The 57671-nt window shown below is 57.5% G+C and carries 50 protein-coding genes, 1 pseudogene and 1 riboswitch (2 of these 52 running past the window's edge); of the genes and pseudogenes, 15 read left to right on the forward strand and 36 right to left on the reverse strand.

Features of this window, described 5'->3' with window-relative positions:
* Positions 1-173, reverse strand: partial view of a helix-turn-helix domain-containing protein gene (locus AC6BYQ_RS00780; protein ID WP_141972936.1) — the start only. The gene continues 382 nt to the left of window position 1, outside the view; 173 of the gene's 555 nt are visible here — the first part of the coding sequence; it begins with the start codon at positions 171-173; its stop codon lies beyond the left edge, outside the window.
* Positions 174-317: 144 nt separating this feature from the next.
* Between AC6BYQ_RS00780 and AC6BYQ_RS00785 the strand changes: the two genes are divergently transcribed.
* Together AC6BYQ_RS00785 and AC6BYQ_RS00790 are read left to right on the forward strand one after the other, a co-directional pair.
* Positions 318-1247, forward strand: a complete 930-nt coding sequence (locus AC6BYQ_RS00785; RefSeq protein WP_498056106.1) for a DMT family transporter — start codon at positions 318-320, stop codon at positions 1245-1247.
* 133 nt (positions 1248-1380) lie between these two features.
* Complete coding sequence (locus tag AC6BYQ_RS00790; protein ID WP_498056107.1) at positions 1381-1953, forward strand: hypothetical protein; 573 nt, start codon at positions 1381-1383, stop codon at positions 1951-1953.
* A 208-nt stretch (positions 1954-2161) separates the two neighbouring features.
* Here the strand turns inward: AC6BYQ_RS00790 and AC6BYQ_RS00795 are convergent, their stop codons facing one another.
* From AC6BYQ_RS00795 to tetR, 5 genes are all read right to left on the reverse strand, one after another.
* Positions 2162-2767 (reverse strand): nitroreductase family protein, encoded by a 606-nt coding sequence (locus tag AC6BYQ_RS00795; protein WP_498056108.1) that lies wholly within the window; start codon positions 2765-2767, stop codon positions 2162-2164.
* Between the two features lie 72 nt (positions 2768-2839).
* Positions 2840-4138 carry a c-type cytochrome gene (locus tag AC6BYQ_RS00800; RefSeq protein ID WP_498056109.1) on the reverse strand — a complete coding sequence of 433 codons (1299 nt, stop codon included), beginning with the start codon at positions 4136-4138 and terminating at the stop codon, positions 2840-2842.
* A gap of 27 nt (positions 4139-4165) precedes the next feature.
* On the reverse strand, positions 4166-6424 hold the full coding sequence (locus AC6BYQ_RS00805; protein WP_498056110.1) for a xanthine dehydrogenase family protein molybdopterin-binding subunit: 2259 nt from the start codon (positions 6422-6424) through the stop codon (positions 4166-4168).
* A complete protein-coding gene (locus AC6BYQ_RS00810) occupies positions 6421-6894 on the reverse strand; it encodes a (2Fe-2S)-binding protein (protein ID WP_019455406.1) in 474 nt (157 codons plus the stop codon). Before AC6BYQ_RS00810 ends, AC6BYQ_RS00805 begins: the two co-directional genes overlap by 4 nt.
* A gap of 175 nt (positions 6895-7069) precedes the next feature.
* Positions 7070-7711, reverse strand: a complete 642-nt coding sequence (tetR, locus tag AC6BYQ_RS00815) for a tetracycline resistance transcriptional repressor TetR (protein WP_019455407.1) — start codon at positions 7709-7711, stop codon at positions 7070-7072.
* Positions 7712-7775: 64 nt separating this feature from the next.
* On the opposite strand from tetR, the gene tet(41) reads away from it, so the two are divergent.
* The 3 genes from tet(41) to AC6BYQ_RS00830 all read left to right on the forward strand — a co-directional run bounded on the left by tet(41) (position 7776) and on the right by AC6BYQ_RS00830 (position 11515).
* Positions 7776-8957, forward strand: a complete 1182-nt coding sequence (gene tet(41), locus AC6BYQ_RS00820) for a tetracycline efflux MFS transporter Tet(41) (protein ID WP_498056111.1) — start codon at positions 7776-7778, stop codon at positions 8955-8957.
* Positions 8958-9213: 256 nt separating this feature from the next.
* Positions 9214-9948 (forward strand): MurR/RpiR family transcriptional regulator, encoded by a 735-nt coding sequence (locus AC6BYQ_RS00825; RefSeq protein ID WP_063919502.1) that lies wholly within the window; start codon positions 9214-9216, stop codon positions 9946-9948.
* Between the two features lie 130 nt (positions 9949-10078).
* Positions 10079-11515 carry a 6-phospho-beta-glucosidase gene (locus AC6BYQ_RS00830; RefSeq protein WP_498056112.1) on the forward strand — a complete coding sequence of 479 codons (1437 nt, stop codon included), beginning with the start codon at positions 10079-10081 and terminating at the stop codon, positions 11513-11515.
* A gap of 49 nt (positions 11516-11564) precedes the next feature.
* Here AC6BYQ_RS00830 and dsdA read toward each other — a convergent pair whose 3' ends face one another.
* The 5 genes from dsdA to AC6BYQ_RS00855 form a co-directional block, all read right to left on the reverse strand.
* Positions 11565-12902: a D-serine ammonia-lyase gene (gene dsdA, locus AC6BYQ_RS00835; RefSeq protein WP_498056113.1), complete on the reverse strand. Its 1338-nt coding sequence runs from the start codon at positions 12900-12902 to the stop codon at positions 11565-11567.
* 108 nt (positions 12903-13010) lie between these two features.
* Positions 13011-13700 (reverse strand): VIT1/CCC1 transporter family protein, encoded by a 690-nt coding sequence (locus tag AC6BYQ_RS00840; RefSeq protein ID WP_498056114.1) that lies wholly within the window; start codon positions 13698-13700, stop codon positions 13011-13013.
* Positions 13701-13726: 26 nt separating this feature from the next.
* Entirely contained in the window at positions 13727-14200 is a 474-nt protein-coding gene (locus AC6BYQ_RS00845) for a VOC family protein (protein WP_019455413.1), read from the reverse strand.
* Positions 14201-14211: 11 nt separating this feature from the next.
* Positions 14212-14562 (reverse strand): DUF1428 domain-containing protein, encoded by a 351-nt coding sequence (locus tag AC6BYQ_RS00850; protein ID WP_063919504.1) that lies wholly within the window; start codon positions 14560-14562, stop codon positions 14212-14214.
* A gap of 103 nt (positions 14563-14665) precedes the next feature.
* Positions 14666-16108 carry a GGDEF domain-containing protein gene (locus AC6BYQ_RS00855; protein WP_498056115.1) on the reverse strand — a complete coding sequence of 481 codons (1443 nt, stop codon included), beginning with the start codon at positions 16106-16108 and terminating at the stop codon, positions 14666-14668.
* 386 nt (positions 16109-16494) lie between these two features.
* Here AC6BYQ_RS00855 and AC6BYQ_RS00860 point away from each other — a divergent pair, with 386 nt between their 5' ends.
* Complete coding sequence (locus AC6BYQ_RS00860) at positions 16495-18633, forward strand: TonB-dependent siderophore receptor (protein ID WP_498056116.1); 2139 nt, start codon at positions 16495-16497, stop codon at positions 18631-18633.
* 50 nt (positions 18634-18683) lie between these two features.
* On the opposite strand, the gene AC6BYQ_RS00865 is transcribed toward AC6BYQ_RS00860, so the two are convergent.
* The 5 genes from AC6BYQ_RS00865 to AC6BYQ_RS00885 form a co-directional block, all read right to left on the reverse strand.
* Positions 18684-19145, reverse strand: a complete 462-nt coding sequence (locus AC6BYQ_RS00865; protein WP_019455417.1) for a GNAT family N-acetyltransferase — start codon at positions 19143-19145, stop codon at positions 18684-18686.
* Between the two features lie 300 nt (positions 19146-19445).
* On the reverse strand, positions 19446-20717 hold the full coding sequence (locus tag AC6BYQ_RS00870; protein ID WP_498056117.1) for a TcdA/TcdB catalytic glycosyltransferase domain-containing protein: 1272 nt from the start codon (positions 20715-20717) through the stop codon (positions 19446-19448).
* 50 nt (positions 20718-20767) lie between these two features.
* A complete protein-coding gene (locus tag AC6BYQ_RS00875) occupies positions 20768-20989 on the reverse strand; it encodes a hypothetical protein (protein WP_345790213.1) in 222 nt (73 codons plus the stop codon).
* A gap of 100 nt (positions 20990-21089) precedes the next feature.
* Positions 21090-21380 carry a hypothetical protein gene (locus tag AC6BYQ_RS00880; protein ID WP_154746232.1) on the reverse strand — a complete coding sequence of 97 codons (291 nt, stop codon included), beginning with the start codon at positions 21378-21380 and terminating at the stop codon, positions 21090-21092.
* 367 nt (positions 21381-21747) lie between these two features.
* Entirely contained in the window at positions 21748-22569 is an 822-nt protein-coding gene (locus AC6BYQ_RS00885) for an alpha/beta fold hydrolase (RefSeq protein ID WP_498056118.1), read from the reverse strand.
* A 128-nt stretch (positions 22570-22697) separates the two neighbouring features.
* On the opposite strand from AC6BYQ_RS00885, the gene AC6BYQ_RS00890 reads away from it, so the two are divergent.
* Positions 22698-22865 (forward strand): hypothetical protein, encoded by a 168-nt coding sequence (locus AC6BYQ_RS00890; protein WP_230328910.1) that lies wholly within the window; start codon positions 22698-22700, stop codon positions 22863-22865.
* A 48-nt stretch (positions 22866-22913) separates the two neighbouring features.
* Here the strand turns inward: AC6BYQ_RS00890 and AC6BYQ_RS00895 are convergent, their stop codons facing one another.
* Positions 22914-25343 carry a DUF3772 domain-containing protein gene (locus AC6BYQ_RS00895; RefSeq protein WP_025159764.1) on the reverse strand — a complete coding sequence of 810 codons (2430 nt, stop codon included), beginning with the start codon at positions 25341-25343 and terminating at the stop codon, positions 22914-22916.
* A gap of 450 nt (positions 25344-25793) precedes the next feature.
* Here AC6BYQ_RS00895 and AC6BYQ_RS00900 point away from each other — a divergent pair, with 450 nt between their 5' ends.
* The 3 genes from AC6BYQ_RS00900 to AC6BYQ_RS00910 all read left to right on the forward strand — a co-directional run bounded on the left by AC6BYQ_RS00900 (position 25794) and on the right by AC6BYQ_RS00910 (position 28920).
* Positions 25794-27524 carry an ABC-F family ATP-binding cassette domain-containing protein gene (locus AC6BYQ_RS00900; protein WP_498056119.1) on the forward strand — a complete coding sequence of 577 codons (1731 nt, stop codon included), beginning with the start codon at positions 25794-25796 and terminating at the stop codon, positions 27522-27524.
* Positions 27525-27567: 43 nt separating this feature from the next.
* Positions 27568-28008, forward strand: coding sequence for a GNAT family N-acetyltransferase (locus AC6BYQ_RS00905; protein ID WP_154746236.1), 441 nt, complete (start codon positions 27568-27570; stop codon positions 28006-28008).
* 66 nt (positions 28009-28074) lie between these two features.
* Positions 28075-28920: an inositol monophosphatase family protein gene (locus tag AC6BYQ_RS00910; protein ID WP_198635946.1), complete on the forward strand. Its 846-nt coding sequence runs from the start codon at positions 28075-28077 to the stop codon at positions 28918-28920.
* On the opposite strand, the gene AC6BYQ_RS00915 is transcribed toward AC6BYQ_RS00910, so the two are convergent.
* From AC6BYQ_RS00915 to AC6BYQ_RS00935, 5 genes are all read right to left on the reverse strand, one after another.
* On the reverse strand, positions 28863-30239 hold the full coding sequence (locus AC6BYQ_RS00915) for a cation diffusion facilitator family transporter (RefSeq protein ID WP_498056120.1): 1377 nt from the start codon (positions 30237-30239) through the stop codon (positions 28863-28865). The two genes, AC6BYQ_RS00910 and AC6BYQ_RS00915, sit on opposite strands and share 58 nt — an antisense overlap.
* Positions 30240-30265: 26 nt before the next feature.
* Positions 30266-30445: a hypothetical protein gene (locus AC6BYQ_RS00920; RefSeq protein ID WP_019455425.1), complete on the reverse strand. Its 180-nt coding sequence runs from the start codon at positions 30443-30445 to the stop codon at positions 30266-30268.
* Positions 30446-30552: 107 nt separating this feature from the next.
* Positions 30553-30645: a protein MgtS gene (gene mgtS, locus AC6BYQ_RS00925; RefSeq protein WP_004938109.1), complete on the reverse strand. Its 93-nt coding sequence runs from the start codon at positions 30643-30645 to the stop codon at positions 30553-30555.
* A gap of 131 nt (positions 30646-30776) precedes the next feature.
* Positions 30777-31799, reverse strand: coding sequence for a magnesium transporter (locus AC6BYQ_RS00930; RefSeq protein WP_019455426.1), 1023 nt, complete (start codon positions 31797-31799; stop codon positions 30777-30779).
* Positions 31800-31874: 75 nt separating this feature from the next.
* Positions 31875-32048, reverse strand: a riboswitch (M-box (ykoK) riboswitch).
* 141 nt (positions 32049-32189) lie between these two features.
* A complete protein-coding gene (locus tag AC6BYQ_RS00935; protein ID WP_498056121.1) occupies positions 32190-33809 on the reverse strand; it encodes an ABC transporter substrate-binding protein in 1620 nt (539 codons plus the stop codon).
* A gap of 411 nt (positions 33810-34220) precedes the next feature.
* Here AC6BYQ_RS00935 and AC6BYQ_RS00940 point away from each other — a divergent pair, with 411 nt between their 5' ends.
* From AC6BYQ_RS00940 to AC6BYQ_RS00955, 4 genes are all read left to right on the forward strand, one after another.
* Positions 34221-35237 carry an iron ABC transporter substrate-binding protein gene (locus AC6BYQ_RS00940; RefSeq protein WP_074054160.1) on the forward strand — a complete coding sequence of 339 codons (1017 nt, stop codon included), beginning with the start codon at positions 34221-34223 and terminating at the stop codon, positions 35235-35237.
* Between the two features lie 33 nt (positions 35238-35270).
* A complete protein-coding gene (locus AC6BYQ_RS00945; RefSeq protein ID WP_154746239.1) occupies positions 35271-36854 on the forward strand; it encodes an ABC transporter permease in 1584 nt (527 codons plus the stop codon).
* Positions 36851-37888, forward strand: a complete 1038-nt coding sequence (locus AC6BYQ_RS00950; RefSeq protein WP_154746240.1) for an ABC transporter ATP-binding protein — start codon at positions 36851-36853, stop codon at positions 37886-37888. Before AC6BYQ_RS00945 ends, AC6BYQ_RS00950 begins: the two co-directional genes overlap by 4 nt.
* Before the next feature lie 215 nt (positions 37889-38103).
* The gene (locus tag AC6BYQ_RS00955; protein WP_019455431.1) at positions 38104-38649 is read left to right on the forward strand and encodes a cysteine hydrolase family protein; all 546 of its coding nucleotides are present in this window, start codon (positions 38104-38106) and stop codon (positions 38647-38649) included.
* A gap of 35 nt (positions 38650-38684) precedes the next feature.
* Here the strand turns inward: AC6BYQ_RS00955 and AC6BYQ_RS00960 are convergent, their stop codons facing one another.
* Entirely contained in the window at positions 38685-40181 is a 1497-nt protein-coding gene (locus tag AC6BYQ_RS00960) for an alpha/beta hydrolase (RefSeq protein ID WP_019455432.1), read from the reverse strand.
* Between the two features lie 222 nt (positions 40182-40403).
* On the opposite strand from AC6BYQ_RS00960, the gene AC6BYQ_RS00965 reads away from it, so the two are divergent.
* Positions 40404-40652 carry a glycine zipper domain-containing protein gene (locus tag AC6BYQ_RS00965; protein WP_019455433.1) on the forward strand — a complete coding sequence of 83 codons (249 nt, stop codon included), beginning with the start codon at positions 40404-40406 and terminating at the stop codon, positions 40650-40652.
* Positions 40653-40917: 265 nt separating this feature from the next.
* On the opposite strand, the gene AC6BYQ_RS00970 is transcribed toward AC6BYQ_RS00965, so the two are convergent.
* The 13 genes and pseudogenes from AC6BYQ_RS00970 to AC6BYQ_RS01030 form a co-directional block, all read right to left on the reverse strand.
* Entirely contained in the window at positions 40918-43590 is a 2673-nt protein-coding gene (locus AC6BYQ_RS00970; protein ID WP_498056122.1) for an AAA domain-containing protein, read from the reverse strand.
* A gap of 68 nt (positions 43591-43658) precedes the next feature.
* Positions 43659-45047, reverse strand: a complete 1389-nt coding sequence (locus AC6BYQ_RS00975; protein WP_498056123.1) for a VasL domain-containing protein — start codon at positions 45045-45047, stop codon at positions 43659-43661.
* Positions 45048-45091: 44 nt separating this feature from the next.
* Entirely contained in the window at positions 45092-46336 is a 1245-nt protein-coding gene (locus AC6BYQ_RS00980) for a GIY-YIG nuclease family protein (protein WP_498056124.1), read from the reverse strand.
* Positions 46337-46431: 95 nt separating this feature from the next.
* The gene (locus AC6BYQ_RS00985; protein WP_498056125.1) at positions 46432-46869 is read right to left on the reverse strand and encodes a DUF1283 domain-containing protein; all 438 of its coding nucleotides are present in this window, start codon (positions 46867-46869) and stop codon (positions 46432-46434) included.
* A gap of 58 nt (positions 46870-46927) precedes the next feature.
* Positions 46928-47377 (reverse strand): type VI secretion system baseplate subunit TssE, encoded by a 450-nt coding sequence (tssE, locus tag AC6BYQ_RS00990; RefSeq protein ID WP_498056126.1) that lies wholly within the window; start codon positions 47375-47377, stop codon positions 46928-46930.
* Positions 47377-47922, reverse strand: a complete 546-nt coding sequence (tssJ, locus tag AC6BYQ_RS00995) for a type VI secretion system lipoprotein TssJ (RefSeq protein ID WP_498056127.1) — start codon at positions 47920-47922, stop codon at positions 47377-47379. Before tssJ ends, tssE begins: the two co-directional genes overlap by 1 nt.
* Complete coding sequence (tssG, locus tag AC6BYQ_RS01000; protein ID WP_498056128.1) at positions 47900-48985, reverse strand: type VI secretion system baseplate subunit TssG; 1086 nt, start codon at positions 48983-48985, stop codon at positions 47900-47902. Before tssG ends, tssJ begins: the two co-directional genes overlap by 23 nt.
* Positions 48949-50703, reverse strand: a complete 1755-nt coding sequence (tssF, locus tag AC6BYQ_RS01005; RefSeq protein ID WP_498056129.1) for a type VI secretion system baseplate subunit TssF — start codon at positions 50701-50703, stop codon at positions 48949-48951. The genes tssG and tssF overlap by 37 nt, the downstream gene beginning before the upstream one ends.
* A 134-nt stretch (positions 50704-50837) precedes the next feature.
* Entirely contained in the window at positions 50838-51281 is a 444-nt protein-coding gene (locus AC6BYQ_RS01010) for a hypothetical protein (protein WP_498056130.1), read from the reverse strand.
* Positions 51278-52336, reverse strand: a complete 1059-nt coding sequence (locus AC6BYQ_RS01015) for a polymorphic toxin type 44 domain-containing protein (RefSeq protein ID WP_498056131.1) — start codon at positions 52334-52336, stop codon at positions 51278-51280. The genes AC6BYQ_RS01010 and AC6BYQ_RS01015 overlap by 4 nt, the downstream gene beginning before the upstream one ends.
* A 24-nt stretch (positions 52337-52360) precedes the next feature.
* Positions 52361-53953 carry a type VI secretion system protein TssA gene (gene tssA / locus AC6BYQ_RS01020; RefSeq protein ID WP_498056132.1) on the reverse strand — a complete coding sequence of 531 codons (1593 nt, stop codon included), beginning with the start codon at positions 53951-53953 and terminating at the stop codon, positions 52361-52363.
* Positions 53953-57442: pseudogene (locus AC6BYQ_RS01025) on the reverse strand (ImcF-related family protein). Before AC6BYQ_RS01025 ends, tssA begins: the two are co-directional and overlap by 1 nt.
* Positions 57391-57671: the 3' portion of a KPHS_23130 family T6SS system protein gene (locus AC6BYQ_RS01030; RefSeq protein ID WP_498056133.1), read on the reverse strand. Its footprint extends 931 nt past the window's final position; 281 of the gene's 1212 nt are visible here — the last part of the coding sequence; its start codon lies beyond the right edge, outside the window; the stop codon is at positions 57391-57393. The pseudogene AC6BYQ_RS01025 and the gene AC6BYQ_RS01030 overlap by 52 nt, the downstream one beginning before the upstream one ends.

The following is a 57671-nucleotide window of genomic DNA, read 5'->3' on the forward strand; positions in this document are numbered from 1 at the left end:
GCCAGCGCCCACAGCGTTTCCAGGCTGGGGTTACCGCTGCCGGCTTCGAGCTGCGACAGCGTGGACTTGGCGATGCCCGCGCGTTTCGCCAGTTCGGTCACCGACAGATTTAACCGCTCCCGCTCGCGGCGGATCGCCGCCGACAGCAGGCCGATAGGCGTAATGTTCTGCATCTGATTGTCACTCACCGTTCGTTATATAAAACGTTTGTTCAACTTGACGAACAAGCGCATCTGTGTTCATCATAATGTTCGATTGTTCATTTTAATGATTAACCCGTTTCACCGCAAGCGCGGTCAGGCGACGAGGGAAACCCCATGAAAGCGAAAACGCGCGGCGCGGCACAAATGATCCTCGCCATGATGATTTCTGGCACCGTCGGTTGGCCGGTGCTGGTGTTAGGGCAGCCGCCCGCCACGGTGGTATTTTGGCGCTGCGCGTTTGGCGCGATGGCGATGCTGGCCACCTGCGCCGCGCTCGGCCAGTTAAAACAGGGTGCGATCAACCGGCGACAGCTGGCCTTCGCCATCCTGGGCGGCATCGCGCTGGTGCTCAATTGGACGCTGCTGTTTGCCGCCTATGCGCATGCTTCGATCGCCGTCGCCACCGTCACCTACCATGTGCAACCGTTCATGTTGGTGGCGCTGGGGGCGTTGCTGTTCGGCGAAAAGCTGACGATCAATCAGTTGGGCTGGCTTGTGCTGGCGTTTGCGGGGATGGTGCTGATGGTCACCGGCCGGCAAAGCGGCGGCGACAGCGGTGATTACCTGCTCGGCGTGGCGCTGGCGCTGGGCGCGGCCCTGATGTACGCCATTGCGGCGGCGATCGTCAAACAGCTGGCCGCGCTGCCGCCGCAGCTGATCGTGTTGATTCAGTTGACCGTCGGCGCCTTGGCGATGGCGCCGTTCGCCGGTCTGGCCCACCTTCCCGCAGAACCGACCGATTGGCTGCTGCTGGTGACCATCGGACTGGTGCATACCGGGGTTATGTCCACGTTGCTCTACGGCGCTATCCAGAAAATCCCCACCTCTCTGGTCGGTGCCCTGTCGTTTATCTACCCGGCGGTGGCGATCGTGGTGGACTGGGCGGCGTTCGGCCATCGCCTCAGCCTGCTGCAGCTGCTGGGTACGCTGGCCATTCTCGGCGCGGCGGCGGGCATGATGTTCAATAAACGTCCATTCACCCACAGACCTGGCCCCCTCATTAACGGCAGCCGAACCCGTCATCGTGACGCAGAAAATAAGTGAACATAAACGAATGCCAACGGCGATTTTTGTCTAACCTTATTATCGACGCCGTCATTCAGTATATTTAATCCATGCTAATTATTAATCTTGCCAATAATTAGATTATTTATCTTGCGTGTGGAGAAATATCAATATGAGCAATACCGGTGAAACATTAATTAATGCCATTGTCAGCAATCGTTTTCTGATGGCAATAAACAATTGCCCGGGCGTTCCCGCCCAAATGAGCCGGGCCGTTTATGGTAAAACGCAAGACGACAGCGGAGCCGGAACCACGATCGAAAATAACCGTGATATGCAAAAGAATATCAATATCGCGCTGGGCTTTGCTGGGGCGAACTCGGAAACCGCCGTTTGGCATTTTATGATTGGCCCTCCCGTACACCATTTTGTGGTGGTCCCCTGGTACCAGCATACGGCGCCGCACGGACGGGTCTACACCGTATTTATGGCCTACGAGAACCGGTATTCGGTTGGCGACTATGTTCAGCATACGCCGCCGGCACCTTCTGCGGTGAAAGGCTACCGTACCCTGTGGAGCGTCACCGACCTGGGGCAGATGTTTACCGATTTGTTGACCAGCGGCACGGCGTGGCAAGCCTATTTCGGTGCGGTGGGCGCAGCGCAGGCCAATAAAATAACCTATTGGAAATATAAGGTAACGTCGTTAGATTCCGCCGTGGCCAACGTCAACAAATATCGCTAATCCCGCTCGCCGGGCAAGCTATGCACAATAAGGCATTCGCCTTGTGCCAGGCGCGGTGTTATTTATTTACACCGTGTAGGGTAGAAGGAGTGTTCTATGTGGCATCACCGCCTGCAACGGCGCATTCGTTTCAGCTATTGGAACGAACTGTGCGTCACAAAAAATAAGGGAAGGCTTGCGCCTTCCCTTTTGTCATTTAGCGCTCAGATCAGAAGCGGTCGGTTTTCACCACCTCGTCGAACGGCAGCTTGCCGATGCGCGGATAAGGTTGCCCCACAGCCTTGCCGATGGCGACCATCAGCGCGATCTGATAATGCGCCGGTTTGTTGATAATCTCACCCACGGCGTCGAAATCAAAACCGTCCATCGGGCAAGAGTCGTAGCCTTGAGCCTTGGCCGCCAGCATCAGCGTCTGGGCGAAAATGCCGCTGCTGCGCATGACTTCGTCGCGCTGCACCTGCGGCTTGCCGCGATAGTACTGATCGACGGCCGGGATCATAAACTGTTGTACCGGCTCCGCCGCTTCGGCCCAGACGTTTTTTACCTGTGATTCCCAGCTCGACAGATCGCCGCACAGCACGACCAGCATCGACGCGTCGGTCACCTGCGCCTGCCCCCACGCCGCCTCGCGAATTTTCTCGCGCTGCGCGCGATCTTCGATCAGCAGCGGACGCCAATGCTGCAGGTTGAAAGCGCTGGGCGCCCCCTGCAGCGCGATGGTCAGCAACGCTTTTTTCTCTTCGAACGTCATCGCGTGCTGCGTATCGAACTGCTTGGTGGCGCGGCGCTGGCGGATCGCATCTAACGTATTCATTTTATTACTGCCTCTATCCATGTGAAAACGTCTATTGTCGCCAACCCGGTGCGGCTGTCCAGCCCCCGGCGGCTATTTCTGCGCGGTTTCGGCGCGCAAACGGCCGACCTCCGCCTTCAAGTCAGGCCACGGCGACTGACCGGCGTAGTGCTGCCGCAGGTAGTTGAGCAGTATGGCGATCTGCGCGTCATCCAGGTTATAGCGGAAGCCCGGCATATAGCCCAGTTCGGCGTTGGCCGGCCGCTGTATGCCATCCAGCACCACGCGAATGGCGTTGTCCGGCGTGGCGGCGAACAGGTTGGTATTCAGCGCCAGAGACGGCCGCACCCCCGCCATCTGCGCGCCTTTCTCCTGCGCATGGCAAGCCATGCAGGCGCCGGAAAACAGCCGTGCCCCTTGCGAATTCAAGGGCTCAACCTGGCGCTCCGCCTGGGCGTTCAAGGCTGCCGCCGTGGCGCCCGACGCCGTTTCAGGATGATAGCTGCGCAGATAGACGGCGATCGCCTGCAAATCGGCCTGCGGCAAGCGTGACAGCCCTTCTTCGATCACCGGCGCCATCGGGCCGGCGGCGACGCCGTGGTTGGCCGAGTAGCCGGTGCGCATGAAATCGACCAGATCCTGCTGCGTCCAGACGAGCGGCGCAGGCGAGCGAGCGGTCAACGCCGGCGCTGTCCAGCCTTCCGCCACTCCGCCCGCCAGGTGATCGGCGCCGGTTTTCTCACCGAACAGCACGTTGCGCGGCGAATGGCAGGCGCTGCAGTGCCCCAGCCCTTCGACCAGGTAAGCGCCGCGGTTCCAGTCGGCGCTCTGAGCAGGATCTTCCTTCATCGCGCCCGGCGTCAGGAACAGCCAGTTCCAGGCGAAGATGCCCTGACGAATATTGAACGGGAAGTGCAAATCGGTGGCCGGCGGCCGAGATTTCACCGCTGGCTGCGACATCAGGTAGGCGTAAAGCGCCTGCAGATCGGCGTCGCTGGTGCGGGTAAAGGCGGTATAGGGAAACGCCGGATAGAGATAGCGCCCCTGTCGATCGACGCCGTGCCGCATGGCGCGCTCAAACGCCGCGTAGCTCCAGCTGCCGATGCCGGTTTCCACGTCCGGCGTGATGTTGGTGGTGTAAATGGTGCCGAACGGGATCTCCATCGCCAGCCCGCCGGTATTGCGCTCGCCGCCCGAGCGGGTATGGCACACCGCGCAGTCGCCGAGATCGGCCAGCGTTTTGCCGCGCGCGATCTGCGCCTGGCTGAAGCTGTGCGTCGCATCGGCGGCAAGCGGCGCGATTTCCGGCTGCCAGCTGGCGACTACGCCGGCCACCACAACGGCGAGCACCGTTACGCCGCCCCATCCGGCGATCTTTTTCATCTTGTTCATGGTTGCTGTCCTTGTTCGTGACGGGGTTTAGTGACCGGCCTGAGCACGCAGCGCGGCCAGTACGCGTGCCGGCGTGAACGGCACCTCGCGCAGGCGCACGCCGAGCGCGTCAAACAGTGCGTTGCCAATCGCCGCCGCACTCGGCACCGAGGCAGACTCTCCGGCGCCCATCGGCGCTTCGTCCGGACGGTCGATCAGTTGGATATCGATCTGCGGCAGTTCGTCAAAGCGCAGGATGGGATACCCTCCCCAGTCCAATGACGTCACGCCCGTCTCGTTGAAGGTCACGAACTCTTTCAACACCCGGCTGGCAGACTGGATGATGTTGCCATGCACTTGATGGCGCACCCCGGCCGGGTTGATCATGCGACCGCAGTCGTGCGCCACGAAGATTTTATCGAGCGTGATCTGCCCGGAAAGGCGATTGACGCGAAGATCGCACACCCAGGCCGCCCAGGCGGCGCCAAAGCCAGGGAATTTACTGTGGAAATAGCGCGCATAGGCGAAGCCGCGGCCGCTCACCACTTCGGCGCCGGCGGCGCGCGACCGGTGCGCCGGGCCGTCTTGCCAGTTCGCCTGCCGCTTCAGGGCCTCGATCAGAGCCACCGCGCGCGGATCGTTCAGATAACGCAGGCGGAAGGCGATCGGATCCTCGCCGGCGCGCCAGGCCAGCTCGTCGATCCAGGATTCGTGAGCGAACACGTTGGGCAAGGCCGATACGCCTCGCATCCACGACGCCCGTACGATCGGCGCAGCGTCCTGACAAATCACCCGCATGTGCGGGTAGTCGTATTGCGGAATGGCGGTGCGATCGCCCATTTGCTGCACATCGGCCCGGTTGGCCACTTTGCCGGTTAACACCAGCGGCAGGGTCACGGCGTTGTTGGAGGGATAGCTGGTTTTCAGCTCGTAGGCCGCCACCCGGTTTTGCGCGTCCAGACCGCCGCGTACCCGGATCAGCTGGCCGGTGCCCTTCGGCTCCCAGCCGGACTCCTGTTCACGCATCAGCTGTACCCGCACCGGGCGACCGGTCGCCCGCGCCAGCAGGGCCGCGTCCGCCGAAACGTCATCGGCGCAGTTGCGGCCATAGCAACCGGAGGCCTCCATGCGGGTGATGTGCACCTGCTCGGACGGCAGCTCGAGCAGCCTGGCGATGTCTTTGCGCAGATCGTGAGGATTTTGCGTGCCGGACCACACCTGCGCCCGCCCGTCTTTAACGTCGGCGACCGCGCAGGAAGGGCCGATCGAGGCGTGCTGATGGTAGGGCCAGACATAGTCTGCCCGCACTTCGGTATGCAGTGCCGCCAGCGCGGCGTCCGTGCCCGCATCGTCGCGCAACACGCGGTCGTTTTTCGGATTGGCCTCCAGCGCGGCGGGCAGCGCTTCAGGCGACAGATCCGGCAACCCGGCCCAGGATTTCCATTCGGTTTTCAGCTGGCGCATGGCGGCGATCGCCTGCTCTTCGCGCTCGGCCACGATGCCGATGAAATCGTTGATCACCACCAGTTTCACGATGCCCGGCAGGTGCGAGATCGACCTTTCATCCACTGACAACAGGCCGCCGCCCAGCGGCGCGCTGCTGTCTGCGCCCACATAAGGTGGGCGCACCACCCGGCCATGCAACATGCCGGGCAGGCGCAGATCGTGCACATAGGTCAGCGCGCCGCTCACTTTGGCCGGAATATCGACCCGGGCGACGGCGCGGCCGACATAACGGTTCTGTTGTTCGCTGTTCAGCTGAACATTCTTATCCAACGCGACGTGCAGATTCTGCCCGCTCGCCAGTTGCGCATAGCTCAACGAACGCCCCGGCTGTTGCGTCACAAACACGTGGCCGGCCGCCGCCGTCAACTGTTCGGCCGGCAGTTCGAAAGCCTTGGCCGCCAGCGCCGTCAGCATGTGGCGCACCTGCGCCGCCGCCTGCCGCAGCGGCACCGACGTCACCTGAATGGTGGCGCTGGCGATGGTCGGCCCCTGATCCGGCGTGCGTTGCGTATCGCCAAGGATCATCGTCACTTGCTCGAACGGCACGCAGATTTCATCGGCGACGATCTGCGCCAGCGCGGTGCGAATGCCGGTGCCCAGATCGACGTGGCCGTTGAATGCCGTCACCCGCCCGTCGGCGGTGAGGCTGATAAAGCTGTCCACCCTGTCCAGCGGAAGATCGGCGGGCGTTGAGGCGGGTTCGGCGGCGAAGGCGTTAAACGATGCGGGCAGCAGGCTGCTGACCATCACCACACCGCCGGCCTGTAGCAGCTGTCGGCGGGTCAGTTCGAGACGGCTCATGCTTGCCTCCGCGCTGCCAGCAGTTCGCGAGCGCGTTCGGCGGCGCGCAAAATCTCAAGATGGGTGCCGCAGCGGCACAGGTTATAGGCCAGCTCTTTCTTGACTGCCTGTTCGTCCGCCTCGGGTTCACGTTCGAACAGCGCGACCAGCGTCATGATCATGCCGTTGGCGCAGTAGCCGCATTGCGCCGCCTGCTCATCGATAAATCCCTGCTGCACCGGATGCAGCGCTTCCGATGTTCCCAGGCCCTCCAGCGTGGTGACCGATTGGTTGCCTACCGCGGACAGCGGCATTGAGCAAGAACGTGCGGCGACGCCGTTGAGCAGCACCGTGCAGGCGCCGCACTCCCCCAGGCCGCAGCCGTATTTGGGGCCGTTCAATTGCAGATCGTTGCGTAACACGTACAGCAGCGGCGTGTCGGGCGAGACGTCGCCGAGTGGAACCACTCGGCCGTTAACATTGATTTCCATGGTGAAACTATCCCTCAAATTAACGGATTTACTCCGTAACCTCGTTGCCATCAGTAGCTAGGCAAGATATTTATCATTATCGTCAAAAGACCTGATAATGTTAAGGGAATGTAGCCGTAACGGCTTTAACGAAAAGTGGGTATTTTCTATAAATTTCCTATAGATAAGCCCGGTTTTATGGTTGCCCGCCGTGATTATTGTCGTTCGTCAATCCGGCTTCGGCACCGTCGACCAGCAGCCTGACGCCCGCCTCGAACAGCCTGTCTGCGCCCTTCTCCTGCAATCCTTCCCAGCCTTCGCACAGCAGCGGGTAACGCCGACGGTCGGCCTCGTTCAGCGCGTCGTCAGGCTGCATTTGCTGTTCTTCCAGCACCCAGCCCACCACGAAGCGGCCAACGGCGAACAGCAGGTTAACCGCGCGTTCCGGCGTAAATCCCGCCCGGCACAACAGCGCCACCTTGGCCTCGATGATCGCGAACTGCGGTTCCTGCGGACGGGTGCCGGCATGCAGGCGCGCACCGTCGCGGTAAGCCAGCAACGCGCGGCGAAAGTTGACCGCGTTGGCGGTGACCCAGGCTCGCCAGGGCATGTCAGCGGGCATCTCTTCACGGTGATCCAGCATGATGGTTTCCGCCATCGCCTTCAGCAGCTCGGCCTTGTTCTTGAAATGCCAATAAAGCGTGGGCGATTGTACGCCCAGATGTTGCGCCAGACGGCGGGTGCTCAGGGCGTCGATGCCGATGTCATTCAGCAGCTCCAGCGCCCCGCGCAGCACGGTTTCGCGCGTTAAACGCGCCGCGGTATTTTTTTCGCTCATCTCTCTATCACTGATAGGGTAACTGTGGAATACTCATTACTCTATCACTGTTAGAGTCACGATTTTGAAAAAACCTATGCTGGTTATTTTGTTGACGGTGCTGCTGGATGCGGTGGGCATCGGTCTGATCATGCCTATCCTGCCGGCGCTGTTGCGCTCGCTGGGCGGTCTCGATGCCGGCAGCGTGCATTACGGCGCTCTGTTGGCGGCCTATGCGTTGATGCAATTCCTGTTTTCACCAATCCTCGGCGCGCTGAGCGATCGTTTCGGCCGGCGCCCGGTGCTGTTGATTTCGCTCGCCGGCGCGGCGGCCGACTACCTGCTGATGGCGTTCGCGCCGACGCTGGCCTGGCTCTATCTGGGCCGGTTGCTGGCGGGCATCACCGGCGCCAACATGGCGGTCGCCACCGCCTATGTCACCGATATTACCCCTGCCGGCCAACGCGCGCGGCGTTTCGGCCTGGTGGGTGCCGTATTCGGCGTCGGCTTTATCGTCGGCCCGCTGCTCGGCGGCTCACTGGGCGAATGGCATCTGCATGCCCCCTTCCTGGCGGCGGCGGTGATGAACGCCATCAACCTGGCGTTGGCGTTTTTCCTGTTGCCCGAATCGCGTAAACCCAGCTGCCGCACCGCCGAGAAAATCCGGCTTAATCCCTTTTCTTCATTGCGGCGATTGCACGGCAAGCCGGGCCTGCTGCCGCTGGCCGGCATTTACCTGATCATGGCGCTGGCCTCTCAGGCGCCGGCTACGCTGTGGATTTTATACGGTCAGGATCGCTTCGGCTGGAGCATGATGTTGGCGGGCCTGTCGCTGGCCGGTTACGGCGCCTGCCACGCGCTGTCGCAGGCCTTTGCCGTCGGCCCGCTGGTCGCACGGCTCGGCGAGCGCAAGGCGCTGCTGATCGGCCTGGCCGCCGACGCGCTGGGCATGCTGCTGCTGTCGATCGCCACGCGCGGCTGGGCGCCGTTCGTCCTGCTGCCGTTGTTTGCAGCGGGCGGCATGGCGTTACCCGCGCTGCAGGCGCTGATGGCGCACAAGGTGGACGACGATCATCAGGGCGAGTTGCAGGGGACGCTGTCCAGCATGGGCAGCCTGATCGGCGTCGCCGGGCCGCTGGTAGCGACGGCGCTGTACGCCGCCACGCGCGATGTCTGGCCCGGCCTGGTCTGGGCGCTGGCCGCCGCCCTGTATCTGCTGACCCCGCCGCTGCTGGCACGTTCGCGCGCCAGGGATATGGCGCCGTAACTTTGCCAATCTTTAGCTTTGGAAAGCAAAAACCGGCATTTTGCCGCCGGAATAAGCTGACCTATGCTGAACTGTGTAATGAAACGCGTTTTCATGGCATGTCTTCCGGAACGTTTTGCTTTAATTTGTTCGTCGTGAACTCTGGGCCGCCCCTGACTGGTGCGGCTTTTCTTTTGGTTCGGCAGTGCCAGCGGCGGTGAATTTTGCTATGTTAACCTGCAGATAAGCTTCCCGTTTTCAGCCGCCGGACCGACTCATGTTCACCCATAAAGCAATCGCCGAGCTCAACGCCCTGGAGCTGATGGTTTATAACTACGTCAGCAAACACAAAAATCAGGTGATGTACATGACCATCCGCGAGCTGGCGGAGGCCGCCGGCGTGTCCACCACCACCGTGCTGCGGTTTTGCAAAAAAATGGGCTGTGACGGCTATTCGGAATTTCGCATCCGTTTCAAACTGTACCTCGAGCAAAGCGACGCGCCGCCGATCGATTCCGGCATCGGCGAAATCCTCAGCTTTTTTAAAAGCGTCAGCAACGAAGAGTTTAATCAGCTGATCGATCAGGCGGTGCAGCATATCGCCGCCGCCGAGCGAATTATTTTCGTCGGCATCAGTACGTCAGGCGCATTGGGGAAATATGGCGCACGTTTCTTCTCCAACGTCGGGAAATTCAGCACCCATATCGACGATCCTTATTATCCGGTCAACAGCGATATGTATAAAAACGCGGTGGCGATCATGCTGTCGGTCTCCGGCGAGACCGAAGAGATCCTGCGGTTGGCGAGCCAGTTCAGCCTGCACCACTGCAAAATCATCAGCATCACCAACAACGAAACCTCTTCACTGGCGCGGCTGGCGGACTTCAACCTCTCTTACCACGTTCCGCAGCATTTGATCGGCGGCCATCATAATATTACCACGCAGATCCCCGTGCTTTACATTATTGAAACCATCGGTAAACGGCTCGGGCATATTAATTCGGCAAAATAAAACAGGCTGTTTTTTTATTGTGACAAGTCACTTTTCACGGTGATTTGTTATATCGTGACATTTCTTTCGGTATTGGTACTCTATTCTCAACGCAGCGTGATTACCCTTCATTAAATAAACCGATGAGACATTGACGATGAAACAGTTGCCGAAGGATTTTCTGTGGGGGGGCGCGGTCGCCGCGCACCAGGTTGAAGGCGGTTGGGATCGGGGCGGCAAAGGCCCAAGCATCGCCGACGTGCTGTCCGGCGGTTCGCACGGCGTCGATCGCGTGATGACCGACGGGGTGCTCGATGGCTACCGTTACCCCAATCATGAAGCGGTGGACTTCTATGGCCGCTACAAACAAGACGTGGCGCTGTTCGCCGAGATGGGGTTCAAATGCTTCCGCACCTCGATCGCCTGGACGCGCATCTTTCCGAACGGCGACGAAACGGCACCGAATGAAGCCGGCCTGCAGTTTTACGACGATCTGTTCGATGAGCTGCTGAAATACGGTATCCAGCCGGTGATCACCCTGTCCCACTTCGAAATGCCTTACCATTTGGTGAAAACCTACGGCGGCTGGAAAAACCGCCGGGTGGTGGAGTTCTTCGTGCGCTTTAGCGAAGTGGTGATGCGCCGCTACCGCGAGAAGGTGAAGTACTGGATGACCTTCAACGAGATCAACAACCAGAGCAACTACCGCTACCCGCTGTTCGGCTACTGCTGTTCCGGCGTGGATTACACCCAGGAAGACAATCCGGAGCAGGCGCTGTACCAGGTGTTGCACCACCAGTTCGTTGCCAGCGCGCAGGTGGTCAAACTCGGCCATCAGATCAACCCGGAGTTCAAGATCGGCTGCATGCTGGCCTGCGTGCCGTTCTACCCTTATTCCTGCAAGCCGGACGACGTGATGTACGCCGTGGAGGCGATGCACCAGCGCTATCTGTACACCGACGTGCAGATGCGCGGCTACTACCCAAGCTATCTGCTGCGCGACTGGGAACGCAAAGGGCTGAAGATCGAGATGCAGCCGCAGGACGCCCAGATCCTGCGCGAGGGCTGCACCGACTACATCGGCTTCAGCTATTACATGAGCAACGCGCTGCAGGCCAACGCGATGGAAGGCAGCGACGGCATGTTCGGTTTCCCGGGCAACGTGCCGAACCCGCACGTCAAGGCTTCCGACTGGGGTTGGCAGATCGATCCGGTCGGGCTGCGCTACTCGCTGAACGTATTGTATGAACGCTACCAGAAGCCGCTGTTTATCGTGGAAAACGGCTTCGGCGCCTTCGACAAGGTGGAAGCGGACGGCCAGATCAACGATGACTATCGCATCGACTATCTGCGTGCTCATATCGAAGAGATGAAGAAAGCGGTGATTGAAGACGGCGTGGATCTGATCGGCTACACCCCTTGGGGCTGCATCGACTGCGTGTCGTTCACCACCGGTGAGTACAGCAAACGCTACGGCTTTATCTACGTCGATAAACACGACGACGGCACCGGTACGCTTGAGCGCTCGCGCAAGAAGAGCTTCGACTGGTACCGCCGGGTCATCGCCAGCAACGGCGAACAGCTGTAACTGCGCGGCAGACGATCAGGGGCGATGTTCGCCCCTTTTTTATTGCGCCTTATTCCGCCGTCTGCCCGGCGGTGAGGTACTTCGCCATTTCCACCGGCGGCACCATGCCGCCGCCGGTCGCCCACACCAGATGCGTCGCCTGCGCCAAACTCTCCGCGCTCACGCCTTGCCCGCTCAGCGGTTGCGCATTGGCCGCCATGCGCCACGGCCCGGCCATGCCGGCCAGCGCAGACGGCTCCAGCTGGATATGTTCGTGCCGATCCAACAACCCGAGCAACGCGAACATCTCCTCGTCGCTCAGGGTGTAAAACGCGCTCAGCAGGCGTTCCATCGCCCGGCCGACAAAGCCGGAGGCGCGCCCCACCGCCAATCCGTCCGCCGCTGTGCGGTTGTCGATGCCGAGATCTTGCACCGCAATCCCGTCATGCAGCCCGCTGTAGACCCCGAGCAGCATGCAGGGCGAATGGGTCGGCTCGGCGAAAACGCAGTGAACGTGATCGCCGAACGCCAGCTTGAGGCCAAACGCCACGCCGCCCGGCCCGCCGCCGACGCCGCACGGCAGATAAACGAACAGCGGATGCTGCGCGTCCACCACGATGCCCTGTTCGGCGAACTGCCGCTTCAGGCGGCCGCCGGCCACCGCATAACCGAGGAACAGGGTTTGCGAGTTTTCATCGTCGATAAAGAAACAACGCGGATCGTTCGCCGCCTGTTTGCGGCCCTGCTCCACCGCCACGCCGTAATCTTCGGCGTATTCCACCACCGTCACGCCGTTGTCGCGCAGCTTCTGCTTCTTCCACGCCCGCGCATCCGCCGACATGTGCACGCTGACGTCAAATCCCAGGCGGGCGCTGATGATGCCGATGGATAATCCCAGATTGCCCGTCGATCCGACGGCGATACGGTATTGGCTGAAGAACTGACGGAACTCGTCGGAAAACAACCGGGCGTAGTCATCACCGGTCTGCAGCAGCCCCGCCTCCAGCGCCAGCTTCTCCGCGTGCGTCAGCACTTCATAGATGCCGCCGCGCGCCTTGATTGAACCGGAGATCGGCAGATGGCTGTCCTTTTTCAACAGCAGTTTCCCACCCAGAGTTTGCCCGTAGCGGCGATCCAGCGCCTGCTGCATGGCGGGGATCGCCACCAGTTCGGATTCGATGATCCCACCAGTGGGCTGGGTTTCCGGGAAGGCCGCGGCGAGATATGGCGCAAAGCGCGCCAGGCGCTGCTCGGCTTCGGCCACGTCGGCGGCGCTCAGCCCGACATGAGGCAGCCCTGCGGCCAGCGTGGTCGCACGCGGATTGAACCAAGTGATCGGCTCAAGAGCAACCATGCGTTGCAGCAGCGGATGCTGCGCGATCCACGGTTGAATCTGTGATTGGTGCATAAGTGTCCCTGACTGAGTTGGCATTGCCGTCACCATGCCGCGAACGCCGGCGGCTGACAAATGATAAATTCTGCGCTTGAGATGCAACAGATTGATGCAAACCCGGCGCTAGCCGGCGGCGACGCCAAACAACATGCCGACGCCGGAGGAGACCGCCATCGCCAGGGCGCTCCAGATGAGGATGCGCGCGATGCCCGGCAAGATCGGCGCACCGCCGGTTTTTGCGGCGATGCCGCCGAGCACGCCGAGGGAAATCAGCGCCGAGACCACCAGCGCCGGCCGCGTCCAGTCGAGCGGCGCCCACAGCGCCACCAGTAGCGGCAACAGCGCGCCGAGGGAGAAACTCAGCGCCGACGCTAACGCCGCCTGCAGCGGCCGGGCGCGCGTGGCGGAGGAAATGCCCAGCTCGTCGCGCGCATGCGCCTCCAGCGCATCGTGCGCCATCAGCTTTTCCGCTACCTGCCGGGCCAGCGCCGGATCCAGGCCGCGATGCACGTAGATTGACGTCAGTTCACGAAACTCCCCCGGGTAGTCTTCAAGCAGCTCCGCCTGCTCCTCAGCCAGGGCAGCCTTTTCGGTATCCGCCTGCGACGATACCGACACATACTCGCCGGTGGCCATCGACATCGCGCCCGCCACCCACCCGGCGACGCCGGCGATCATCAACGCGGAATGCGAGGCGCTGGCCGCCGCCACGCCCAGCAGCAGGCTGGCCGTTGAGACAATGCCGTCGTTGGCGCCGAGCACCGCCGCCCGCAGCCAGCCGATGCGCTCAATACTGTGCCGCTCTCGGTGCATCCGCTCTCTCCTTCTCGATCTTGCCGCTAGTCTCGCGCTGCCGCTTCCAGGCCGGCGATGTCGATTTTGCCCATCAATAGCATCGCTTCCGTCACCCGCCGCACGCGGGCGGCGTCAGGGTCGTTCATCAACTCCGTCAGACGCCGCGGCACAATCTGCCAGCACAGCCCCCAACGATCGCGCAACCAACCGCACTGCTCCGCCTCGCCGCCTTCGCTCAGCGTATCCCACAGCCGGTCGACCTCCGCCTGATCGTCGCACTCCACCATCACGGAGAAACTGTGGTTGAACGGATCCAGCGGCCCGGCTTCGATCGCCGCGTAGCGCTGGTCGCCCAGGGTGAAGGAGGCCAGCTTCACGCTGCCGGCCGGGCCGCTCGGCGTATCCGCCGGCAGATCGGAAAACCAGTTCACGGACGAACCGGGAATCAGCGCGACATAGCAGTTCAGCGCCGCCTCCATGTCTTTTTCAAACCACAGATGTTGCGTAATTCTGGCCATCTGCGCCTCCTTCACTCATCAAGGATTGGCGCGAACCCGCCAAAGATCATGCGCTTGCCGTCAAACGGCATCTCGCCCAGCGCCTTCATGCGCGGATCGCTCATCATTTTCTCGTTGGCGGCGTCGCGCACCGCCTTGGAGGGATACTCGATCCAGCTGAACACCACCACTTCGCCTTCCTGCGCCTTCACCGCGCCGCGAAAGTCGGTCAGTTTGCCGTCGGGCACATCATCACCCCAACACTCCACGATGCGCGTGGCGCCAAACTCTTTGAACAATGGCACCGTTGCAGCCGCCAACCGGTGATACGCCTCCTTGTTGGCGGCCGGCACCGCCACCACAAACCCGTCGATGTATTTCATCCTGGCATCCTCTTGTCTGTTTAAGGACAGTCGGTTTAACGCAGGCGGAGTTGCCTGCACCCCCTACCAGTTTAGACGGCGGGGGCGCTGCGCGGATCGCAAGTTAGCGGCCGGGGGCCGGCGGCGGGTAAGACTCAGGCGTGGCGACCCGGTTGCGGCCGGCATTTTTTGCTTTGTATACCGCCAGATCCGCCAGTTTCAGCAGATCCGCCAGGCTATGGCCGGAACCGCCCGTACAGGTCACCATGCCGATGCTGACGGTGATCTGCAGCGGATGGCCGGCCGGCATGGTGATCGACTCCGCTTCGATGCGTTGCCGCAGCCGTTCGGCCAGCTGCAATCCCTGCTGAGGCTGGCCGAGCGTCGAGACGATGGCAAACTCTTCGCCACCCATGCGGCCAAACAGATCATTGACGCTCAGATCGGCGGCGATCGCGCGGGTAAAAGCCATCAGCGCCTGATCGCCGCCGGCGTGGCCGAAACGGTCATTAATCGATTTGAAATAGTCGATATCGAGCATCATGACGCAAACCAGCTCGCCTTTTTGGTCAATCACCCGTTCGCCGCGCTGCATAAACGCATTGCGCGTCAACACATGCGTCAAGGCGTCGTGATTCGCCACATGCTCCAGGGTGCGCAACAGCGCATTGCGCGCATAGTTCATGCTGGCGACGGCGATCGGCCCCAGCGCCAACAGCGCAATGCCCAAACGCATCGACACCGCGTTCTGCAACACCTTCATATCGAGCGTCGTGCTCAACAGCCCGAAATCGATCGCCAGATGGCACCACAGCACGTAAACCAGCACCGCGATCATGGTGCTGAACAGTGAAAAGGACATCGCCAGCCACAGCAGCACCGGCATTGGAAAGATCACCGCGCCGGGCCCGCCGATCAGCACGCTGCAAACCGCCGCCAGCGCCAGCAGCGCCAACACCGCAAGTTTTTGCCCCGCCTGCGGCCATTGGCTGCGCTGCATCAGCATGGCGCAAGCCGCGCGCAGGCGATGTCGCCAATCGATGGGAAACACCAGAATGAACGGCATCAGCGTGACGTAATTGGTGAATTCGGACGAGAACCACAGCGCCAGGGAGGTCAAATAGGGTCTGCCGAACAGCCACTGAGAGGCGACGGCGCCCGCCACGCCGGTGACGGCAGCGGCGGCCAGGCAGATGCCGAACAGATACATGCTGGAGGCGCCGCGCTGCAACATGCGCGCCGGTGCCGACAGCCGCATGAACAGCCAATACCCTGCCACCACGCCGGAAAGATTGGCGGCATTCAACAGCAGCGCCTTTTCCAGCGAACTGCCGGTCAACAGGTCCGCCGCCAGATAGCCCAGCACCGCCATGCCCCAGCCGGCGCAGGTGGCCCACTGCGGGCGGCGCACCAAAACGGCCAGCAGCACGGCGTTTACCGGCCAGAATATCGCCAGAAAGCTGCCGGGACGGCTCACGATACCCAGCAGGCACAGCGCAAACACCAGCAAAAAGATGAGGGTCGCGGGCCAGATTTTACGGGTATCGGACAACGGGATGGTTTGCATCTTGGATCCAGAGACTTTCGCTAGCGTAAAGTGACAGTCTTTTCGCGTCACAACCGTCGAACAAGGAGAACACACACGGCCGACCCGGCTATTATTGCCAGTTTTGCCAGCGCGGGCATCTGTTTATTCATCAAGGGAAAATATATTTGTGTATCAATATATTGACGGCAACCAGCTACCAGACGCAGAAACTGCCGAAACGCTGCCGTCACCTCGATCTTTGTGGCCAATCCGGCGAATTTATACCGGCAAAACCGCCATGCTTTTCACTGATGGCAAAATAAAATCTTGCAATGCGCGAAGGGCGCCAACTTCCTCTATCTAATTTCATCAAATGATAATTATAATGATAATCGTTACTATTTATTATTTTACCATGGAATGATATGCGCCAGTCAGTTCTTCGCCACCCCTACAAAAGCAAAAAAAATCCCATTCTGCGTACGCTGCCCCTGTTTGCCGGCCTGTTTCCCGCCCTGACGATCGCCGCCGTGACCGACGCTAAATCGGAGGAGTCCATCACAGTAACCGCCGCCCCGCTGCCTGCCGGCAGCTATAGCGCCGATACCGCTTCGACCGGCAGCAAAACCGCAGCGCCGATCGCCGAGGTGCCGCAATCGATCAGCGTTGTCACCTCTCAGGTGATTGACGACTTCCAGGTCAAAAGCGTCAATGACGCGATGAAGTTCGTCAGCGGCGTCACCCAGGGCAACACACTCGGCGGCACCGAGGACGGCTTTGTCAAACGCGGTTTTGGGGTCAACTCCGACGGTTCGGTGTTCATCGACGGCGTACGCAGCAACCAGGGGTTGAGCATGGACGCCACCACCGAACGCGTCGAGGTGCTGAAAGGCTCCGCTTCACTGCTTTACGGTATCCTCAGCCCTGGCGGCATCATCAATCTGATCGGTAAAAAACCGCAGTATGACTGGAACACCCGCATCAGCGGCGCCACCAACAGCTTTGGCGGCGGCAGCGACAGTGTCGATGTCACCGGCCCGCTGGGCGGCGGCTTCGCCTTTCGCCTGATCGCCGAACGTCAGCACGCGGATTACTGGCGCAACTTCGGCAGCGACGAACACACGCTGCTCGCCCCCTCGCTCAGTTGGTTCGGCGACAAAGCCTCCTTTAACATCGCCTACAGCGAATATAAGTACGACATTCCTTACGATCGCGGCACCGCATTTATCGACGGTAAACCGGTCGATGTGCCCTACAACCGCCGGCTTGATGATTACGCCAACCGCGCCTGGGGCAAAAACAAACGCCTGAGCGCCCATTATGAATACGCGCTGGACCCGATCTGGACCACCCGTGTCAACTACGCGTGGCTGCAGCGCCGTTACGACAGTAACGAAGTGCGCGCCACCGCCGTCGACACCACGACCGGCATCGTTTCGCGCCGCGCCGACGCCAACCGAGGCTTTAATCACCAGACCCACTACTACTCGTGGGATCTGACCGGCTCGCCGGAGGTATTCGGCATGCAGCATGACCTGCTGCTGGGCGTGGACTACGAGAAAAACCAGACCTATAAGGCGTATTCCTATCGCGGCAAGGTGTCGAAGACCTTCAACATGTACGATCCGACCTATGGCGAAACGCCTGTCACTGACAGTACGACCTACAGCGACGCGGCGAGCAATCTACGCGCCACGCTGTTCAGCCGTTCTCTGTACGCCAAGGACAGCATCCATCTCACCGAGCGCTGGATCGCGGTGCTGGGCGCGCGCTATCAGTCGTATTATCAGAACAACAGCAACGGTTTCCGGCAGCCGAAAAATACGCTCAATGACAAATATGACCAGTTTTTGCCGCAGGCGGGACTGGTGTTTAAGTTGACGCCGAGCCTGTCGCTGTACGGCAACTACAGCCGTTCCTTCACGCCATCCACCGCCATCGACGACAATGGCAACGTCGCCACGCCGGAAACCGGCACCACTTATGAAGTGGGCGGCAAATGGCAAGTCACCCCGGCGTTTGACGCCACGCTGGCGCTCTATCGCATCGATGAAAGCAATATGTCGATCTTTATCAACGGCGTGACCCGCAGCATTCCCAAAGCGCGCTCCACCGGCGTCGAACTGGAGTTGAACGGCGAAGTGGCGCGCAACTGGGATCTCACCGCCAACTACAGCTACGACAAGACCGAAATCGTTGAAGACAATCTCAACCCGGCCAACGTCGGCAATCGGCTGGTCAACGCCCCGACCAACATGGGCGGCCTGTACCTCAGCCACCGCATGACGTTGCCGGTGGTGCCCGGCGAGGTGCGCGTTGGCGGCGGCGCACGCTACGTCGGCCGCCGCGCCGGCGATCCGGAGAACAGCTTCACCATGCCGGCCTATACCGTGGCGGATGCGTTTGTCGCCTGGGACAGCAAACTGTTGGGGAAACATACTCAGCTGAAGCTGAATGTGAAAAACCTGTTCAACCGCGAATATTATGCCTCCAGCGCCGGCAATTTACGCGTGATTGAGGGGGAACCGCGCAGCCTGAGCCTGCAGGCGACGGTCGATTTTTAACCTGCCGATTGTCGGGCGCCGTTTGGCGCCCGTATTCATTTCACCGGGTGTCAAAGCGCCTTGCGATACATCACAAATCCGGGACGATCCGCCACCTTGTCATACAGCAGCATCGCCGTCTGGTTGGTTTCATGGGTATTCCAATAGACGCGCGGCAACCCCAGCTGCTGCGCACGCTCGTAAACCGCCGCGATCAGCGCCCTCGCCACCCCTTTACCGCGCACCGCCTCTGCGGTGAACAGATCCTGTAGATAGCAGTTGGGCTGCAGCTGAATGGTGCTGCGGTGCAGCAGATAGTGCGTTAATCCAACCACCTGCCCCTGATGCTCGGCGACCAGCGCGAACATCGGCTCGTAGGCGTCGAAAAAACGCCGCCAGGTGGTTTGCGTCACCTCGTCCGGCAACGCCGTTGCCCCCTCCCGGCCGTAAAAGGCGTTATACCCCTGCCACAGCGCCAGCCAGGCGGCGTAATCCCGTTGTTCCAGCGATCTGACCACGATGCTTTCGCTCATGATGTCCTCTGCGATGATGTAAAAATGCCCGCCTCCAGCATAGAACAGCAAACGTCAACGCGCAGGCCACGGCGCCACATTGAGGTCTGCGGCCGGAGCCGTACATACTCGCAATCGGTGCATCCGCGGCAATGGGCACCACCCATTCAGAAAATATGTAGCGTCAAATGCCGAACAACAGCAATGCCCAGCCACGCTATTTCATTTTCTGACTGTCGAACGTTTCTTGACAAAACATCATCAGTATCCGTCATTTGAAAATAACATGCAAAACACAACGTACTTTACCATGCAATTTTATTATTTCCGCCATGCGGAATAAATTCCATCAGGAGTATCTATATTGTGTTGAAGTAATGCAATTCCATGAGCAGGGTTCTGCATATATTCCGCGATGTAGGAAGGTTCTACTGAACTTTCAATTTTGAATATATCATAAGCCAGCCCCAATAAAACCTCTACAATCAATCCTGGCCCAGTCAAAGCCGAAGTTACACAATAATTTTTTGTTATTAATTCAGTTCTCCACGTTAGAAGCCTGCTCAGATAAAGCTCTGCTTCACCACCGGTATAACAACTGAATATACAGTCATTTCTTTCTAAGAATCGATATCTTTTCTTCATGACCATAAGGATTATTTTTATCGCCTTTGATCTTTTATGAGATGACATGAAGTTATTAAAATAGACGCCCTTTAATCTCTTGAGTGTGCCCAGAGCGAGCAGATTCTTATAAACATACATATTCCCTAATGATGGGATCATATCTAAAGAAAAATTAGAAATATCTTGTCTGATGAGTCTATTTATTGTTTCAAATCTGTCAGCATCCACACTCAACTCTTGTGCATCGAAATCAACCGCATCTTTAGTCAAAATACCATCTAAGCCAATCTTGTTTAAAATTAATTTTGTTTTAAACAGAAGAAATGAATCACTCTCTATGATTCTTTCTTTTTCTATATATTTATTAAGGCTGCAATATATATCATTAGTACATGGGAGTGTATCAATGTCTATATACACTCCTCCATATTGATAGATAATTAAAAGCCTAACAATGTCGCTTGCACTAGCAAGATTACATCTCAATATGATTTCGTAATAATAATATTTCATAAAATCATCAAGGTCAGCACAGAAAATATCCGCTATGTTCTTTTTTATAACGCCTCGTTTTTCGAACCATGAACATTTGATTTTTTTCTCCATCCTCTGATAGGGAATTTTATTCTTGTCTAAGAATTCAATAACCAGGTCATCAAATGTAAACCCTTCTTTTATCTTTGGGTATATATAATTAAAAGCAGAATTTTTTATTTCCAATTCAAGCTCTAACTTATCTTTAACTCTTTTTGTGTTGACGAAGTCAATTATGGCAGTATTGAGAAGTTTGCACAGTGAAGAATCGCTGTCGCACCAAAAAAACACATCCTTATCTTTGTTTGTTTTTTGCCATATTTCAATGTAATGCGCTTTTACTTCATTTAAATCACCAATCCATAAAAAATGCAGGACATTTGGAACTAATGATTTATCTATCGTTGACAACTTCATTTTCAACGCTATCATTTAGGCCTCCATGCAAAGTTAGTTATAATACCATTTGATTATCTTATTAGTTAACTGAAAAGATAGACTATGGCCATAATAATAATGCAAACAGAGCAAAATAATAGATTGCCTGAAAAATCCCTCAGTGAATCCAAGTAATCATTACTGCTTTTATTTAGTTTGATAATCGCATCGCTTTCGTTTTCAGCATCTACTTCAACATGATGCCTTCTGAATCCCTGTTGCTTCATATCCTTAATAACTTTTTGTGTGACCATTTCCTTTGTCATAACTATTGTCTTGTCACTTTTTATAAAGACAATATACCTATTCATCATGCCACCTATAAAGCACAGAATTTTACTTCTGTGCCAAGATTATATCTATTAATTAGCGCTTAGTACCTGACTCTCTGCTCTCTCTCGGCCCAGTACCATTTCCGCCGTAACCATTTCCTGCAGCCATTGAATTACCATTTCCCCAGAAGCCGTTAGCACCAGAACCACTTCCATACGGGCTATTTTGTGACAAGAATGATTGAAGCCCACGATCACCTCCGTTATTGTTGCCACTATTTGTAGAACCATAGCCACCGTTATCAGACGATCTTTTCCCACTACCGTCACGGTCCTGCCACCCACCAGATACGGCATCGAGTTGGCTACTTAAAATTTTTTTCATGAACTCTCTCCTTGAATTGTTCAGGTTTGCAACCATCAAAAATGGTTGAATTTCATACTATCCCTGTACGACCAGCAAAAAAAATTAAATGTCATTAAATTATGATGCTTGTCACATGGATTTTCACACCGCTATAGGAAATTAATCCAACGTTCATTTTCAGGAGTAAATAATCATCGACACCAAGAATAGTTCCCCCTAGCACTCATTGAATGCTTTAATATTCCACTAATTGATTCGTTGAATATTTTATTAATTTTTATCACATTTAACCACAGTTACAAACGCCGCAGAATCAATCGAAAAATATCATTAAAATGGAAATCAGCGATTGGCTAGAATGGTTTATTTCCTATGCGATCGCTCTTCACTTGCCACTATTACCGAAAACACAGGCACCAGCGAGAAAATCCAGCAGCGCGCGGTTGAACAGAGTCGGCCGCTGCAGGGGCGCGAAGTGACTGACGCCCGGCAGCGTCACCAGGCGAGCGCCGGGGATGCTGTGGCTCAGGTAGACGGCATGTTCGGCGCGGATAAACTCATCGTGTTCGCTGTGCACCACCGTCACCGGCACGCGAATAGCCGCCAGATCCTGCGCGGTATAGTTCGGCTGGCTGCTCATCATCAGACTTACGGCGGCGACGAAGGGAGCGAAATCTTCCGGCGTCGGTGACAAGGCGGCATAGTCTTGCGCATGGCGCGCAAAGCAACGTTCGACGATCGGGCTGGACGACGGCGGTTTAACCCCGCTGGCGTCCATATTGCAGCCGAAGAAAAAAACGCCGGCCACCCGCTCGGGTGCCCGGTGGGCAGCGATGAGCGCGACGCAGGCACCGTCGCTCCAGCCCACCAACGCGGCACGCGGGATGCGCAGCGCCGTCATCGCCGCCAACAGGTCATCGGCCATCCGATCGTAACGATACGGCCGTGCGTCGCGCGTGCTGCGCCCGTGGCCGCGGCTGTCGATGACCAGCACGTTATAGCCGGCAGCCAACAGCGTCGGCAGTTGATAGCCCCAGTTGCCGCTGTGGCCCAGGCCGCCGTGCAACAGGATCACCGTCGGTTCGGTGCCATAGGCGGCATACCAGATACGCGCGCCGTCATGCTCGATATCCCCCTGTCGGGCACCGGGCGGCAATGCCGGCGCGCCTTGCGCGGCAAAACGCGTTAAATCGTCGTCGGTTGGCATTTTTCCCCCTCGTTCGTCGACGTGGTGCGGCGAAACGGCATCAGAGGAGTATAGATCGCACCGTAAAGCGGTGCCGTTCGCTTTCCCGACATATACTTAAATCAGGAATCGCAATGGAGGACGGTGAGATGAAAAAGATAACGCTGGTGTTCTTGATGCTGATGTTGAGCGGTTGTATCGGCGGCGGCGGTGGCCCGTCGAATGCGCCGCCGGCGTCGCCGAATGAACCCTACACCTGCAGTAACTCCGGCGCCAACAGCGACTGCTCGCAATCGGTTGAGCCGTCAATGTATTAACCGCGTTCGGCGGGCCGTCGCTGAACGGCCCGCCGCCTTAACGTTGAACTACGAAGAGTGCTCCTCTTCGTTCGCCTGATATCGCGTCGCCTGCTGCTTCATGAATACCACCTCCTGCGGGCTGGACAGGCTCACTTCCTGGGCGCGCAGCAGCTTGAGGATGTTGAACAGCAGTTCGCTCTTGGTGGCGCCGACCATGCGCGGGCTCGGCACGTAGCCGGTCACGCTCAGGATAATGCCGTCCGGCCCCAACTGACTGAAGCGCACATAAGGCGCCGGCGTCTCCAGAATGGTTTCATACTCGTTATAGGCGCTGAGCAAGATATTGCGCACCTGTTCCGGGTCGATAGAGGTCGGGAACGTCAGCGCGATGGTCACCACCCCTTGCGCATTGCCCATGGTGGCGTTGCGCACGTTCTGCGAAATCAGCTGCGAGTTGGGCACGATCATGGTGGAGCGGTCGCTGAGCTGAATCTCGGTGGCGCGCACGTTGATGCGACGCACGTCGCCCTCCACGCCGCCGATGCCGATCATATCCCCCACCTTCACCGGGCGTTCGGTCAGCAGGATCAGGCCGGAAATAAAGTTCTTCACGATCTCCTGCAAGCCGAAACCGATACCGACCGACAGGGCGCTGACGATCCACGCCAGGTTGCTCCACTGAATGCCCAGCGCCGCCAGGGTGATCAGAATCACCAGCACATAGCCGATATTGCTGAACAGCGTCACCAGCGAGGCGCGAATGCCGACGTCCGAGATGGTCTTCGGCAGCAGTTCAGAACCCAACCAGCGCCGTACCGCGCGCAGAATGTAGATGCCGATCGCCAGGCAGATCACCGCGTTGAGCAGGTTGCCGGGCACGATGTTGAAACGCTGCAACCCTTCGCCGGTCAGGATGGAGACGATTTTCTCCATCAGCGTACCCGGCGTGGTGCTGCCGAACGAGCCGTTGAACAACGCGACGATCATCAACAGCAGCAGTGAACATTTGGCCAGCGCGGTGGTGATGATCGACATCTGCTCCAGGTGGCGATCCTTGAAGCTGAGCGTTTTCTTCAGCATCTTGCCGCTGACGGTCTGCGGCGAAAACAGCGCGGCGCAAAAGTCGGTGGCGAACAACACCATGAAGTAGAACGCCATCAGCACCAACACTACCCAAATCAGCTGGTAGGTCAGGAAGCGAGCGAAGGCGATGTAGCCGATCAGCAGTGAAAACAGGATCACCACCGAGCACACCAGGGTGACGATATGCACCAGCCCGCCGACCAGCGTGCGTTTTTCCAGGTGCGCGCCCTGCTGTTCCAGACGGCGGCGAATGCGCTGGCCGCGCAGCGGCGCCGCCAGCAGCACCATGCCGATCAGCCCCGCCACCAGACCGTTGCCGAAGATGGTGGTGGCCAATGAGGCGCTGACGACGTTGTTGATCAGCTCTACGGTGCCGAACGCCAGCGCCAGGCCGGCCAGCAGCGGCGAGAAGTAGCGCAGCCCGGCGGCCACTTCGTTATCCATGGAAGCCAGACGCCACGACGGACGATTCAGCGACAGCGCCGCGCGCCCCAGCCCGGCGATCATCGCGCAGAAGATCCCCAAACGGTTAAAGCCTTCGGCGAAATCTTCAAGCATCACCGGCAGCGGTTGTACGCGAACGAAGACGTAATACAGCAGGTTTAACGCGATCGAGGTGGTGAACACCGTCACCGCCACGGTGACGATAGCCATGAAGCTGCGGCGCAGGCGTCCGTCAGGCAAGAAGCGAATGCTGACCCAGGCAAGGAAACGCTCGGAGAAATAACGTCCCCAGGACCAGACAATCACCGCCAGCGCCAACAGCGCCAGCGTGCCGTAACGCCACTCCTCCTGCCAGCTGGCGTCCCAGGCCGCTTTCATCTCGGTGTTGAACTGATCCAGCCGCTGCACGTCATCCGCTGACGGCTGCACCACCGGCGCCCAGAACTTGATGCCCAGAATACTGCCGGTATTCAGCGCCAGTTGGGTTTTAAACGCTACCCGGCGCAGATCGCTGATCTGTTGCCCCAGGTCGAATGCGCTGGTCTTGATGGCCTGCGCGCGCTTTACCGCATCGTCGAGCTGTTTCTTGCTGTTGTTCAGCGCATTGCGCTGCTGGGCGACCGCTGGGGTTTCCGGCAGCGCGCCAGCGACCGGTGCCGGCCCCAGAACGTCCAGCTGCGCCTGCAGCTTTTCCTGCAGCGGCTGCAGATCGGTAGACAGTTTGTCCATGCCGGCGACCAGATCGTCGGTCGCCAACCGCAGCTTGCTGAGCTGGGTGTCGGTAGTGGCTTTGGAAACCAGCTGCTTCATGCTGTCGAGCTGCTTTTGCGCGGCTTTCAGCTGCGTGGCGGGATCGGGCGCGCTTTCGGCGGCGGGATCATCCTGGGTGGCGGCGACGGCGCCGAGCGGCGTGAGCTGCAAACCCAGCAGCAATAACAACAACAGCAGGAACGGGCGAGGCTTTAACATAAATTCAGTGCTCAGCATCATTATCTGATAGACAGACCAACAGGCGGCGGATGAACCGTCGCTTAACCATAAACGCTAATTATAATAGCTGCTTCATGTCGGCCGAAATACAGTAATTATTCCCATTGTGTGCCATGCGCCCCGGAGGTCATTAGCCTGCTGATTATTCGGGCGCTTTTACACTGGCGGCGCGGCGCAAAGCGCTCTATACTCCAGCCACCGATTAACCTGCAACCAATAAAAGGAGACTTACTATGCTGACGTGTGAATTGGTTTTTCACTCACACTTCTTTGGTAATCGTCGCCGCTCAAGCATTACCGGTATCGTGCTGCGATAACCCAGCTTGAGCGAAGCTTACTAAAATCCAGGATCTTCCCTCCGGCTTACCGGGTTGTCGTCAGCGATGTTTGACGATAGGCATTGTCATGCCTGTAACTCTTGAGTAAGCAATGAGCACATTACTGTCTGCACAATCTGTCGGTTACGACAACGCGTTCGGCGCCCTGCTGAGCGAGATTTCCTTCAGCCTGAAAAAAGGCGATCGCATCGGTTTGATCGGCGATAACGGCTGCGGCAAAAGTACCCTGCTGCAAATCCTCAGCGGTGCCCTGCCCGCACACAGCGGAACGGTGACATTGTCACACCAATGCTTGATGGCGCGCATCGAGCAGCACCTGCCGCCTGAGCTGCACGCCAGCACCCTGCTGGACGCGGTTCTGGCCCGGTTGCCTGCGAGCCAGCACCTCAGCGAACGCTGGCGCTGCGAAGCGCTGCTGGCCGAGATGGGGTTTGAACCAACGAGCTGGACGTTGAACGCCGGCACCCTCAGCGGCGGCCAACATACCCGGCTGCTGTTGGCCCGCGCGCTGATCCGCCAGCCCGATTTGCTGCTGCTCGACGAACCCAGCAACCACCTGGATCTGCCCACGTTACTGTGGCTGGAACAGTTCTTGCGTAACTGGAACGGCAGTTTCGTGCTGGTGTCGCACGACCGCTATCTGCTCGACCAGGTGACCAACTGCACCTGGATCCTGCGCGACAAAACGCTGCAGTTCTTCCGCTTACCCTGCTCCGCTGCGCGCGCTGCGTTGGCAGAACAGGATGCCGCGGACGAGCACCGTCGCCAGGCCGAGCAAAAGGAGATCGAACGGGTAGAGAAAAGCGCCAAACGGCTGGCGGTCTGGGGCAAGGTCTACGACAACGAAGATCTGGCGCGCAAGGCCAAGCAAATGGAGAAGCGCGTCGATCGGTTGAAGGAAGAACAGACTACCCTGACCGCCGGCAGCCCGTGGCGGCTGCGCCTGCAGGGAGAAGCGCTGGACGCCGATCGCCTGCTGGCGCTGCCACACTGGGCGGTGCGTCCGGCGCCGGATGCGCCGGTGCTGTTCAGCCTGGAACACCTGCGGGTGAAAAGCGGCGATCGCATCGCCATCGTCGGGCGCAACGGCTGCGGCAAATCGTCGCTGCTGCGTCTGCTGTGGCGCGAGTATCAGCAACAAACGCAGCGCCCGGCGCTGTTCCACCCGCGGGTGCGCATCGGTTATTACGATCAAAGCCTGCAGCAGTTGCGCGATGAGGACACGTTGAGCGACGCGCTGGCGCAGTTTGCGCCGTTGACCGAGGAGCAGCGAAAAATGGCGCTGATCGGCGCCGGTTTCCCTTACCTGCGCCACTCTCAGCAGATCCGTTCGCTGAGCGGCGGCGAGCGTTCGCGGTTGCTGTTCGTCGGCCTGACGTTGGCCAACCATTCGCTGCTGTTGCTGGATGAGCCCACCAACCATCTGGATATGGCGGGCAAAGAGGAGCTGGCGGAAACGCTGCGCCAGTTCCCCGGCGCCGTCATGCTGGTCACCCACGACCGGATGCTGATTGAACAGAGCTGCAACCGTTTTTGGCTGATCGACCAGCAAAAACTGACGGAGTGGCACGATCTGGCGCCGGTGTACCAGCGCCTGGCGGGCGAAACGCCGGCGCTGCCGACGGCGGACGAGGCCAACGCAAACGCGCCGGCGCCAGACGCGCGGCTGGAAGGCGAAGAAGCGCTGTTGACCGCCCTGTTTGCCCTCGAAAGCAAGCTGGAGGCTGACCTGGCGCGTAAACCGAAGCACCAGAAACCGGCGCTTCAGGCGCGCTGGCGCCGCGAGATTGCCGACCTCACCGCCCGGCTGCAGCTGGGCTGACCCTGACAGGCCGCCTCGGCGGCCTGTTTTTAAGGAGAGCAACATGTCATTTGCACTTGAAGCGGCCTCGTGCGCGCAGCAGCCGCTGTTGGCGGCCATGCTGCTTGACTGCCTGCGCGAGCTGGGCGCCGACGAGGCTTACCCCTATCTGCCGCTCTACTGGCGTGAAGCCGGCCGCTACCCTTATTTGATCTTGAGCGATCGGCAAACGGCCGGTTTTGCGCTGGTCAGGCGCCTGGATAGCGCCAGCGTCGAAATGGCCGAGTTTTACATCCGGCCCGCCTGGCGGCGCGCCGGAATTGGGCAACAGGCCGCTCGCGCCTTGTTTGCGCAGCATCCGGGTGGCTGGTCGCTGTCGGTCGGCCAAGATAACCCCCGCGGGCTGGCGTTTTGGCGAGCGGTGATACCAACCGGGGCCACAACGGCGCCGCTTTCCTCTGCCGACGCCATGACACAGCTGGGTTTTTATTACCCGCCGGGCTGAGCGACACATTAACTTCATCCTTTTATGACAGGGTAAGTCGATTCGTTCTTTGCTATCGAGCCTGCCATGACTGCACTTTCCCCACAGGATATCGAAGCGCGCTATCGCTTCGCGCGTGAAATCGCCCGCGCTGCCGCCGATCTCGCCTTCAGCTTTTATCAGCGCCGACAAAGCCTGGCAATTGACTTTAAACAGGGTCTGCAGGATGTGGTCAGCGAAGCCGACCGCCGCGTCGAGGCGCTGATTCGCCGCATGATCAACCGCCGGTTTCCCCTCGATGGGTTTCTCGGTGAAGAGAGCGGCGGCAGCGGTGATAACGCCGCCTGTATTTGGGTGGTCGATCCGATTGACGGCACTGCCTGCTTCCTGAACGGGTTACATACCTGGTGCATCTCGATAGGCGTGGTAATCGACGGTGAGCCGACGATCGGTGTGATCTACGATCCCAACCACCGCGAAATGTTTCGCGCTTGTCTCGGCGGCGGCGCCTTCCTCAACGGAGAACCGATCGGCGTGCATGCCGGGCGCAGCGTTGCGGACGGCGTGTTGGGCGTTGGGATTTCAGCGCGCGCCTCAGCGGCGGAATTCAGCGGTTTTATCTGCCGTTTGCTGCAGGCGGGCGGCATGTTTGTGCGCAGCGGTTCCGGCGCGTTGATGACCGCACAGGTGGCCGCCGGCCGGCTGCTGGGCTATTACGAACCGCACATGAACGCCTGGGACAGCCTGCCTGGGCTGGTGCTGACGCGCGAAGCCGGCGGCGTGGCGAACAACTTCATGAACAACAACGGGCTGCGGCGCGGCAACCCGTTGCTGTTGGCCAATCCGGTGCTTTATCCGCAGCTGGTCGAGCTGATTCAAACGCCGGGTTTGATCGGTTCGACGTGCCCTATCGCGCGCGTGATGGCCGGATAAAGCGCGCGCAGCCGCCGTTCGATCAGATCGACCGCATCGTGCGCGGCGGCGATGGTCACCGCCGGCGACACCCGGCAGTGGAAGTTGACGATGATGCCGCCGTCGGTCTTGCGCGCGCGGATGTTATGGACGTCTTGCACCATCTCCCCCTGCTCCAGCGCCGACTGCAGGATCCGCCGGATATCGGCCAGCTCAGCCGCATCGACATCCTCACTGGTCAGCCAGTGCGGCGTCTGCGGTTCCAAATGGGTCTCTATCTCGGTATCTTCGCCGATCGCCTGACGCAGGATCCCTTCTATCTCCGTGGCGATGTCATGCGCCTGCGCCACGCTGGCGTTGGCCGGCACCGCCAAATCCATGCCGATCGCCATGCGCGTCGGCAGCTGCTGCAACGCCACATTCTGCACCTGCGCGCCGTGGTTGGCGGCGATCGCCCGGATGCGCGTAGCCATATCTTCATCGCTGCGGGTCTGCGGCACCGCGATGACGGTGAATTCCGCCTTGGCGTACTGCTCCTGCAACCGTTCGACAATCGCCTGCTTCAGCGCATCGATACGCTCCAGCGGCAAGGTGCGGCACACCGCCACCGTGATCTCGACGAACAGCACCGCGCCGGCGTTGCGAATGCGTAGGCTGTCGCAGGCCAACACCGCCGGGAAGCTGTCCAGCGTAGCGCGGATGTCCTCGGTAGTGCCGGCCGGCGCGGCGTCCATCAGCGAGTCGAAAGAACGCTTACCCAATTTAATCGCTGCGATGAAGATAAAACCGGCGACGATCAGCGCGGCGATGGCGTCTGCACGGCCAAACCCCAGCAGAACAAAGATCATCCCCAGCAGCACCACGCCGGAAGAGAGCATGTCGGAAAAGAAATGCAGCGCATCCGCTTCCAGCGCCGCACTGTCGGTGGCTTTGGCGACGCGGTTGAGCGCCCGCACCCGGAAGAAATCGACGCAGATGGAAATCAGCAGCACGGCGATCACCACCGGCGCAGCGACGATCTCATGCGGCTGCCCAAGCAGACTGCTGCCCGCCTCATAGACGATCCAACCGGCGGCAGCCAACAACAGCAACACCTCGAACAGCGCCGCCAGGTTTTCCACCTTGCCGTGGCCGAAGTGGTGATCGTCATCGGCGGGTTTATCGCTGATGCGCACCGCCAGCCAGGTAATGCTGGTAGCGATAAAATCGGTAAAAGAGTGGATCCCTTCGGATATCAGGCCAATACTGCCGGTAAAAATACCGGCGACGAATTTGCCCGTAGCCAGCAACCCGCTGGCGATCATCGAGTTTCTGGCTACGGCCTGCTTTTCATTTTGCATTATGCTGCTCACATTCGGACGGTGATTTATTTTTTTACTTTAGAGGATAATTGCCAGACAAAGGCGATCAGCAGCATACTGCCAGAAAATGTCAGCATGAGGCTAGTGAGGAATTCGGATTTTCCGGTGGAATAAAAATAAATCTCATTAACGCCCACCGAAACCATTAAAATGGCGTAGAGCAATCCCAGAATAAGAATCGTCATTATTATCAACTCCTGTATCAGGCTGCGCGTTCAGCGCGCCGCTAAATCCTCCCCATAATAAATAGCGGTTACGGGGAGGATGCATCTAGGCGGATCTTTAGCGTTCATCAATCATCCCATTTGGTGCTCATATAGGCCGCCAACAGGCCCAGCGAGCTGATCATTGCCAGGAATCCCATAAAAATAGTCATGTTTCCCATTTTGTTGTCCTCAGGTTAAATGTTGTCGATAAAATCCCCTTGCGTTAAATATCGGGGTTGGTCGGTGTCCATGGTTGTTTAACGTCCTCCTCAGGTTTGTCACATTCCCGCCCTTTACGGGCGGGCACGGTTTAAATACCCAAAACGTGCTGGGCGATTTTGAAATAAATAATCAGGCCGGTGCCGTCGATAAAGGTGGCGATAAACGGCGCCGATACCACCGCCGGATCGATGCCGAGGCGTTTCAGCAACATCGGAATGATCGACGAAACAATGGCGCTCCACACGGTGATCGCCACCAGAGACAGGCTGACAACCAGCGTCACCTCCATGCCGACGCCCATGATCCAGGCACGCACCCAGGCCGCCAGGCCGATGGTGACGGCGATCAGCAGCGAGGTCGTGACCTCTTTGCGGATCACCGCGCCCAGATTGCGCAGGCTGACCTCGCCCAGCGCCATGGCGCGCACCAGCGTCGAAGTGATCTGGGTGCCGCTGTTGCCGCCGGTGCCGATCAGCAGTGGGATGAAGAACGCCAGCGCAATCGCCGCTTCGAGCTGATCTTCAAACGCCTTCAGCACGTTGCCGGTGTAGGCCTCGGCAACAAACAGCATCAGCAACCACACCGAACGTTTGCGCCACAGCGCCCACGGGCTGGTCTCCAGGTAAGGCTTGTCCAGCGGCAGGCTCGCGCCCTGGCGCTGCGCATCCTCGGTATTCTCATCTTCGACCAGCCGGGCGATCTCACGCTCTCCCAGCACGCCGACCAGCGTGTTGTTGACCACCACCGGCACTACGTCCAGCCCCCCTTTGCCCAACAGGTGCGCAACGTCGTTGCGGTCATCGTCGGGCGAAACCTGGAAATAGCTGTGATCCATCATCACGCCGACCGCTTTATCCTGTTCTTCACACTGCAGCAGTTTTTTCACCGACAGCGTGCCGCGCAGATGATAATCGTCCGCGGTAATAAATACCCGGGTGGGAATTTCGTCCGTTTTAAGCTGTGAAAGTAAATATTCCCGGGCATGAGTGACCGTCATCGTCGCGGGAACAGTAATAAAATCGGCGTTCATATAACCGGCGACCGAAGTCTCGTCGAGAGTTTCAGTCGCGCTCAGCGCCGGAGAAGAATAGTGTTGATGTGACTTAATCATTTTGTCAGTCCCTATTTCTGTTTTGAACTTCAACAGCGAATCGCATAGGGGCGTAACCACAGAGGGAGTGCAGACTGCCTATCTCCGCGTCCAGGTTTTAGCACTATACAACGTATCCGAGTTGTTGCTCGGAAGTTACTTTGGGCTGAACCTTAATCCGATAAAGCCTGTCTTAACCTTGGGCATCTCTCGATGTCGTCAGATCAGTAACCTGTGTTTGTATAGGAGCCTCGCCAAACGAGATACTGCATATAAACTACCGGCGCAGTATAGGCGGTGTTTTATCCGGCGGGAAGAAAAGATCGCCCGTTGTTTATGGAGTATTTAGGATAATGTTATTAAACGGCCATTTATAAAAACGGCTGATATAAATCAGCCGTTTTTTATTTTTCAGTGTTCGAGAATGTAGACGTTTTTATCGTATAAAGCGCCCTGGCGGGTAAAGTCTATCCCCTTCACGTAAGGTTTGATGAGCGTGGCGTTAGCCTCATAGTACACCGGCGCCACCGGCGCATCGGCGGCCAGCACCGTCTCGGCCTGCTGGAAGTTGTGCTGCACCTGCTGCGGCGTCTGCGCCGCCGTCGCCTGATGCAGAATGCGATCGTAGTGCGGATTGCGGTATTTGGGGCTGTTCTCGCTGCTGTCGGAGCGGAACACGTTCAGGAAGGTGGAAGGATCGTTATAATCCGCCAGCCAACGAGTAAAGGCCACGCTGTACTGCCCACGGTTGATATTGTCCAGCGTCACTTTACGCTCCTGGCTTTGCAAGGTGGCCTCCACGCCGAGGTTCTTTTTCCACATGGCGGCGGCGGCGATGACGATCTTCTTGATGGTGGCGTCATTGCTGTACAACAAGGTAAAGCGCAGCGGATTCTCGGCGTTGAAACCGGCCTCCGTCAGCAATTGCTTCGCCTGGGCGTGCCGTTGCTCGGGCGTCCAGCCGGCGGCGCTACCGGCCTGCAGGCTATAGCCGCCCGCCCCGGTAGGGGTAAAAGTCCAGGCCGGCTGTTGGCCGTATCCCAACACTTTACCGGCGATGATCTCTTTATCCAGCCCCAGGTTCAACGCCTGGCGCACTCGCACATCGTTAAACGGCGCCTGCTGATTATTGAAAGCGAAATAACTGGTGGAAAGCAGCGGATAAGTCACCAACTGCTGCTCGCCGAGCGTTTTTTTCAGCTGCTGATACAACTCCGGTGGCGTGGTATATCCCAGCTCAACCTCACCGGCGCGAAAACGCGCCACTTCCGGGAAGCCCTGGATCGGCAAAAAGGTCACCTTGTTGAGTACGGTATTGGCGTTATCCCAATACTGCGGGTTACGTTCCACCACCACCTTTTCGTTCACTACCCACTGACTGAGGCGAAACGGCCCGTTACCGACAAAGTGCGCCGGCTGCGTCCAGTTTTTGCCGTACTGCTCCACCACCTTGCGGTTAACCGGCAAAACCGGGAAATGCACCAGTTGCTTGAGCAGATAGGAATTGGGCTCCGACAGCGTGACCTGCAGAGTGTGCGCATCCAGCGCTTTGACGCCCAGCTCGCTCGGCGGTTTGCTGCCGGCGTTGATCGCTGCGGCATTCAGCACGTAGGCCGAAGCCAGATAGCTGCCGTACGGCGAGGCGGTTTTCGGATCGGTGAGGCGCCGCCAGCTGTAGACGAAATCGTCGGCGGTCACCGGATCGCCGTTCGACCATTTGGCCTGCGGCCGCAAATGGAAGGTCCAGACGTTGCCCTGGTGCTCCCAGTTCTGTGCCAGCGCCGGGATCGCTTCGCCGTCTTTCCCGACGCGCAGCAAACCTTCGAACAGATCGTTGAAGATATAGAACTCCACGTTGCTCTCGGCCAGGTTCGGATCCAGCGTCGCCGGTTCATACCCGTTGGCGCGCACCAGTTCCTGTACCGGCGCCAGTTTAGCGCCTGCCGGCACCTCGGCGGCCTGAGCGAACGTCGCGTTAAAAGCCAGGAAGATTAAACCAGCCAATTTATTGCTATTGAATGAATATTTCACGTCGATATCCCTGATGAGTGTTTTATCGCGTTCAATATGCAATGAGGCAGTGGAATAAATTAAATCATTAATCGCTATGAGTCATAACCAAAAGCGGTGTTGAATTTCTTTCATTATCAAAGGGGTATTAACCAGAGAGCGGCGATAAACCGGAGAAACAGCACGAGGGCGGGCATTGTCGAACAGACATAGAGAGAATCGGCAGAAAAATAATGCGGGCAATCAATCCAGATTATTCCAGCCGAAACTTAACTTATCCTTAGGGCAATTCATTTTGTGAGCGATCGTCAAAAATAATTTAATACGAATCGTTTTCACTATCATTATTGATGTTCTTGGCTAAAATCGGGCTGCTTGCGCTTGCCAGGCGATATTCGTTTTCCTCATTCGAACGCTAAAAAGGATAACTGCATGAAGCTGCGTATTTCATCTCTCGGCCCTGTCGCCCTGCTCGCCTCCTCGATGATGCTGGCCTTCGGCGCTCAGGCGGCCTCCGCCGACCAGGGCATCGTTATTTACAACGCCCAGCATGAAAATCTGGTGAAATCCTGGGTCGACGGTTTTACCAAAGACACCGGCATCAAGGTGACGCTGCGCAACGGCGGCGACAGCGAATTGGGCAATCAACTGGTGCAGGAAGGCAGCGCTTCGCCTGCCGACGTCTTCCTGACGGAAAACTCCCCGGCGATGGTGTTGGTGGACAACGCCAAGCTGTTCGCCCCGTTGGACGCCGCGACGCTGACCCAGGTGGAACCGCAATATCGCCCAAGCCACGGCCGCTGGATCGGCATCGCCGCCCGCTCTACCGTATTTGTCTACAACCCGGCCAAGCTGACCGACGCACAGCTGCCTAAGTCGCTGCTGGATCTGGCCAAGCCGGAATGGAAAGGCCGCTGGGCCGCTTCGCCATCGGGCGCCGATTTTCAGGCGATCGTCAGCGCGCTGCTGGCGTTGAAAGGCGAGAAAGCGACGCTGGAGTGGCTGAAAGCGATGAAAACCAACTTCACCGCCTATAAGGGCAACAGCACCGTGATGAAAGCGGTCAATGCCGGCCAGGTCGACAGCGGCGTGATCTATCACTACTACCCGTTCGTGGACGGCGCCAAAACCGGCGAAAACAGCAACAACATCAAGCTGTACTACTTCAAACACCAGGATCCGGGCGCGTTCGTCAGCATCTCCGGCGGCGGCGTGCTGGCTTCCAGCAAGCATCAGCAGCAGGCTCAGGCGTTTATCAAGTGGATCACCGGCAAACAGGGCCAGGAGATCCTGCGCACCAATAACGCCTTCGAATACGCCGTGGGCGTCGGCGCGGCCTCCAATCCGAAACTGGTGCCGCTGAAAGAGCTGGACGCGCCGAAGGTCGACGCCGCGCAGCTGAACAGCAAGAAAGTTGTCGAACTGATGACCGAAGCCGGCCTGCTGTAAGGCCCGCCGGCAAACCGAGAGTTGTTGATCGTTATGTCAAACCTGAGTACCCACGCCGCGCAGACCGCGCGGCGTTATTCTTCTGTCCCTCGTCACCAGCGGCCAGGGCCGATCGTGGTCGCCAGCGCCGTGTTGCTGTCGCTGCTGGCGCTGTTGCCGCTGGGATTCGTTATCGGCGTGGCGTTTGAAACCGGCTGGCAAACGGTCAAAGCTCTGGTTTTCCGCCCGCGCGTGGCGGAACTGCTGTTGAACACCCTGCTGTTGGTGGTGTTGACGCTGCCGATTTGCGCCGTGCTCGGCGTGGCACTGGCCTGGTTGACCGAGCGCACCTCGCTGCCGGGCCGCCGTCTGTGGGCGATATTGGCCACCGCGCCGCTGGCGGTGCCGGCCTTTGTGCAAAGCTATGCCTGGATCAGCCTGGTGCCGTCGATGCATGGCCTGGGTGCCGGGGTGTTCATCTCGGTGCTCGCCTATTTCCCGTTTATCTATCTGCCTGCCGCCGCGGTGCTGCGTCGCCTGGATCCCGGCATCGAAGACGTCGCCACTTCGCTCGGCTCACGGCCGCTGGCGGTGTTTTTCCGCGTGGTGCTGCCTCAGCTGAAGCTGGCGGTCTGGGGCGGTTCCCTGCTGATCGCGCTGCACCTGCTGGCGGAGTATGGCCTGTATGCCATGATCCGTTTCGATACCTTCACCACCGCGATCTTCGATCAATTCCAGTCGACCTTCAACGGCCCAGCGGCCAACATGCTGGCCGGCGTATTGGTGCTGTGCTGTTTGGGCCTGCTGTTGCTTGAGGCGCTCAGCCGCGGCCGCGCACGCTATGCCCGCGTCGGTTCCGGCAGCGCCCGCAGCCAAACGCCGCGCCGCCTTTCGCCGCCACTCGCCGCGCTGGCGCTGCTGCTGCCTTTCTCACTGACTGCGCTGGCGCTGGGCGTGCCTTTCATCACCCTGGCCCGCTGGCTGTGGCTGGGCGGATTCGAGGTGTGGCGCAACGCCGATCTGTGGCCCGCGCTGTGGCAAACGCTGTCGCTTTCCGCCGCCGGCGCGCTGCTGATTACGCTGTGCGCCATTCCGATGGCCTGGCTGTCGGTGCGCTATCCGGCCCGGCTGTACCGGGTGCTGGAAGGCTGCAACTACGTGACCAGTTCGCTGCCCGGCATCGTGGTGGCGCTGGCGCTGGTGACCATCACCATTCACAGCTTCCGGCCGATTTACCAAACCGAAATCACCCTGCTGCTGGCGTATCTGCTGATGTTTATGCCGCGGGCGCTGATCAATCTGCGCGCCGGCATCGCACAGGCGCCGGTGGAATTGGAAAATGTGGCGCGCAGCCTGGGCAAATCGCCGGCGCAGGCGCTGTGGAGTACCACGCTGCGGCTGGCGGCGCCGGGAGCCGCTGCGGGCGCGGCGCTGGTGTTCCTGGCGATCGCCAATGAACTGACCGCCACGCTGCTGCTGGCGCCGAACGGCACCCGCACGCTGGCCACCGGCTTTTGGGCGCTGACCAGCGAGATCGACTACGTCGCCGCCGCGCCTTATGCGCTGATTATGGTGGCGCTGTCATTGCCGCTCACCTGGCTTCTTTATTCTCAATCTAAACGCACGGCGGGACTATGAGCACGCTCGAACTGCACGGTATCGAAAAATCTTACAACGCCATCAGGGTACTGGAACACATCGATCTGCAGGTTGCCGCCGGCAGCCGCACGGCGATCGTCGGCCCATCCGGCTCCGGCAAAACCACCCTGCTGCGCATTATCGCCGGCTTTGAAATCCCGGACGGCGGCCAAATCCTGCTGCAGGGGCAAGCCATGGGCAACGGCGACGGCTGGGTGCCGGCGCATCTGCGCGGCATCGGCTTCGTCCCGCAGGATGGCGCGCTGTTCCCGCACTTTACCGTCGCCGGCAACATCGGTTTTGGCCTCAAGGGCAGCAAACGCGAGAAACAGCATCGCATCGAGGCGTTAATGGACATGGTGGCGCTGGATCGCCGTTTGGCGGCCCTGTGGCCGCATGAACTGTCCGGCGGGCAGCAGCAGCGAGTTGCGCTGGCGCGCGCCCTGTCGCAGCAACCTCGGTTGATGCTGCTGGACGAGCCGTTTTCAGCGCTGGATACCGGCCTGCGCGCCGCCACCCGCAAGGCGGTGGCCGAGCTGCTGACAGAAGCCGGCGTAGCGTCGATTCTGGTCACGCACGATCAGAGCGAAGCGCTGTCGTTCGCCGATCAGGTGGCGGTGATGCGCAACGGCCGGCTGGCGCAGGTGGGCGCGCCGCAGGATCTCTATCTGCGCCCGGTCGATGAACCGACCGCCAGCTTCCTCGGCGAAACGCTGGTGCTGACCGCCGAACTGGCGCACGGCTGGGCCGACTGCGCATTGGGCCGCATCGCCGTCGACGATCGCCAGCGCAGCGGCCCGGCGCGCATCATGCTGCGCCCGGAGCAGATTCAAATCGGTTTGTCCGACCCGGCGCAGCGCGGCCAGGCGGTGATCACCGGCATCGATTTTGCCGGCTTCGTCTCCACCCTCAACCTGCAAATGGCCGCCGGCGGCGCACAGCTCGAGATCAAAACCGTCAGCCGCGAAGGCCTGCAGCCCGGTTCTCAGGTCAATCTCAACGTGATGGGCCAGGCGCATATTTTTGCCGGTTGACACCGAGGGGGAAGCCTCTTGACGCTCCCCTCGCCGCCGCGCATTATCAACGCTATGAACCGCATTGCGCACGTCCTCACCACCACCGCAACCGCCACGCCATGGCGGGCTGCACGGGTGCGCATCAGCTAACGACGTATCCCTAAGCCCCGCCAGCCATGGACGGGGTTTTCGCTTCTCCGTGCATGCCGGCAATATCATGACGGAGAAGACAAATGCCAACTATCCCTGCACTACGCAGCGCTCTGCTGGTTATCGATATGCAAGTCGGTCTGTTCGCCTCGCCGAACGATCTGCCGTTTGCCGCCGAAAGCCTGCTGGAAAAGACCAATGCGTTGATACGCGCCGCGCGAGCGGCGAACGCGCCCGTGGTGTTTATTCGTCACACGGGGCCGGCGGGATCGCCCATCGCCGTAAACAGCCCGCTGTGGCAGGTTCACCCCGCTCTGCAAACCGATGTGCAGGCCGACTGGTTTATCGATAAAACCCGCCCCAGCAGCTTTCACCAGACTGGCCTGGCGGAACGGCTCAAGCAAGCCGGCATCGGTCGGTTGGTGATTTCGGGCATGAAAACGCAATACTGCGTAGACACCGCCTGCCGGCACGGCGCGGAGTTGGGATTTGACATGGTCCTGGCCGCCGACGCCCATAGCTGTTCGGACACGGCGACGCTTGGCGCCGCAGCCATTATCCGGCATCACAACCAGACCCTGTCGGGGCCGTTCGTGACGTTGGCGCTGGCGGAAGAGATACGGTTTTAAACGAAGCGCCGAGGCCGGGCTAACGCCCGGCCCGCTCAGCGGCAAATCTTGTCGCGGCGCGGCTTTTTCGGCGCCAGCAGATAATCCACCACGCTTTCATCGACGCAGCTGTCGACACCGTTCAGCGCCAGCGTATGGCCGTCGCGCTCGCGGGTGATTAACGGGCTTTTGAAGGCCGCGGCCATCGCCTGGGCGTTGCGGTACGGGGTGGTCGGATCGTAACGCTGGGCGACAAACAGCAGCGGCGGCAGCGCGGCGGACGCCACCGGCGTGTGCGGCCGATCTTTGCCGCGATACGGCCACAGATCGCACATTTCCAGCGGATATTCGTGCAGCGGCAGATAGTGGGCATACAGGGCGGCGGTATTGATCTCTTGCCGCTGTCGGCGCAACAACTGCGGATCGGCCGTCGGGTTGGCGACGTCGGCGCAGGTAATGACGTTCAGGGCGTCATCGGCGTCCGGCGAGTAACTTTCGTCGATCAGATCGGAAACCTGCTGCCCGGCAATGCCGGCATCGAGCTGACGCAGCACGGTCGCCAGCTCATGCCAGCGCTCCGGCCACAACAGCAACGAACGCGTGACCGTCAGCACATCGTCGGCGGAGATTTCATAGCCCGCAGCGGTGACGAACGGTTGATCGTGCAGCTTGCGCAGCAGGGCGTGATAGCGCTGCAGCGCCTGATTCGCGCCGCCGCCAAGCTGGCAGCTGTCGGTTTTACCACAGTAGGCGGCGAAGCGCAGGAAGCTTTGCTGGAAGCCTCGCTCCTGGTTCATGCGCTGGGTGAAGTCGTCTTCCGCCAGGTCTACCACGCCGTCCAGCACCAGTGCGCGCGTTTTCTTCGGGAAACGTTCGGCATACAACGCCGCCACCTTGGTGCCGTAAGAGTACGCCACCGCCGTCAGCCCCGGCTCGCCCAGCGCGTGGCGAATCACGTTCAGATCGTTGACCGCCTCGTCGGTGCCGATATGTTGCAGCACGTCCGCGCCGGTCTGTTTGATACAGGCGGCGATCAGGGTGCGCGTCTGATGCTCTGCGCCGGCCACGTCGTTGTCGTCCGGCGTCGGGGTTTCGTCGCCTTCGGCCACCTGACAAGAGATTTTCGGCGTCGACTGACCGACGCCGCGCGGATCGTAACCGATGATATCGTAGGATTTGCGCAGTCTGGCGATCTGGGCGTCGTTGCCCAAATCAGGATTGATGCCCGGCAGACCCGGCCCGCCGCTGATCACCACCAGGCTGCCCTTTTTCGGCCCGGTTGCCGGCAGCAGAGTTAACGCCAGACGCACGGTCGCTTCCCCCGGCTGCGCCGCATGAGCGGGCGGCGTGGCGTACGCCAGCGGCGCCTCGAGGTAGCCACAGCGCAGCCCCGGCGTCGGCGGCTCATCGAACCAACGCTGAAAACCGCTGTTGAGACAAGATTGCCAACGGATGCCGTTTTCGGCCGCCGCGCCGTGAGCCGCAGGCTTGGCCTGGGCGGGCAACGTGGCGGTGGCCGCGGCGAGCAGCGCCAGAATACGCAGTACTGACATGGGGAGTCCTTTCAACTCAACGAATCGGTCAAAGGTTAACGATACCCGGTTAAACCGCTAGCCAATAGAACACAAAAAGCCGCGCGGGTGAAGCCGTCGCCGTATGGCCGGCAAGATATTCCCCTGCTCGGATTGCTCTTATAACGCACAGCATGCTGCAAAAAACGCCGTTCACCTGCTAGGCTTAAGGTTCGTTGTACTCACAAGGAACAGGAGAATAGCATGTTTGGAAAAGCGGAAGACAAAGCCAATCAAGCCGCAGGCGCGGTAGAAGAGGCGTTCGGCAAAGCCGTCGATTCACCGGAGCATCAGGTGCGCGGCGCGGCGCGCAAATACGCCTCCCAGGCCAGCTATGCCGCCCGAGACGCAGCGGATAGCGTAAGAACCCAGGTGGAAGCTAACCCGCTGGCCGGCGTGGCCGTGGCGGCAGCGGTCGGCATCGTTTTCGGCTTCTTGCTGGGGCGCAAATAAGCGGCGAAAGTGCCGTTCGACAACGGGCTGCTGGCCTTAATCGCCAGACCTAATGAAAAGAGACCGGCATAGAGTTTTGCGTTCTACTGATTACGCTAGCAAAATCAATTAAATCGCTTCTATGCCTGTTTGCGCATCTAGCCTGAAAATTTCTGAGGGGGGTTATCCCCCTTTTCATCCGTAGCGACAGAATGCCGGGTAATGGATGACATCTATCGATGTTGGCGCGAACACGCGCCTGGCGTGCCACACTTTTGCTCCGATATTAAGACAAGCCTGACAGAAATGAATCCAGCTTTCCTGTTATGTCACTGTCTATCGTACGAAGCCTGAGCAGCGGCAGCTCGCATTTCTTCAGTATACCGTTCTTAAGTTCATCGCGCTCAATCTGGGTCTTTTCCCGATGATAACCGCCATCCACTTCGATAACGCCTAGTGGGGTCTTTCCAACCCTATAGTAAATAACAAAATCACAGCTGGCCCCGTTATGCATAAATGAGCGTTCTCTGGGGGAAAAATTCCCCTGCGCCAACGATACCAACTGGTTAAGTGCTATCTGTGAATGGAACATCATGCCTTGGTAGCGCTCTTGCGACAGAATATCCCTCAACAAACTGGCAGTGATCTGCTCTGACTTAAAACGTGAATCATCTGGATTCAGCCGGCTATTCAGCCGCTCCAATGATTTATCATACTCGCTGTATAACAAATCAAACGCGGATATCACCGGGCTTTCGAAAACCTCTCCGTCGTTAGCGTAGTATTTGATGTAACGAATCAGTGCGGCAATATGTCTACCGTGGCTTGCAAAAACATCATCACCGGTCACCAGCGTAAATTTGTTTCTGGCCCTGGAAACAGCCACGTTCACTAAATTAGGATCATCAACAAATGCGATGTTCCGACTTTGCTGGCTAGCATATTTTTTATCCAACACGGTAGAAAACACGATTTCATCGCACTCCCGCCCCTGAAATTTATGCACCGTTGACTTTACAAAGTCGGCCGGCAGCACTGCCTCCGCCAAATTCACCTGTGCATTATAGGGAGCAATGTATCCTCTGCTGCTACTCTCATCCCAGTGATGCCCTTCTATGGATTCAAGCTCCCTGAGGTTTGAAAAGTTACGGGTATGATTTCCTTTTGCCGTGATCACTAAAGATAATGAGGCTTCGCCAGAATCTGTCGTCAGCGGGATCAGTGCATTGTCATAAAATTGCTTATTGCAGAACTGAATGATTTTAGGATGGCAGCGATAGTGCTCTTTCAGCAGCGTGACAGGCGCCGTCTCCCCGAATAGCATGCAGAGAGAGTCCAGCAGGCTGTATTTTACGCAATCATAGTGCTCAGCCGGAGGCCTGCTCGGATGTAATATCGGAACATGTGGGAGCTGTTTGCGATCGCCGACAATAATCACATTACGTGCACACCCCAACCCAAGGATGCCGGGAACAATATCCTGTTGAGAGGCTTCATCGATAATGACATAGTCAAAAATCGCACCTTGACCGATGGAGTTAATAATTGAATGTGTGCTGCTGCCGATAACCGGAAAGCGTTTTATAAAACGATCAAAATCATGCCGATATGTATCCGCCAAAAACGAGGTTGCCGCTGGAATGTTCTCCCGCAAATGTCGTTTCAAATAAAGCATGGACAACGATGTCAGCTGCTCCAGTAAAAAATTAAAATCAGCTGACGCCAATAATTCATTGCACTCAGCCAGAGCCTTTTGCTTTTCCTGGATGGCTTTTTCATAATAAAACAGTTGAAGGGAAGCAAAAAGCGCTAGCCTTTTCTCCTGATTGGCTAACGGCTTCACTTTCAATATCCTGAAATTCAACAGCAAGTCAATCCTGTTTCTCAACCCAATCCGGCGATCGGAAAGATAATGAATGTAAGCCATCAGATCGGTTGTTTTACGGGTGGATAAGCGGTAACTGCCGGCAAAGGAACCTTCCGCCCAAGGGTTCTGTTCCTGCCATTGTTGCAGGTATGCATATTCAACGCTCAGCTCATTAATTTCGGCCTGCAGCGAAGCAACCTGGTTGATGGCACTTAGGTGTTTTTTCACTTTCTGAAGCACGTCATCAATTGCTTGTGCCGGCGGTGAATCTGATAATATCTCATCAAAAAACGAAACGGACGTGGCAAAAAACTGTTGTCTATTCTCTGCACTCCCCAGCCGGGCAATCAGATAGCCCAGCCTGTGTTTGTCCATCTTTTCATAAATATTACTGACTGCAGTGTTATTATTGGACAAAATCGCCACTGTTTTATTCTGAATTAAAATATTGGCGACAATATTGAGAATAGTTTGCGTTTTACCTGTACCAGGGGGACCTTCGATAACTGAAACCTGCGAAGAAAATGCCCGTTCTACTGCGAGCAACTGGCTTTCATTAAGACCAAACGGGAAAATCATCTCTCTCGGAGACTCACGTTTTTTACTCTGCCCTGTACAGTATGCATGCAGCGCCGTATCCGCATGGGGTATAATCTTATTGAGCTGCCGAAGAACATTCTCAGCGATGATCTTGTCGTTTCCACCGGCAAGGGAAATGCGGTCGTTAGCCACACGAATAAAATAATTGAACGCGGCTTGCTCTGTAAATTCAGAACACACCTGAAAATCGAGCTCAAGTGTTTTCATAACGTAAGGCCTGTTATTCCCGGGGTAATAAACAACCGCATATTTATTACCATAGACAATAACGCTCTGAGCCAATGAGATGACAGAGCCCCCCTTCCGCTCGATCAACACATTTTGCAGAGGTTTGGTCGGTGTTATCTGGCAGACAGAAAGCGGGCGAGTATATTTTTTCCCGCTACGAAAACAGCAGCTCAGCATGAGCTCTCCGCTCTCTTTTCCTGGCCATAACGTCCAGTCCGTAATTTGGTGGGTTTTATTTTCCCCTTCAACAAAAATAGTAACCATGTTATCACCCAGTAATCATTGTTTAACGTCAGGAAAGAAGCGTTAAGGGCACGCCAGGCGCCTTGATATCAGTCACGGTGCCTTTCCTGAGCCAGCGAGTAGATTTGCGCCCGGAGATGCTGCTCAGCTTGCAGGATCTGCTGCGGGCGCAGCGGTGAATCTTCGGGTAACTGTCTCAACTGTCGAAACCGCTCTTCCAACGGAACGGCCTGCCGGAAACTCGTCATCATGCCAAAAACCTGTGATTTAAGTTCACTGACGGTAATATATCTTCCCTTCTGGCCGTCAAGCGCATTCAGTTTATCGGCAAGCGCCTGAAGCTGAGCCATTCCCTCATGCCAGCCATTCAATGCCTCAACAGGCAGCACAGAGAGATTAATCTGTTGCTGCCACTGATGTATCAGAGGCCTGGCCCGTTCAGGCCACAGCGCCTGTGCCTGTTCTACAAGCTGCCGGCTATAGCCGATATTCCAGTCAGGGGGGAGTTTATCCAGGCGGATAAGCTGCTGCTGCGTTTGGGTGATAACCGTTTGTGCTAACGGCGGTTTCTGACGCAACGTCTCTCGCTGCGCAGGCGTAAGTGTTACGGGTAATGGCGCCAGGGAGGCGGCAAACTGGGTCTGTAGCGGGTCGGGCCGATGCAGATACTGCCACCCCCACACTGTGGCCACGTTGAGCACCAGCATGGTGCACATCCCGGCGGAGAAGAATGCCCACTTTGTTGCCGTTATCGTTGCCGGCACCGGGATTGCCGTGATGACCTCGACGTTCGGCTGATGTTCCGGTTGCGCCACATACTCCCACTTCACTGTACTGCCTGGGGCGTTTTCCTCTATAGCTTCGACACCGGACGGTGTATCCGCCGATATTTCCGCCCCGTTCATCACCGTGGCGGACAGCACGATACCCGCAGCGTCAGAAGCGGATGTACCACCACTGTTCTCCAGCCGGACAGCACTGTTGTGCAGCACCGTTCGCAAGGCATCGAGCTGGCTCAGGTGTTTAAGCTCCAACCGCTGCAGCACGTTTCCCAGACGGGTTAGCAATTGCTCCGCCCGATACAACTGGCCAAGGTCGCCGTAATTCAGTGGGAGCATGCGCATCCGCTGCTGCAATCGCCGGCTCAGACTGCTGAGAATCTCCATTCTGGCATGGGCAGGTTGAGGCCAGAACATGCCCCACTGATGGCTGATCAGGGCTTCCAACATTGCCAACCCTTCGTTCATGCCGAATATCCCGGCCAGTTGCGTACGGGCAAGCGTGTACCAGGCTGCCGTCTGCAGCTCCACACCGTTTTGTTCAAACAGTGAAAGGCAGCGCTTTTCGACATAATGCCAGTCCACATCTGGGCGAGCCGGGTGTGTCAATTTGCTCAGCTCATCGCGCAGAGCGGCATAATCCGGCAGCGTACGCGGATCGCCGCCGGTTTTAATTTTACGTGAGGTAATGTCATTCATGACCACTTGTCCATCTGACGAGTCCACAGCAAGAGAGGTTATGTTTATGCAACTTCACTATCGACATACTCCTGGCTTTGCAGATACTGCAGCGCCACCGGATCAGCAATATAGTCAACCCGGCCATGATGACGTTCTACGGTGTTAATTATTTTGCTGAGGTCTACCCGGAAAAACTCCTTGCGCAGGTTAATTCTGTTAATCCGGTAATGCTCCAGATGGTCATGCAGCGTTTTTTCCAGCGCCGGCGCATCATCACAGGAAATCATCGCGTGGACGTCAAAATCGAAAGGTACGGCTGCCCCGCTTAACTCTTTCACCCTTTCCATCGGCTCCAACCGCCGGGTCATACCGATCTTGAAGACGTTTTCACCAAAGGAGCCAATATTCGAGATCACATACACATGCCCCTGCTTCGTGAGTTGGGCCATGGATTTGGCGCGTTCATACTGCTGATGCACCGCCTGGATTTTTTGCTCCAGTTCCTGACGTTGCTTCTCCAATTCCTCCCTGTGCGCACCTTCAGCGGCAAGCAGCGCTTCCTCAAGCACTTTCCGTTGCTCAGCAAGGCGCCGTTCTTCTTCTTCCGCCTCCTGCTGCTGTCTGTCCAGTTCATCTTGCCGCTGTTTTTCTTCCCGCATCTGGCGCTTCAGTTCGGCCTGGTACTCTTTTTCTTCCTGCGCCTTTTCCAGCAGGGCGACCTTATCCAGAAACTGCTGTTTTACGCCCTTCCAGTCGGCGTTATCTTCAAGTTCCAGAAAGGTGATTTTTTCACTGATGGCAGCATACGCCTCTTTTTCCTTCCGCAGCTGATCATACTTGCTTTGCCAGTTATTTACCGTCGTCCCCGCCAGCAGCGTCTTGACCTTAAACTTGTATGCCGAGTCCACAATGCGCTGCAGCGCCCGGCTCGCTTTATTTTTGGCTTCACGAAACTCCTCCCAGTGGCTGGCCAGTCGATTCCGTTCCCGATCCAGAGACCGCGATACGGTGACACTCACTCGGTCTTCAAAGGCCTGTTCTTTTTGTTCAAGGTCGGTTTCTTTCTGTTTCAACGCTGCCGTTTTTTGCCGGAAACCGCGGTAAATAAAAATCCTGATCAGCAACGAGGTCATAAGCAGCAGGCCAAAAAACAGCCCCACAATCCCCTCAGGCGTTGAGACTGAATCGATAAAACGCTCATTAACATTAATCAGCGCCTTAACCGCAACATAAATCCCCCAGCCGATGACACCAAGAATGGCGAGGATAGCGCCCGCCGTATTATCACCTTTATTTTTTCTTGCCATGACTTATCCCTTATTATTAACTCTATCCATATCAATAAATCGTATTACTTTGGTCGAGAGCCAAAAAGTATCTTTCAATATAATAATGCGAGCGCTCAGAGGGGCTTTATTTCCCTGCCGGTTGTTCTGTCCAGGCAGCGCCCAGTTACCGACTCCCAATAAGCATGGATGTTCTCACTGTTCACGCATAACGCCTGCCGGTCCAGGGGCTGAGCCACCGGAGGACTCATGGCGTCACCCGTTTTTTTGCCTCTGATCGCCGGCCCAGTTTGGTTTTTCTTTGCACCATTCCCGTTTTTCTTTGAAGACGATTGGGGGTTTTTGGCCGGGGAAGACGTGACTTTATTATCACGTGGCGCTTGCTCCCTAAAATAATCGGTGCGCTGACGTTTGCTGCCGTGACAATGATACTCTCCGGTTTTACGGTTAGTATGGCAGCCGTCCGCATTGGTGCGCCCAGGATGGGCCATGACAGAAGGGGTAAGCAAGATAGCCAATAATAAAGACAGTTTGATGCCAATTTGCAATTTCATTCATAAATTCCATTTTAGTTAACAGGCGACCACCTCCCCTGTTTTCCAGCGTTTACCGCTACCGCCCCAGATAGTGCTGCTGCTTTAGATGACGTAACAGAACACGTCCCTCTGGTATAAACTCGGTGCCGTACCGTACCAGACCGAGACCTATCAGTTCAACATCAATGGCATAGCGCAGCTCGCCAGGTTGCGTCTGCTCAAGCAGGACAACGTTGATATTTTTTAGACGCGGCTCGTACTTCAACAACACGGCCGAAAGCGTACTCATTAGCTGATGCGCACTTCCCGGCATACCCTGCAGAATTTTTGTCATATCCGGCAGACCAAAGTCCGGCAGGTGCGCCAGCGTACCTGCGCGACAGTTGAGAATACGCTGCATATTGTCCAGCACGGACAGAATGACCTGGTTTTCTTCGCTGAGCTGCTGGAGTGCCAGGCCACCGGTGAAGTTGCCGGCAAGCATCTCATACAGCGAAGGCGATGGGTGTGGGTGAGTATGAGACATCACTTATCCTTTAAAGGCAGCAGCATCAGATGATTATTCCCGGCCTCGATCACCCGGGCCTTGTCTGGATCGAACTCTTCACGGTTCATCGTCAGCTTCCAGGTGTTGTTGGCCATATCCGGATGGCGGAACAACCCCACCACCGCCACGAACTGCGTCTCTGCTTCCATCGGCATGTTAAGGTCCACATCACCACCCGGTTTCATCACCACATCACGGCTGGCAAGCAGGTCGGCTTTAAGAATGATGCCGTCATCCTGGAGCAGTTGCTGATAGACCGTTTTATCGAAGGTCTTGCGATCTTTCAGCTGATAAACGCGAACCACTACCGGCTCAGACAGCGAGTTGCTCTCGCGGGAGTCAGTATTCAGCGCTTCACGTGCCGTGAAATCCAGGCGCAGAACCTTAATCTTCTTGTAAAAGAGGGCACTGAAGGCAGACTTCGTGCCATCGGTGACGCTCTGCGTCACCCCGCATCCCACCAGACTGAACGCCAGCAACGGCAACAGCCAGCGTGCGGTTTTAGTTAAACGTGTAGGTAACACATCGGCTTCCTTGTTGTGGTTGTGCTGGCTCCAGCCCGGTGTAGCAGCCCAGTTCCGTCGTAAAGGTCTGAGGGATATCGTCGGCGGGCTCCGCTTCGTCAGCGCCCAGCACACCGTTCATGCCCAGCCAGAAAGAGCCTTCGCCCAGCGGCGGTGCAGCCAGCAGTCGGGTCGCGGTGGTCAGGGTAATTCTGGCCTTAAAGCGCCAGCCCAGGTACACCCGCAGCATGACCAGAAAATCCTGATACAGCAGGCCATCCGGCTTCCACCCCTGCGCCTCCTGTTCGTTATGCGTCGTGAGCGCAACCCGCAGTTGGCTACCGGCATCCATCGCTTCGTCACCCAGTGGCGTATTGCCGTCCAACAGGAAATCGTCATCGCCGTAAAAACCCAGCGGTTGGCTGACCACCACCGGGCGCAGGCAGTATGGACTCACCTGCACCGTGGTATCCGGGGCCAGCAGGCTCACCAGCGCCTGCACTCCCTCCTGGGTTTTACCCGGTTGCCGCAGCACGCCGAGCAGAGCCAGAAAGCGCGACACCGGCGTGGCGATGTGGTTTGCCGTCCCAGGGATACCCAGCCCCACCAACCCCAGCAGTGACTGCGAGATACTGTCGCTGCCGCCGGGTTCGAAGGTAGCCGGGTAAGAATACTTTCGCCAGATGCGGTAAAATTGCGTCAGGATGCGATGGCTGAAGATATCCAGAAAGCCCTGCAGTGCCTCATGTCCTTCCCGGCGCTGGATAATGTCATCGAGATAGGCGGTCGGCAGCGGCGAATCCACGCCGTACATCCCCATAAACGTGGTCCGAATAACCGGCGGCTTGCTGTCATCCTCTTCGTCATATTCGACAGCCTTCAACTCGCTGGCCGGAAACCCCATCCCCGGATGTGGGGCAAAGCGTACCGGGTCGTCGGCAGGATGGCTGGTTGAGCCCATCAGCGGCCTGCCCGGATTCTGCTTCTCCAGCAGCTGACAGAAACGGTAAAAATTAATGCGGTGCAGGTCGGCCTCCAGCCGCGGGGTCAACCGGGTATGCGGCGATTGTGCTTCTCTTCCCATTCCAGACGCTCTCCGGTCGGTTGCAAGATAATAATCAGGCGATTAAACAGATAGATGTCGGTGTACAGCGCGAAGAAGCGACTCAGCATCTCACCGAACAGGCAGATATCGCCGCGACCGGCAAAACCGTGGCTGTCGAGGGTCACTTCAATCTGTACGCCACGTACCAGGTAGCCTTGCTCAAAACGCTCAATTTCGTTGTGTTTCACGTCAATGATGGCTGCCAGTCGACGGCGGTTCATCTCACTGTCGGCCCACTCATATAGCGCCAGCGTACCGCGCAGCACGTCCGCGTTATCCATCATCGACAGAAACCCGCTGCCGAGGTGGCTCAACACGCGCCAGTGAAAGCGGTCCTGTGCCGGAGGATAACAAGGTAGCGTCGGCGCACACAGGTTACGCACGGCAATGCTGGCCGAGGTGGTTTTCATTATCGTATCGAGCACGGTGCTCTGCAGCGCCCGGCGCGGCAATTGGCCGTTGGTGCCGGTAAGCGTGAGCGACAGGCTTTCATCCTCCGGCACGGTATGGTTATCAAAGGCTTCACCGCCAAGAACAAGCCAGGTGTTATGCAGCCCGGACGGGCCACGGCGCACGCGGGTGTGGTAGTAATATTCCGGCGCCTCATGGCGCATCATTCCGCCTTTGTGACGAAAGCTCGAGAACGGCACGTAGGTATGCCGGCTCGATGACATCACCGAATCCACGGCGTAAATTTCGGTGTAGCCATCCTGTACGCGCATTGGCCGCAGCATATATTCTGTCTGTAGTGAATTGAGCGTCAGCGGGTCGGATTCCAGCGGGAACAGGTTAATCACCGGCACGCAGTTCAGGCGCAGATGCTTTTCGTTAAAGCTGAAGTCATGTTCCCAGCGTTCCGCCAGCACCACGTCGATTTCAAACCAGGGCAGCTCAGCCGGCACTATTACGCGCTCCAGCCCCCGCAGGCCCGCAAACATGAACTTCTCGCGGAAAGTAAAGTACTCCAACAACAGCTGGTAGCCGCTGAAACTGCTGCTGCTCTTTGGCCAGAGCCTGTCGTCATCGCCAAACCCCAATGCGGTGAAATGCCCCTCCAACCGTCTTCTTTCCATATCGCCGGGCATCCGCAACCATATCCTGGCCACATTCAGGGTGAACGCTTCGTGCATGGCGCAGGCCAGCGGTGCGTCAGCGTTGAAGTAGAACGGGATATGGCTGAGATCGATACGGCTCCAGTCGGCAAGATGGCTGCAGTTGAAGCGCAGGCTGATGACCGAACGTCCGTCCGGGTCAACCGACAGGCGGGCATGCTCCAGCGACAGCGGCTGAAGCGTTATCTCTTTGGCGGTGGTGTACCGGCAACGGGTGCCCTTTTCACCGATCGGCCGCGAACTCACCTCGAAGCCTTTGGCGATGCGCATCGGTTCTTTCATTTCGCGCCAGTCGGGGGTGAACTCCACCACGGACATTGACGGAATGGTGCGCAGATAGTGTGGCCACAGCAGGCTGACCAGCCCTTCGGTCAGTTCAGGCAAATCGTCATCGAGCTTCTCTCGCAGGCGGCCCATCAGGAAGGCAAAGCCCTCGAACAGGCGCTCCACATACGGGTCGCGCGCGCCCGCTTTATCGAGATTAAGCATTGCCGCCTGCTCGGGATGAGCGCGGGCAAACTCTTCGCCGGCCTCCAGCAGGTAGCGCATTTCGGCGTCGTAATAACGCAGGGTTAAATCGTCCATAGTTTTTCTTAATTGATGTTAGTATAATAAAAGAGTGCTTGCCTATCTGAACCTGAGTTTCTATTATCTTCCTTTCTCATAACTATCCCGCATCATCGACGGCACTCGCCAACTCGCCAGTTAGATAATTAAGCTTATTTTTCTGATGATATGTTTATTTTTTTAAAGCACATAATACCCTTCCATGGTTCTATCATTTCACTTTCATGCCCAATGTACACATTATACGAACAATAACCATTGTCTGAAGTAATATCAAAAACCCTACCGCCGCTAACAATGGCAGATGAACCCTTATGGTTTTTAATCTTCCACCCGAGGTACAATTGACCATTATTTAGATTAAGATCCTGCCAAGATAGAATGACTTTCTCATGCTCATCATTATTTATCAAAACAGGCCTCATCGAACTCTCAGCCTGTTCTATATCAGGCTCAACATTTCTCTCACCTGTGCCTTTGTATAGATAAACAACATCACCTGACTTATTATATATACTTACAGAAGGTTTAAGGTAATAAGAAAACATAACAACACAACACAACACAAAGAGAATGACAGCAGTATTTTTTATCATTGAAACTCCGTAGGCATACTAATCCGCTCAGGATTTTTCTCACTCCAGCACCAATGTTCGGTTCTGGACTCTGAAAAACCATTCTCTGATGTATTTACAAGTGCATCAAGAATATGTTGAAAAGTAAGTTTTTCGGCATACTTACCAAAGCGGTGGAATAAATCAAAACCAATCTTCATGCTTGTAATATCATCCAGAGTGTCATCCCCCATAGCACCCGGGGTCATATTTTGTTCCCAAGTAGAGCCTTTTAATAAGAGTTCTTCAGAAAACCCGGCACTTAGCCCCACATATCCGTAATGAATATTTGACCAGACATCGAGGAAAAAATCATACTCTTTATATTTATGATAATAGCTTTCTGACATTTGTTTTGATTCCAAAGGCCGAGTTACTGCAAATGATTTAAATTTTTTCCTTATTAGCGGTTTGTGATCCCATATGGAGCCCGTTTTCACAGTCTGATACCAGATTGCCATTGCGGCGAGCAAGTCAGGCTGAGGTGGCGGCACCATTTTCGCGTAAAAGGGCAGCTTTTCCCATTCAGCCCATCTTTGCCTTAACGTTTCTTCGTCAATTAAATAACGTATTGTTTCTGCAGTCTGGCTTCTGACATTCGTCTTAATTTCGCTCAGTATATACTCAGCCACCTGTATAGCGCCGTCTGTATGAGTGCAATGATGCTCCCTTTCATCGTCCTGATGCAGATTTTTATAGGGCTCCTGTAATAAAGCCATCAGCTCGTCGAGTGAGAAGGACGTGTTTGAGCATTGTCCTCCTTTCTCATAGCTATCCCGCATCATCGACGGCACAAAACGCGCTCGGCAGGGGCAGGAACTGGTGCTGTCGAGCGTACCAGCCATTTTACGCCCGTGGATGCTGTCATCCGCGATCCCCCCTGCAATCATATACATGCCGGGATGTCGGCCGCAGGTCACCTGATCGCGCTCACAGGCAATAGCTTTTCCAAACAATCTATGATCGCTGGCACCATCCACAATTTTACCACCACAGGAGGTCATGTCTCCCTGCACCAAATAGTAACCTTTTGCCATAGCCAGTTCCTTTCGTTGAAGGGCTCAACCGCACAGTACCGCAGCTCGCGCTGGGTCCAGTGCAATCAAGCCGGCAAGCAAGGCATCCATCTCAGGCTGCAGGCGCGTTTTATCAGCTTCATTGCGGCCTGCCTTGCCCCGCAACAGTTTTAACCTGCGGGCTTTCACTTCAAAGATCAGCGCTGGCGTCCACTGCTCAAGCGTGAGGGCCCGGGCGCTGCCGTCAAGCTCTCCCAACAGATGCAACGCCATTTCGTTTTTACCGTATTGCTCGCTGACTCTGGCCATCAACAGCCGCATCAGCCACCGATCGCGGGCAGAGGTGTAACCCGGCTGAGCCTGCAGCCAATTGAGCGCCGCTTCGATACCTTCGCCATCTGCTTTAGCCATCACTTCAGGCTCCAGCGCCAGCACATCGTCATGACCGCTGGCCACGGCGGATACCGACTCTTCTTTCCACCCTGCTATCTCATCGAGCACGCTTTCACTTATCCAGTTCAGCGTCACTTCATCGGCGAAAGGTGTGCCGTCACTGAAAGCCAGTGCTTCGAGCCCTGGGAGGCGGGCCAGCAAGCCTTTCAGATCGCGACAGAGGATATCTGCGCGCACGCTGTCGTGATCCTGTTTCACCAGCGCCTGCCAGGCGTACCACTGCACATCCAGCCATAGGTGGTTAACGCCCTGAGCCAACAACGTATCCGTATGCTCCAACAGTTCTAACCAGCTTTTCTGCAGAAACAAGCGTTTGAGGTGCGCTTTATTGTCAGGTTTGGGCGGTGCCAGGCGAGTACGGCCGGCGGCGTCCAACGGCGGAAGTTCCGTCAGCGTATCCCAGCGGACGCTTTTCAGCAGATGATGCCCGGCCAGCCATCCGCCGGGCTGGTCACGCAGGTATTTTGCCAACACCTTGGCCTGATCGAGCAAATCGCGCCCTGACGAGACCGCATTCATCAATGGCGCGGAAGGGGGTGCTGCAACCGAGATCCCCTCCTCCCGGCTGGTCTGCGGTACCAGACTGCCGGCACCACCATTCTGCACCAGGCGATGGTCCAGAGCCTGATACAGCCCACCAAGTTCCGGCCGTGCATCGTCATCAAACGTCAGAAAAGCCTGCTCCATCAACAGCAGAGCGCCGGTGATGCGCTGCATGGTGGGCATATCCACTTCAGGGTACAATGAGAGGCTGTCCGTCACGCGGCGGCAGCCCAGCCACTCCAGAGCCGATTTACGGCTGCGGGCGCGCAAAGGATGCAGGCCGTTGCCAAACCGTTCAAGCATGACGGCCAGTAGCTCAATACTCTGCGCAAGCCCGGCCTCACCGTCCTGATGCAGGCGCGCCCAAACGTAGAAAGTGATGACGCGTAAGTCCTTGCACCTGTCGGTCAGTAATTTTTCCGCCAGTTGGCAGATCAGTCCGGTATCAATGCCGGTGAGCTTGTTGACCTCTTCGCGGATGCGCTGGAAATCATCGTCGTAACCCGGGTCTTCTCCGGTTGGCCGATGCTCCTCCACTGGGTTCAGCCAGCGTTCCCAGTCAGCACAACGTGCCCGGGCCTGGCTCATCAGGACATTTTCTTCCACGCCGCAGCTGTGAAGTAAATTCTGCAATGCGGTCATTATTCCCCCTCATCCATGACTGAGTCATTCGTACGGGTCAGCGCCTGCGCCGCTGCTGAAGCCTCCACGCTGAAGTATGTTTTCCGGCAGGCTAAAGCCGCGCAAATCCAGCAACGCCAGCGGCCCTTTGCCCAGCTGCGAACGCAACACCCACTGCAGCGTACGGCCATCTGGCGCGGTAAAACTCATCATCCACTGGCTGCGGTCCAGCTGTTGACGTTTGCCTTGCTCCAGCCAGCGGATAAAGCCCCAGCTCCCGCTGTAATCCCCGAACAGACGTGCACCTGCACTCGTTGACGTCCAGGTCAGCATGGTTCCCGGCTTAAACGTATCTCCTGGCCAGTGGAAAGATCGCCAGTCGGCCATCTGGTTGAAATAGTGCAATTTTTGTCCATCAATGGTCAGCTGCGTCTCCACCACCTGCGGTACCGGGCGCGCCTGCAGTTCGAAACTGATGCCCTGACTGCCATCGGTAAATAAAATGTCCGACAGCTGACTCAGTTGGTTAACGGCGTCCAGGAAGGCCGGATTAAATATCAGCCCCTGGCTGTGCGCCTTGTCCGGCACCCATCGATTGCCTTCTTTGTGAAGCACCCCGTTGAGTTCCGTACTCAGGAAGCGGTCGATGCGGCCACTGTCTTTGCGGATGAACTCAGCCAGCATCGGCAAAGAGATATCGCTCTTACTCGCCGCAAACGGGAAGCGCCCCTCAAAAGCGGTGCGCCAGTTCGCCACCACCGATCGGCTCCAGCGGCCGTTCAGACTGGCGGCAGACGGCTGCAACACCGTTTCCCAGGCCTGGGTCAGTGGCTGCACAAACATCGCGTGACCAAAACCGCTCCACTCCTCTCCCAGACTGGCCGCCATGAGGCTGCCGTACTGCTGAGTGTCGGTCAGGTCCACGCTCTTGCCCTGGAAAACCGTCTGGGCAAGCGTCTGCATCATCTCCTGTGGATTGGAGGCGCTCGCTATCTGCTGCAGGCGCAGGCGCACGCGGGTGATACGGGTCAAATAAGTCTGCAGGCTCAGCGAGCTGTCAGCCGACATCACGCTGCCGGCAGTGTTTTTTCCCAGCAGCTGAAGCAGAGGCCCAAAGCTGTCATCCAGTGGCCCCAGGGGGCCGACTGCATGCTGATCGATGGCCGGTTTATCCTGGCCGCCGACCAGCTCTTTCGCCGATTTAATGATTGAATCTGACAACGCCTCGCTCTGCCGGCCCGTTTGCCCCTGCCAGGCCAGCGTATTCATCAGGGCGATCATCGGTGACTGACGCACATCGCTCATCAGCGTCAACTGGTCGGTAACGTCGGCGATATTGTGTGCCGGATCCCAGCGGAGGCTATTGAGGAAACTCAGCCAGCTGCCGGCGAAATCAGCGAAGTAACGCTGAGTCAGGCGCGCTTTCAGCGCTTCCGGCGACAGGTCCGCCGCTACGGCTTTGCGGGAGTCGCTCAGCACCCAGTCGATTTCGTCCCGCCTCGCATTGGCCGCCTTCTCGATGGCCTGCTGAACCCCTCCCTCCCAGGCCTGACGGGTGAACATGCCCGGCACCACCTCATCGGTGGTGAACAGGCGACGGGCATCGGTACCGCCGGTCATGTCTTCCAGAGACACATCGGCGAAATTGCGGCGCACGGATTTGAGCATGTTCTCATAAAGCGTACTTTCCGCGTTGCGTCGCCCAATCTGCTGCAACAGCACCTGGCGGCTCTGGTTGACCAGCTGCGCGTCCGGGCTGATTTTCCACTGGGGCTGCTGCGGCAGTTCGGAGAGGTAGAAGGCCCATAAATCCGGTGCCAGGCTTTGCCACAGGCTGGTTGAGATGCCCATCTGCGTCGGCTGCACCGTTTTCATGGTCTGCGCGTAGAAGGCGCCATCGGCTTTATCCGGGCGCGCCATCATCAGCCAGGCTTTCAACTGGTCATAGCCCGGTTTCGCCAGCTTTGTGCGCTGCTCGCTGTTTGGCGCCGAATTGGCCAGCGCGCTGAGCGTCTGCGTCAGGGCGGTATGCGCCGGATCGCGTATCAGGCGGTTGTTCGCCACGCCATACCAGGGCAGCATCGCATCGAGCAGTTGTCGGTTATGGTCAAGACCAAAACGCTGGTACCAAGGGGTGCGATCCTGAACATGGCGCAGCAGGCGGCCGGCATCGTTGCGTAGGTCATACAGGGCAGTCAGTTGGCTATCGGAAATGGCAGGGTGTTCGACCAGGTGACGGCTTTTTGCCGCCACAGAAGCAATTTGCCCGTAGTTCAGCGCAAACGAGAGCAGCAACCCCATCCCCCAGACACCGGTAATGCCCAGCAGTGCCCAGGCGAGCGTCCGCTCCCACGCCATACCCACGCGCCGGCCTCGCACACGGGTGCAGTCATCAACGATGCCCTGCCAGGTTACCGGCAGAGTCAGGGCATGCGGGTGAGAACGGCGAGCCTCGATTGACGCTTCTTCTTCGCCATTCAGGCTGAACATCAGCCCACGCAGCGGGACTTGCTGCTGAGAACTGTAGAGCCAGGGAACCAAACGCGTTTTCCAGCGCTCGCTTTCCCCTTGTTCGAACCGTTGCGCCAGGCGCAGTAGAAAATCATAGTCGCGGTTTTCTGCAATCTGGGAAAGCCCCTGTTCACGCAGCTGCGGCAATAACCTGCTAAGTTGTTCGGTCACATTTTCCGGCACTGCCCGCGGCGGGAACGTCACCCCAATCGGCTGCGATTTACGCCCTTTTTGCGGCCAAGCGCTGCCACAAAGCTGCCACAGATAAACCGGGGCGGAATAGCGTAACGCCTTGCTGATGTTCTCCAGCCCGCGCAGATCATTGTCGCTTTGCTGCGAAGTCAGTTTCTGATCCTCAGCAATCACCCGGACGATCCCATCCAATGGGCGGCCACGTCTCAATTTTCGCAACGCGACAAGTTTGTCTATATCAATGTCGGAGGCCAGACTGCCGCCGCAAATTAGCACGGTGTTCTCACCTTCCAGCCATTGACTTTCTTGCAAGCCGGGGAGCAGTTGTTCGATTGCCTTTTCGTCACCGGTAACGAACAACATACGCACTTTTCGACGCCAAAGCAGACCGTAACGCTGGCGTAAGTGGCGATTAATAGCGCCACACATCATGGTCCCAAGAGTTTGAATGGTTTCCTTATCCCTGCTTTTCGTCTTCTCATCATCACCGTAGGTTGATTCGACGATTGCATCGAACTCTTTGCTGCCAGCATGGCGGACAGCAATTAATAGCAGTATCGCTCCGGCCAATAAACTTCCTGTCAGACAACCACCCGCAACAAGCCAGTGAGCCTGCAGCTCAGTATCTGCCGATAGACCGGCAACATCAGGAAATTTCCAGACGATAAACGTCATGGCCCCCAACAAAATCAGGAAAAATACGACGACAGCAAGATAGCGGCCTTCCGTTGTCTTTGGAAATAAAGCAGATAATCTCACGAATCCATCTCCTTTCGGGAAGCCGTTGGGGTAACGAACGTGCTCCATAACACATCCTGTGTGATGTCCCCACAGATAATCATTTGCGGGGACTGTGTTCGTTGGGCTATTTCAGTGGCGGCAGCAATGGCTAACCAAGGTGCTGCCGCTCCAGCGTGCCCCATGGCACTGTCGAGATTGATGACGGAATCCCCTTCAACCGCCTGAGCTGGTGATTTCTTCTGATGTACCACCACTTGCGCATGTTGTTGGTCATTGAGCCCGGACAGCCAGAGGT

It is taken from the genome of Serratia sp. LTN-2, from assembly GCF_059740205.1.

Excerpts from the sequence above, each read along its gene's own strand:
- AC6BYQ_RS00785 (WP_498056106.1), top strand. The coding sequence starts at position 318 with ATGAAAGCGAAAACGCGCGGCGCGGCACAAATGATCCTCGCCATGATG.
- AC6BYQ_RS00790 (WP_498056107.1), top strand. The coding sequence starts at position 1,381 with ATGAGCAATACCGGTGAAACATTAATTAATGCCATTGTCAGCAATCGT.
- AC6BYQ_RS00795 (WP_498056108.1), bottom strand. The coding sequence starts at position 2,767 with ATGAATACGTTAGATGCGATCCGCCAGCGCCGCGCCACCAAGCAGTTC.
- AC6BYQ_RS00800 (WP_498056109.1), bottom strand. The coding sequence starts at position 4,138 with ATGAACAAGATGAAAAAGATCGCCGGATGGGGCGGCGTAACGGTGCTC.
- AC6BYQ_RS00805 (WP_498056110.1), bottom strand. The coding sequence starts at position 6,424 with ATGAGCCGTCTCGAACTGACCCGCCGACAGCTGCTACAGGCCGGCGGT.
- AC6BYQ_RS00810 (WP_019455406.1), bottom strand. The coding sequence starts at position 6,894 with ATGGAAATCAATGTTAACGGCCGAGTGGTTCCACTCGGCGACGTCTCG.
- tetR (WP_019455407.1), bottom strand. The coding sequence starts at position 7,711 with ATGAGCGAAAAAAATACCGCGGCGCGTTTAACGCGCGAAACCGTGCTG.
- AC6BYQ_RS00825 (WP_063919502.1), top strand. The coding sequence starts at position 9,214 with ATGTTCACCCATAAAGCAATCGCCGAGCTCAACGCCCTGGAGCTGATG.
- dsdA (WP_498056113.1), bottom strand. The coding sequence starts at position 12,902 with ATGCACCAATCACAGATTCAACCGTGGATCGCGCAGCATCCGCTGCTG.
- AC6BYQ_RS00840 (WP_498056114.1), bottom strand. The coding sequence starts at position 13,700 with ATGCACCGAGAGCGGCACAGTATTGAGCGCATCGGCTGGCTGCGGGCG.
- AC6BYQ_RS00845 (WP_019455413.1), bottom strand. The coding sequence starts at position 14,200 with ATGGCCAGAATTACGCAACATCTGTGGTTTGAAAAAGACATGGAGGCG.
- AC6BYQ_RS00850 (WP_063919504.1), bottom strand. The coding sequence starts at position 14,562 with ATGAAATACATCGACGGGTTTGTGGTGGCGGTGCCGGCCGCCAACAAG.
- AC6BYQ_RS00855 (WP_498056115.1), bottom strand. The coding sequence starts at position 16,108 with ATGCAAACCATCCCGTTGTCCGATACCCGTAAAATCTGGCCCGCGACC.
- AC6BYQ_RS00860 (WP_498056116.1), top strand. The coding sequence starts at position 16,495 with ATGCGCCAGTCAGTTCTTCGCCACCCCTACAAAAGCAAAAAAAATCCC.
- AC6BYQ_RS00865 (WP_019455417.1), bottom strand. The coding sequence starts at position 19,145 with ATGAGCGAAAGCATCGTGGTCAGATCGCTGGAACAACGGGATTACGCC.
- AC6BYQ_RS00870 (WP_498056117.1), bottom strand. The coding sequence starts at position 20,717 with ATGATAGCGTTGAAAATGAAGTTGTCAACGATAGATAAATCATTAGTT.
- AC6BYQ_RS00875 (WP_345790213.1), bottom strand. The coding sequence starts at position 20,989 with ATGACAAAGGAAATGGTCACACAAAAAGTTATTAAGGATATGAAGCAA.
- AC6BYQ_RS00880 (WP_154746232.1), bottom strand. The coding sequence starts at position 21,380 with ATGAAAAAAATTTTAAGTAGCCAACTCGATGCCGTATCTGGTGGGTGG.
- AC6BYQ_RS00885 (WP_498056118.1), bottom strand. The coding sequence starts at position 22,569 with ATGCCAACCGACGACGATTTAACGCGTTTTGCCGCGCAAGGCGCGCCG.
- AC6BYQ_RS00890 (WP_230328910.1), top strand. The coding sequence starts at position 22,698 with ATGAAAAAGATAACGCTGGTGTTCTTGATGCTGATGTTGAGCGGTTGT.
- AC6BYQ_RS00895 (WP_025159764.1), bottom strand. The coding sequence starts at position 25,343 with ATGTTAAAGCCTCGCCCGTTCCTGCTGTTGTTGTTATTGCTGCTGGGT.
- AC6BYQ_RS00900 (WP_498056119.1), top strand. The coding sequence starts at position 25,794 with ATGAGCACATTACTGTCTGCACAATCTGTCGGTTACGACAACGCGTTC.
- AC6BYQ_RS00905 (WP_154746236.1), top strand. The coding sequence starts at position 27,568 with ATGTCATTTGCACTTGAAGCGGCCTCGTGCGCGCAGCAGCCGCTGTTG.
- AC6BYQ_RS00910 (WP_198635946.1), top strand. The coding sequence starts at position 28,075 with ATGACTGCACTTTCCCCACAGGATATCGAAGCGCGCTATCGCTTCGCG.
- AC6BYQ_RS00915 (WP_498056120.1), bottom strand. The coding sequence starts at position 30,239 with ATGCAAAATGAAAAGCAGGCCGTAGCCAGAAACTCGATGATCGCCAGC.
- AC6BYQ_RS00920 (WP_019455425.1), bottom strand. The coding sequence starts at position 30,445 with ATGACGATTCTTATTCTGGGATTGCTCTACGCCATTTTAATGGTTTCG.
- mgtS (WP_004938109.1), bottom strand. The coding sequence starts at position 30,645 with ATGGGAAACATGACTATTTTTATGGGATTCCTGGCAATGATCAGCTCG.
- AC6BYQ_RS00930 (WP_019455426.1), bottom strand. The coding sequence starts at position 31,799 with ATGATTAAGTCACATCAACACTATTCTTCTCCGGCGCTGAGCGCGACT.
- AC6BYQ_RS00940 (WP_074054160.1), top strand. The coding sequence starts at position 34,221 with ATGAAGCTGCGTATTTCATCTCTCGGCCCTGTCGCCCTGCTCGCCTCC.
- AC6BYQ_RS00945 (WP_154746239.1), top strand. The coding sequence starts at position 35,271 with ATGTCAAACCTGAGTACCCACGCCGCGCAGACCGCGCGGCGTTATTCT.
- AC6BYQ_RS00950 (WP_154746240.1), top strand. The coding sequence starts at position 36,851 with ATGAGCACGCTCGAACTGCACGGTATCGAAAAATCTTACAACGCCATC.
- AC6BYQ_RS00955 (WP_019455431.1), top strand. The coding sequence starts at position 38,104 with ATGCCAACTATCCCTGCACTACGCAGCGCTCTGCTGGTTATCGATATG.
- AC6BYQ_RS00960 (WP_019455432.1), bottom strand. The coding sequence starts at position 40,181 with ATGTCAGTACTGCGTATTCTGGCGCTGCTCGCCGCGGCCACCGCCACG.
- AC6BYQ_RS00965 (WP_019455433.1), top strand. The coding sequence starts at position 40,404 with ATGTTTGGAAAAGCGGAAGACAAAGCCAATCAAGCCGCAGGCGCGGTA.
- AC6BYQ_RS00970 (WP_498056122.1), bottom strand. The coding sequence starts at position 43,590 with ATGGTTACTATTTTTGTTGAAGGGGAAAATAAAACCCACCAAATTACG.
- AC6BYQ_RS00975 (WP_498056123.1), bottom strand. The coding sequence starts at position 45,047 with ATGAATGACATTACCTCACGTAAAATTAAAACCGGCGGCGATCCGCGT.
- AC6BYQ_RS00980 (WP_498056124.1), bottom strand. The coding sequence starts at position 46,336 with ATGGCAAGAAAAAATAAAGGTGATAATACGGCGGGCGCTATCCTCGCC.
- AC6BYQ_RS00985 (WP_498056125.1), bottom strand. The coding sequence starts at position 46,869 with ATGAAATTGCAAATTGGCATCAAACTGTCTTTATTATTGGCTATCTTG.
- tssE (WP_498056126.1), bottom strand. The coding sequence starts at position 47,377 with ATGTCTCATACTCACCCACACCCATCGCCTTCGCTGTATGAGATGCTT.
- tssG (WP_498056128.1), bottom strand. The coding sequence starts at position 48,985 with ATGGGAAGAGAAGCACAATCGCCGCATACCCGGTTGACCCCGCGGCTG.
- tssF (WP_498056129.1), bottom strand. The coding sequence starts at position 50,703 with ATGGACGATTTAACCCTGCGTTATTACGACGCCGAAATGCGCTACCTG.
- AC6BYQ_RS01010 (WP_498056130.1), bottom strand. The coding sequence starts at position 51,281 with ATGATAAAAAATACTGCTGTCATTCTCTTTGTGTTGTGTTGTGTTGTT.
- AC6BYQ_RS01015 (WP_498056131.1), bottom strand. The coding sequence starts at position 52,336 with ATGGCAAAAGGTTACTATTTGGTGCAGGGAGACATGACCTCCTGTGGT.
- tssA (WP_498056132.1), bottom strand. The coding sequence starts at position 53,953 with ATGACCGCATTGCAGAATTTACTTCACAGCTGCGGCGTGGAAGAAAAT.